Annotated in this window: 57 protein-coding genes and 1 pseudogene (1 of these 58 running past the window's edge); 27 read left to right on the top strand and 31 right to left on the bottom strand. The window is 41.5% G+C overall.

From position 1 onward, the window contains the following. A pseudogene (gene hrpA / locus Phpb_RS19360) lies at nt 1–2829 on the bottom strand (ATP-dependent RNA helicase HrpA); its annotated part reaches 918 nt to the left of the window's first position; the annotation flags it as partial. 285 nt (nt 2830–3114) lie between these two features. Here hrpA and Phpb_RS19355 point away from each other — a divergent pair. Then, entirely contained in the window at nt 3115–3717 is a 603-nt protein-coding gene (locus Phpb_RS19355; RefSeq protein WP_046394576.1) for an FMN-dependent NADH-azoreductase, read from the top strand. Between the two features lie 76 nt (nt 3718–3793). Here Phpb_RS19355 and Phpb_RS19350 read toward each other — a convergent pair whose 3' ends face one another. Genes Phpb_RS19350 through Phpb_RS19340 form a run of 3 tightly spaced genes read right to left on the bottom strand, consistent with a single transcriptional unit; the run spans nt 3794 to nt 6956 of the window. Then, a complete protein-coding gene (locus tag Phpb_RS19350; protein ID WP_065391783.1) occupies nt 3794–4120 on the bottom strand; it encodes a YdbL family probable chaperone protein in 327 nt (108 codons plus the stop codon). 14 nt (nt 4121–4134) lie between these two features. Next, a complete protein-coding gene (locus Phpb_RS19345) occupies nt 4135–4332 on the bottom strand; it encodes a YnbE family lipoprotein (RefSeq protein ID WP_065391782.1) in 198 nt (65 codons plus the stop codon). Beyond that, entirely contained in the window at nt 4329–6956 is a 2628-nt protein-coding gene (locus tag Phpb_RS19340) for a YdbH family protein (RefSeq protein WP_205634810.1), read from the bottom strand. The genes Phpb_RS19345 and Phpb_RS19340 overlap by 4 nt, the downstream gene beginning before the upstream one ends. 241 nt (nt 6957–7197) lie before the next feature. On the opposite strand from Phpb_RS19340, the gene Phpb_RS19335 reads away from it, so the two are divergent. The 3 genes from Phpb_RS19335 to Phpb_RS19325 all read left to right on the top strand — a co-directional run bounded on the left by Phpb_RS19335 (nt 7198) and on the right by Phpb_RS19325 (nt 9587). Next, nucleotides 7198–8202, top strand: coding sequence for a 2-hydroxyacid dehydrogenase (locus tag Phpb_RS19335; RefSeq protein WP_065391781.1), 1005 nt, complete (start codon nt 7198–7200; stop codon nt 8200–8202). Nucleotides 8203–8223: 21 nt separating this feature from the next. Beyond that, the gene (hslJ, locus tag Phpb_RS19330) at nt 8224–8640 is read left to right on the top strand and encodes a heat shock protein HslJ (protein ID WP_065391780.1); all 417 of its coding nucleotides are present in this window, start codon (nt 8224–8226) and stop codon (nt 8638–8640) included. A 326-nt stretch (nt 8641–8966) separates the two neighbouring features. After that, nucleotides 8967–9587, top strand: a complete 621-nt coding sequence (locus tag Phpb_RS19325) for a hypothetical protein (protein ID WP_065391779.1) — start codon at nt 8967–8969, stop codon at nt 9585–9587. A gap of 68 nt (nt 9588–9655) precedes the next feature. On the opposite strand, the gene Phpb_RS19320 is transcribed toward Phpb_RS19325, so the two are convergent. From Phpb_RS19320 to Phpb_RS19305, 4 genes are all read right to left on the bottom strand, one after another. Further along, entirely contained in the window at nt 9656–10297 is a 642-nt protein-coding gene (locus Phpb_RS19320; RefSeq protein WP_065391778.1) for a hypothetical protein, read from the bottom strand. A gap of 188 nt (nt 10298–10485) precedes the next feature. Further along, a complete protein-coding gene (ycgN, locus tag Phpb_RS19315) occupies nt 10486–10917 on the bottom strand; it encodes a cysteine cluster protein YcgN (RefSeq protein WP_065391777.1) in 432 nt (143 codons plus the stop codon). 24 nt (nt 10918–10941) lie between these two features. Beyond that, nucleotides 10942–11598, bottom strand: a complete 657-nt coding sequence (locus tag Phpb_RS19310; protein WP_065391776.1) for a fumarylacetoacetate hydrolase family protein — start codon at nt 11596–11598, stop codon at nt 10942–10944. Nucleotides 11599–11806: 208 nt separating this feature from the next. After that, a complete protein-coding gene (locus Phpb_RS19305; RefSeq protein ID WP_065391775.1) occupies nt 11807–12079 on the bottom strand; it encodes a YcgL domain-containing protein in 273 nt (90 codons plus the stop codon). A 140-nt stretch (nt 12080–12219) separates the two neighbouring features. On the opposite strand from Phpb_RS19305, the gene minC reads away from it, so the two are divergent. From minC to minE, 3 genes are read left to right on the top strand one after another with little or no spacing between them, the layout of a single operon-like run. After that, nucleotides 12220–12903 carry a septum site-determining protein MinC gene (minC, locus tag Phpb_RS19300; protein ID WP_065391774.1) on the top strand — a complete coding sequence of 228 codons (684 nt, stop codon included), beginning with the start codon at nt 12220–12222 and terminating at the stop codon, nt 12901–12903. Between the two features lie 23 nt (nt 12904–12926). Further along, nucleotides 12927–13739 (top strand): septum site-determining protein MinD, encoded by an 813-nt coding sequence (gene minD / locus Phpb_RS19295; RefSeq protein ID WP_036806371.1) that lies wholly within the window; start codon nt 12927–12929, stop codon nt 13737–13739. Nucleotides 13740–13742: 3 nt separating this feature from the next. Then, nucleotides 13743–14012 carry a cell division topological specificity factor MinE gene (gene minE, locus Phpb_RS19290; protein ID WP_036806374.1) on the top strand — a complete coding sequence of 90 codons (270 nt, stop codon included), beginning with the start codon at nt 13743–13745 and terminating at the stop codon, nt 14010–14012. 143 nt (nt 14013–14155) lie between these two features. On the opposite strand, the gene rnd is transcribed toward minE, so the two are convergent. Together rnd and fadD are read right to left on the bottom strand one after the other, a co-directional pair. After that, entirely contained in the window at nt 14156–15283 is a 1128-nt protein-coding gene (gene rnd, locus Phpb_RS19285; protein ID WP_065391773.1) for a ribonuclease D, read from the bottom strand. Nucleotides 15284–15373: 90 nt separating this feature from the next. Further along, nucleotides 15374–17062, bottom strand: a complete 1689-nt coding sequence (gene fadD / locus Phpb_RS19280) for a long-chain-fatty-acid--CoA ligase FadD (RefSeq protein ID WP_065391772.1) — start codon at nt 17060–17062, stop codon at nt 15374–15376. 353 nt (nt 17063–17415) lie between these two features. Between fadD and Phpb_RS19275 the strand changes: the two genes are divergently transcribed. Continuing rightward, nucleotides 17416–17949, top strand: coding sequence for a GNAT family N-acetyltransferase (locus Phpb_RS19275; RefSeq protein ID WP_065391771.1), 534 nt, complete (start codon nt 17416–17418; stop codon nt 17947–17949). 97 nt (nt 17950–18046) lie between these two features. Here the strand turns inward: Phpb_RS19275 and Phpb_RS19270 are convergent, their stop codons facing one another. The 3 genes from Phpb_RS19270 to yoaA all read right to left on the bottom strand — a co-directional run bounded on the left by Phpb_RS19270 (nt 18047) and on the right by yoaA (nt 21397). Further along, on the bottom strand, nt 18047–18628 hold the full coding sequence (locus tag Phpb_RS19270) for a Slp family lipoprotein (protein WP_065391770.1): 582 nt from the start codon (nt 18626–18628) through the stop codon (nt 18047–18049). Nucleotides 18629–18723: 95 nt separating this feature from the next. Beyond that, entirely contained in the window at nt 18724–19419 is a 696-nt protein-coding gene (gene tsaB / locus Phpb_RS19265; RefSeq protein WP_065391769.1) for a tRNA (adenosine(37)-N6)-threonylcarbamoyltransferase complex dimerization subunit type 1 TsaB, read from the bottom strand. Nucleotides 19420–19486: 67 nt separating this feature from the next. Then, nucleotides 19487–21397 carry a DNA repair helicase YoaA gene (gene yoaA / locus Phpb_RS19260; RefSeq protein ID WP_065391768.1) on the bottom strand — a complete coding sequence of 637 codons (1911 nt, stop codon included), beginning with the start codon at nt 21395–21397 and terminating at the stop codon, nt 19487–19489. A gap of 100 nt (nt 21398–21497) precedes the next feature. Between yoaA and Phpb_RS19255 the strand changes: the two genes are divergently transcribed. The 4 genes from Phpb_RS19255 (at nt 21498) to Phpb_RS19240 (ending at nt 23532) form a co-directional block, all read left to right on the top strand. Beyond that, nucleotides 21498–21842, top strand: a complete 345-nt coding sequence (locus Phpb_RS19255; RefSeq protein WP_065391767.1) for a RidA family protein — start codon at nt 21498–21500, stop codon at nt 21840–21842. A 363-nt stretch (nt 21843–22205) separates the two neighbouring features. Continuing rightward, on the top strand, nt 22206–22538 hold the full coding sequence (locus Phpb_RS19250) for a helix-turn-helix transcriptional regulator (protein WP_065391766.1): 333 nt from the start codon (nt 22206–22208) through the stop codon (nt 22536–22538). A gap of 31 nt (nt 22539–22569) precedes the next feature. Then, nucleotides 22570–22938, top strand: a complete 369-nt coding sequence (locus Phpb_RS19245) for a hypothetical protein (RefSeq protein ID WP_065391765.1) — start codon at nt 22570–22572, stop codon at nt 22936–22938. Nucleotides 22939–23295: 357 nt separating this feature from the next. Continuing rightward, entirely contained in the window at nt 23296–23532 is a 237-nt protein-coding gene (locus Phpb_RS19240; RefSeq protein ID WP_046394562.1) for a hypothetical protein, read from the top strand. Between the two features lie 228 nt (nt 23533–23760). On the opposite strand, the gene mdtI is transcribed toward Phpb_RS19240, so the two are convergent. The 3 genes from mdtI to zwf all read right to left on the bottom strand — a co-directional run bounded on the left by mdtI (nt 23761) and on the right by zwf (nt 26484). Beyond that, complete coding sequence (gene mdtI, locus Phpb_RS19235; protein WP_036775564.1) at nt 23761–24093, bottom strand: multidrug/spermidine efflux SMR transporter subunit MdtI; 333 nt, start codon at nt 24091–24093, stop codon at nt 23761–23763. 1 nt (nt 24094) lies between these two features. Next, a complete protein-coding gene (gene mdtJ / locus Phpb_RS19230; RefSeq protein ID WP_036806396.1) occupies nt 24095–24511 on the bottom strand; it encodes a multidrug/spermidine efflux SMR transporter subunit MdtJ in 417 nt (138 codons plus the stop codon). A gap of 497 nt (nt 24512–25008) precedes the next feature. Beyond that, complete coding sequence (zwf, locus tag Phpb_RS19225; RefSeq protein ID WP_065391764.1) at nt 25009–26484, bottom strand: glucose-6-phosphate dehydrogenase; 1476 nt, start codon at nt 26482–26484, stop codon at nt 25009–25011. 343 nt (nt 26485–26827) lie between these two features. Here zwf and Phpb_RS19220 point away from each other — a divergent pair, with 343 nt between their 5' ends. The 10 genes from Phpb_RS19220 (at nt 26828) to darE (ending at nt 39893) form a co-directional block, all read left to right on the top strand. Beyond that, entirely contained in the window at nt 26828–27688 is an 861-nt protein-coding gene (locus Phpb_RS19220) for a MurR/RpiR family transcriptional regulator (RefSeq protein WP_065391763.1), read from the top strand. A 595-nt stretch (nt 27689–28283) separates the two neighbouring features. Then, nucleotides 28284–29186 (top strand): tail fiber protein, encoded by a 903-nt coding sequence (locus Phpb_RS19215; protein ID WP_065391762.1) that lies wholly within the window; start codon nt 28284–28286, stop codon nt 29184–29186. 269 nt (nt 29187–29455) lie between these two features. Then, complete coding sequence (locus tag Phpb_RS19210; protein WP_065391761.1) at nt 29456–30472, top strand: tail fiber protein; 1017 nt, start codon at nt 29456–29458, stop codon at nt 30470–30472. Between the two features lie 562 nt (nt 30473–31034). Beyond that, a complete protein-coding gene (gene pyk / locus Phpb_RS19205) occupies nt 31035–32477 on the top strand; it encodes a pyruvate kinase (RefSeq protein ID WP_065391760.1) in 1443 nt (480 codons plus the stop codon). Between the two features lie 508 nt (nt 32478–32985). After that, nucleotides 32986–33162, top strand: a complete 177-nt coding sequence (gene darA / locus Phpb_RS27615; protein WP_420848365.1) for a darobactin family peptide antibiotic — start codon at nt 32986–32988, stop codon at nt 33160–33162. Between the two features lie 234 nt (nt 33163–33396). Continuing rightward, nucleotides 33397–33573 (top strand): darobactin family peptide antibiotic, encoded by a 177-nt coding sequence (gene darA, locus Phpb_RS26135; RefSeq protein WP_165603320.1) that lies wholly within the window; start codon nt 33397–33399, stop codon nt 33571–33573. 442 nt (nt 33574–34015) lie between these two features. Further along, on the top strand, nt 34016–36523 hold the full coding sequence (gene darB, locus Phpb_RS19200; protein ID WP_131817529.1) for a darobactin export ABC transporter permease subunit: 2508 nt from the start codon (nt 34016–34018) through the stop codon (nt 36521–36523). Between the two features lie 8 nt (nt 36524–36531). After that, the gene (gene darC / locus Phpb_RS19195; protein ID WP_065391758.1) at nt 36532–37785 is read left to right on the top strand and encodes a darobactin export ABC transporter periplasmic adaptor subunit; all 1254 of its coding nucleotides are present in this window, start codon (nt 36532–36534) and stop codon (nt 37783–37785) included. Between the two features lies 1 nt (nt 37786). Further along, entirely contained in the window at nt 37787–38449 is a 663-nt protein-coding gene (darD, locus tag Phpb_RS19190; protein WP_065391757.1) for a darobactin export ABC transporter ATP-binding protein, read from the top strand. Nucleotides 38450–38603: 154 nt separating this feature from the next. Continuing rightward, nucleotides 38604–39893: a darobactin maturation radical SAM/SPASM protein DarE gene (darE, locus tag Phpb_RS19185; protein WP_065391756.1), complete on the top strand. Its 1290-nt coding sequence runs from the start codon at nt 38604–38606 to the stop codon at nt 39891–39893. A 140-nt stretch (nt 39894–40033) separates the two neighbouring features. Here darE and lpxM read toward each other — a convergent pair whose 3' ends face one another. The 3 genes from lpxM to znuA form a co-directional block, all read right to left on the bottom strand. Further along, nucleotides 40034–41002 (bottom strand): lauroyl-Kdo(2)-lipid IV(A) myristoyltransferase, encoded by a 969-nt coding sequence (gene lpxM / locus Phpb_RS19180; protein WP_065391755.1) that lies wholly within the window; start codon nt 41000–41002, stop codon nt 40034–40036. A gap of 157 nt (nt 41003–41159) precedes the next feature. Further along, entirely contained in the window at nt 41160–42467 is a 1308-nt protein-coding gene (mepM, locus tag Phpb_RS19175; RefSeq protein ID WP_065391754.1) for a murein DD-endopeptidase MepM, read from the bottom strand. A 20-nt stretch (nt 42468–42487) separates the two neighbouring features. Continuing rightward, complete coding sequence (znuA, locus tag Phpb_RS19170; RefSeq protein WP_065391753.1) at nt 42488–43435, bottom strand: zinc ABC transporter substrate-binding protein ZnuA; 948 nt, start codon at nt 43433–43435, stop codon at nt 42488–42490. 76 nt (nt 43436–43511) lie between these two features. Between znuA and znuC the strand changes: the two genes are divergently transcribed. Next, a complete protein-coding gene (znuC, locus tag Phpb_RS19165; protein WP_065391752.1) occupies nt 43512–44270 on the top strand; it encodes a zinc ABC transporter ATP-binding protein ZnuC in 759 nt (252 codons plus the stop codon). Then, the gene (gene znuB / locus Phpb_RS19160) at nt 44267–45052 is read left to right on the top strand and encodes a zinc ABC transporter permease subunit ZnuB (protein WP_065391751.1); all 786 of its coding nucleotides are present in this window, start codon (nt 44267–44269) and stop codon (nt 45050–45052) included. Before znuC ends, znuB begins: the two co-directional genes overlap by 4 nt. Before the next feature lie 215 nt (nt 45053–45267). On the opposite strand, the gene ruvB is transcribed toward znuB, so the two are convergent. From ruvB to aspS, 6 genes are all read right to left on the bottom strand, one after another. Then, complete coding sequence (ruvB, locus tag Phpb_RS19155; protein ID WP_065391750.1) at nt 45268–46275, bottom strand: Holliday junction branch migration DNA helicase RuvB; 1008 nt, start codon at nt 46273–46275, stop codon at nt 45268–45270. Nucleotides 46276–46291: 16 nt separating this feature from the next. Then, nucleotides 46292–46909: a Holliday junction branch migration protein RuvA gene (ruvA, locus tag Phpb_RS19150; RefSeq protein WP_065391749.1), complete on the bottom strand. Its 618-nt coding sequence runs from the start codon at nt 46907–46909 to the stop codon at nt 46292–46294. A 79-nt stretch (nt 46910–46988) separates the two neighbouring features. Then, a complete protein-coding gene (gene ruvC / locus Phpb_RS19145; protein WP_036775543.1) occupies nt 46989–47510 on the bottom strand; it encodes a crossover junction endodeoxyribonuclease RuvC in 522 nt (173 codons plus the stop codon). A gap of 236 nt (nt 47511–47746) precedes the next feature. Next, nucleotides 47747–48490, bottom strand: coding sequence for a YebC/PmpR family DNA-binding transcriptional regulator (locus Phpb_RS19140; RefSeq protein ID WP_036806426.1), 744 nt, complete (start codon nt 48488–48490; stop codon nt 47747–47749). A 29-nt stretch (nt 48491–48519) separates the two neighbouring features. Continuing rightward, nucleotides 48520–48957 carry a dihydroneopterin triphosphate diphosphatase gene (nudB, locus tag Phpb_RS19135; protein ID WP_065391748.1) on the bottom strand — a complete coding sequence of 146 codons (438 nt, stop codon included), beginning with the start codon at nt 48955–48957 and terminating at the stop codon, nt 48520–48522. Continuing rightward, a complete protein-coding gene (gene aspS, locus Phpb_RS19130) occupies nt 48957–50729 on the bottom strand; it encodes an aspartate--tRNA ligase (protein ID WP_065391747.1) in 1773 nt (590 codons plus the stop codon). Before aspS ends, nudB begins: the two co-directional genes overlap by 1 nt. 306 nt (nt 50730–51035) lie before the next feature. On the opposite strand from aspS, the gene Phpb_RS19125 reads away from it, so the two are divergent. Continuing rightward, nucleotides 51036–51431, top strand: a complete 396-nt coding sequence (locus Phpb_RS19125) for an MAPEG family protein (protein WP_036775538.1) — start codon at nt 51036–51038, stop codon at nt 51429–51431. Between the two features lie 117 nt (nt 51432–51548). On the opposite strand, the gene Phpb_RS19120 is transcribed toward Phpb_RS19125, so the two are convergent. After that, a complete protein-coding gene (locus Phpb_RS19120) occupies nt 51549–51830 on the bottom strand; it encodes a type II toxin-antitoxin system RelE family toxin (RefSeq protein ID WP_065391746.1) in 282 nt (93 codons plus the stop codon). Continuing rightward, nucleotides 51820–52071 (bottom strand): type II toxin-antitoxin system Phd/YefM family antitoxin, encoded by a 252-nt coding sequence (locus Phpb_RS19115; RefSeq protein ID WP_011146358.1) that lies wholly within the window; start codon nt 52069–52071, stop codon nt 51820–51822. Before Phpb_RS19115 ends, Phpb_RS19120 begins: the two co-directional genes overlap by 11 nt. Nucleotides 52072–52350: 279 nt before the next feature. Between Phpb_RS19115 and cmoA the strand changes: the two genes are divergently transcribed. After that, nucleotides 52351–53109 carry a carboxy-S-adenosyl-L-methionine synthase CmoA gene (gene cmoA, locus Phpb_RS19110; RefSeq protein WP_065391999.1) on the top strand — a complete coding sequence of 253 codons (759 nt, stop codon included), beginning with the start codon at nt 52351–52353 and terminating at the stop codon, nt 53107–53109. Next, a complete protein-coding gene (gene cmoB, locus Phpb_RS19105; protein ID WP_065391745.1) occupies nt 53106–54077 on the top strand; it encodes a tRNA 5-methoxyuridine(34)/uridine 5-oxyacetic acid(34) synthase CmoB in 972 nt (323 codons plus the stop codon). Before cmoA ends, cmoB begins: the two co-directional genes overlap by 4 nt. A 40-nt stretch (nt 54078–54117) precedes the next feature. Here cmoB and cutC read toward each other — a convergent pair whose 3' ends face one another. The 4 genes from cutC to tssI form a co-directional block, all read right to left on the bottom strand. Further along, nucleotides 54118–54864: a copper homeostasis protein CutC gene (gene cutC, locus Phpb_RS19100; protein ID WP_065391744.1), complete on the bottom strand. Its 747-nt coding sequence runs from the start codon at nt 54862–54864 to the stop codon at nt 54118–54120. A 167-nt stretch (nt 54865–55031) separates the two neighbouring features. Next, a complete protein-coding gene (locus Phpb_RS19095) occupies nt 55032–55604 on the bottom strand; it encodes a VOC family protein (RefSeq protein WP_109396683.1) in 573 nt (190 codons plus the stop codon). 182 nt (nt 55605–55786) lie between these two features. Next, complete coding sequence (locus Phpb_RS19090; protein WP_065391743.1) at nt 55787–56566, bottom strand: DUF4123 domain-containing protein; 780 nt, start codon at nt 56564–56566, stop codon at nt 55787–55789. After that, nucleotides 56563–57671 (bottom strand): type VI secretion system tip protein TssI/VgrG (tssI, locus tag Phpb_RS19085; RefSeq protein ID WP_122983192.1); only part of this gene is annotated, 1109 nt, incomplete at its 5' end. The genes tssI and Phpb_RS19090, both read right to left, overlap by 4 nt.

The raw sequence follows: 57671 nt of genomic DNA, 5'->3' as shown, positions 1-57671 counted from the left end.
GCGTAATTTCAGTGCAGATAAATCTTTACCCTCAGCGATAGTTCGATTCTTCTCTCCTACCACTCGAAATGTCATTTTGAGGTGATCGGATACTTGCTCTAACTGCCAATCATCACGTGACACCGTAACGCCAGTTATCCGCCGTAACTCCCTTTCAAGGCTATCTAACAAAGTGGATTGAGGTTGAGATACTCGCTCCATAAATGCCTGAGCATAATTTGGCGCAGGGACAAAATTACGACGAACCGGCTTTGGCAGTGATTTAATCAGTGCAACCACTAAATCATAGCGAATACCTGGGATCTGCCAATCAAATCCTTCATCCTTAACCTGATTCAGCACCGGCAGCGGAATATGAACGGTCACACCATCGGCTTGTGTGCCCGGTTCAAACTGGTAACTAAGCCGTAATTTCAGTGCATCCTGATACCAGTAATTGGGGTAATCCAACGCACTGATTTTATCGGCATCACCTTTGATCAACATATTTTTTTCAAAGTTGAGCAAGTCCGGTTGCTCTTTACCTGTCTTCATCCACCAGCGATCAAAATGGCGGGCAGAAACTACATTCTGAGGTATCCGTTGGTCATAGAAACTAAACAAGGTTTCATCATCCACCAAAATGTCACGACGACGGGATTTATGTTCTAGCTCCTCAATTTCCTCGCGTAATTTCAGATTCGCTCGGAAAAATGCATGTCGAGTTTGCCAGTCGCCTTCCACCAGCGCATGGCGGATAAACAACTCACGGCAGAGCATTGGATCAATTTTACTGTAATTAACCTGACGACTAGACACAATTGGCAAACCATATAAAGTGACTTTTTCCTTAGCCATTACCGCACCCTGCGATTTTTGCCAGTGCGGTTCGCTATAATGATACTTCACCAGATGTCCGGCTAACGGTTCAACCCATTCAGGTTCTATCCGCGCAGCAATACGTCCCCACAAGCGGCTAGTTTCAACCAATTCCGCGGCCATTGACCATTTAGGCGGCTTCTTGAATAAACCAGAACCAGGAAAAATAGCAAAACGAGCATTACGCGCACCGGTATATTCCTGTTTATCTGTATCTTTTTGACCAATATGGGATAACAGTCCAGAAAGTAACGCAGTATGAATACTGCGATAATCTGCATCCTGACTATTTACCGATAGGCCAATTTCTTTCACAACTTGTCGTAACTGAGTGTATATATCCTGCCATTCTCTGACTCTCAGGTAGTTAAGATAATCTTGACGGCAAAGCTTACGAAATTGCGAAGAAGAGAGTGCCTTTTGCTGCTCTTTCAAAAAATCCCATAATTTCAGAAATGCAATAAAATCTGAGTCTTTATCAGCAAATCGACGATGTTTCTCATCAGAAGCCTGCTGTTTCTCCAATGGCCTCTCTCTTGGGTCCTGAATAGACAGCGCAGAAGTGATGACCATTACTTCACGCACACAACCATGATGACGAGCTTCCAATACCATACGCGCCAATCGGGGATCAACCGGGAGTTGAGCAAGCTGTCGTCCGATTGATGTAAGACAGTAATTACTCTTAGCCATTGCGCCTTGATTAATGGTGCTCCGGTCAATGGCCCCAAGCTCTTCCAGAAGCCGAACGCCATCCTGAATATTACGTTTATCAGGAGGTTGCACAAATGGAAATGCGCTAACATCTCCAAGACCAATTGCCGTCATTTGTAGAATGACTGATGCCAGGTTAGTACGCAAGATTTCTGGATCAGTAAACTCCGGCCGAGAAAGGAAATCATCTTCTGAATACAGTCGGATACAGATCCCATCGGATACACGTCCGCAACGCCCTTTCCGCTGATTAGCCGACGCCTGTGATATTGGCTCAATCGGCAATCTCTGTACTTTCGTCCGATAACTGTAACGGCTGATACGTGCATATCCGGTATCAATCACATATTTAATTCCCGGTACAGTCAACGAAGTTTCCGCCACGTTAGTTGCCAGCACAATTCTCCGCCCCGTATGTGACTGGAAAATCCGGTTCTGATCACTGTTAGAAAGACGCGCAAATAGCGGCAGTACTTCGGTATGACGCAGATTCAGTTTATTCAGCGCATCGGCTGTATCACGAATCTCTCTCTCACCACTCATAAAGATCAGGATATCCCCAGGCCCTTCCCGGTTGAATTCATCAACAGCATCAATAATCGCCTCAAGCTGATCCCGCTCTCCATCATTATCTTCACCCATGACCGGACGATACCGCACTTCTACCGGATAGGTTCGACCAGAAACTTCAATAATTGGCGCATGATTAAAATGACGGGAAAAACGCTCAGGATCGATAGTCGCCGAGGTAATAATCACTTTCAAATCAGGACGTTTTGGCAGCAACTGACGCAAATAACCTAGAATAAAATCAATATTCAGACTACGCTCATGCGCCTCATCGATAATGAGCGTGTCATACTGTTTAAGCAACCTGTCATTTTGCAGTTCTGCCAGCAAAATACCATCGGTCATCAGCTTAACCAACGTGTTATCGCCCACATGATCACTAAACCGGACTTTATAACCGACAGCAGAACCCACCGAGGTTTCCAATTCCTCCGCCAGACGATTGGCAACCGCGCGAGCAGCCAATCGACGGGGTTGAGTATGGCCGATCAGACCTTTTATTCCCCGACCTAGTTCAAGACAAATTTTCGGGATCTGTGTTGTTTTACCCGAACCGGTTTCACCCGCAATAATAACAACTTGATGGTCACGAATAGCTTTGTAGATATCATCTTTCTTCTGGCTGACGGGCAAGTTTTCTGGATATTTGATCGTTGGACAAGCAGCCTGACGGTTAATGATTTTCTGAGACTCTTTCACTTATATTGATCCTTGTAACTTCTTAACTTTACTGATTAGCCAGCTTTTATTGATGATGCGGTTCTTATTGACGACATAGTAGCACATCTTATTTATTGGCAATAATTTCGGCGGATATTTCCCCATCACGCTATATCAACGTGGGTAAAAGTTTTTCAATAAATTTGAATGCTAAGCTCTAAATATTGCTCTATTACCAGAAGATAATAACTCATAGAATCACTATATCGTGATTAACAAGTGAATTACCAAAAGTTAATTTAAGGAATAAAAATGAGTAAAGTTCTGGTTCTTAAATCCAGCATTATGGCGCAGCATTCACATACTAACCAAATGGCAGATTTCTTCATTGAAAAGTGGCAAACCAATCATGCTGATGACACCATTAGGATGCGTGATCTGGCCGCACAACCCATTCCTGTTCTGGATAATGAACTGGTTCATGCATTACGTCCAAATGGCAATGAAATGACTACTCGCCAAAAAGAGGTATTAGCATTATCTGACGAACTGATTGCGGAATTGCAGGATAATGACATTATTGTTATCACTGCGCCGATGTACAACTTCCACATTCCAACCCAACTGAAAAACTATTTTGACCTGATAGCCCGTGCTGGCGTGACTTTCCGTTATACCGAAAATGGCCCTGAAGGTCTGTTAAAAGACAAACGGGTAATTATCTTGACCAGCCGTGGCGGCATCCATAAAGACGGCCCCAGTGATCTGTTAGTGCCTTATTTGCGTCTGTTCCTGAATTTCATTGGTCTCACTGATGTAGAGTTTGTTTTTGCCGAAGGTGTAGGGTTAAGCCTTGATGCCGCAAATCAAGCGCAACAAACTGCCCGTGAAGTTTTAGAAGCAATAGCTTCCTGATAGCCACGTTCTTGTTCATAATTCATACATTATCTATATTTACATTGCCGTTTTTTGCGCGTCATCTGACGCGCTTTTATTTCTTCAACCATTTACCATTAATACCAAGCACATATTCACCAGGTTCAGCTCTGTTCACCAATTTTTCTCCAGTAAGTTTAGCCACTTGTTCTGTAGAAATATTATTGCCCGCCGCAATTTCTGCATATTTTTCTTTACGGGCCTGATTAATCTCTGTCACCAAAGCCTGTGCCTGACTATCTGCTTTCACTATAGCCAGATAACCACTGAACGTTTCACCCACCAGCCCTTTCTGCTTTGCCTCATTCAGGGCCATTCCTCCCACAAAAGGGCTGAACAATACACTTGCCAATAACAATATTCCCGTACCTGTTATCTTCATAATGCCAACCCCCCCTAGAATAAACCCGTGTTATTCTTGAGCATCTCTTCAACTTGCCTGTCTACTTTTATCTGAATTTCATGCTCAATTTTGACATGCATATTAATATTAATGGGCTTCTCAGGTGTTGCTACTTCAAGGCGTATACAACCTGACAGTATTAAAGATCCCATTGATAGTAAGAACAGCTTTGTTCTGGTTCGTTTTGTCATTTATCACTCCCATTTAATACAGATATATTCTGTTGTAACCAATCCTCAAGATTGTTGCCAAACCGTAAGCTACGCCATAAGTGAAAGATATTTTCTTCATGATGGTAATTCAGCTTGACTTGCCGCTTTTTATCCCTTAATGAATTAACACCTTGAATTTCAGCATTAAGTGTCAAAACCCCTAAATTATCAAGACTGACTTGCGCCCGTAAGCGACTGATTTCTAAATAGCGTAACCAATCCATAGCAGCACCGGCGGAAATATTATCTTTGTTAATGGAATCTACCGTATCTTTATCCAGACGTAAGGTCATATGGTCGATATTGGTAATCCGACCTTGCTGAACTATCCAGCGTTCATTATTAATAAACAACGGCAATTTTCCGCTGATTTTGCCGGACATCGCAAATTGTTTAACTTTCAACACAGTAAAAAGGCGACTTAACTCCAATTTATCAAGCGTCAAAATAGCCGGATGATGCTGAGGAAATCTTAATTTATCTAGGTTAATACGCCCATCCAACATACCTACATTCACATTAGTCAATTCCAGCGGTTTTTGTTCCGATGGCGGATAAAATCCCTGTAAATCCGCCGTTAAATTATGCATTTCAAACAGATTATTAATTGTTTTCACTCGTAGCTGAACCGGCGATTTAACACCAAATTGCCAGATACTATCTTTCAGCCGCCACGGTAAGACAAAATTAAGGCCACTGATTTCACCATCTTTAAGCCACATGCTGCCATTTTTTACCACCCAGTGCCCTCCCGCGACAAAACCTTGCCCTTGTGTGGCAGAAAAAGCGGCCTGTGCATAAAGATCACCTGAGCGCAAGTTTATCCCTAAATCTTTAGGTACCAACGGCTGAAATGCAAGTAAGGATTGAGTAGGCCACCGCGCTTCACCACGCAATCTTGCTCCATCCCAACGACTGTAAAAAGGGATCGGGCCAATATTTCTTGATGAAAGATCACCATTAACAATAAAGTTGTTCGGGCTTTTCCCTGTCAATTTTGCTGTCAGTTCAGTGGGGGGCAAAAAGCCACCGGACCGAAACGATATTTTCTTCGTTACTAGCCGTAACTCACCCTTAAAGGTGGGAAATTTCTCTGAACGTTGCCATTCCAATGGCTTTGTTAACTGTAGACGCGGCATATCTACCTGAATCATGCCGTGTTTAATAACATTAAAGCCGGTAACCATTTCGTTGACGCTAATCAATGTGTCACGCCAGCGACCTTTTCCAGCGATATCCCATTTAGCCTGTAGTGACGGCAAATCGCCATCTCCCCAATAGTTCCAACGCCAATAGCCTTTATCCGGCATAAAATTCTCGGCATGACCATCAAGATGCAAACGGAATTTTCCCCAATCACGGTGTTGTGCATTAACAATCGCCTGTAACCGGCCAGTAAAACCTTCACGTGTCAGATAAGTTCCCGCTAACGGTGATCGAGCATCTTTAACAATAAACTCATCAGACAAACGCCCCCAAGTCCGAAACAACGAACCTGACTGGAAAGTCATTCTCGGATTAACCAGCGGACCATTAATTACCGCAGGCAATGACATAGCCATAATCATATCCTGCACATTAATCTGACCTGTTAATTGAAAAGGAAGTTGCATATTTAACGAGTTTATCCGGCCCGGTTTTATCGTTAACACTATATTCGCTTTACCACGTTTCCCCTGCGTGACCAAATTTATACGGCCACTAATCAGCAGGTTATCCAATCCTTGTTGCCAATGAACAATCTTAATATTCACTCCACCCGCAAGAGGTTGTCCCGCACTCGTCCACCGCCATTTACCATCAGTAATATCAAACTGGTCTTGGTTAAACTGCCAAGGTAATTCAGCCAAAGGTACTACCGTCCCCTCTTCTCTGATAATAAGTTTGCCGGATTTCCCTTGCCAACCTAACTTGATATTTAGCGGGTGCGTATATTGACTGGCAATAATTTTACCTTTTACTTCACCATGAGGAGGTAGTTTGTCCACATTAAGTGGTAAAGTCACTTCACCATTAAGGCTGATTTCCTGTTCTGGTAATTTAATTGCCAGTTGGTCAATAAATAACGATTCCTGACCATAAATATGCGCTGACAATTTAACATTCTTTCCCTGATAACTCAGTTTTTGCCCCTGAGGAGAGGAATTGAATTTTAGTTTTCCAGCAAAATCTTGCCAGGGATGAAAAGAAAGATTATCCACAGACAAACTTCCCTGTGGAATAAGAGCTAAAATATCAGCAACAGACAATGGAGCAAGGCTCTGCGTAGATTTAGGCAATTGATTTAGGCAATGGATATCTCCATTAATATCTGCGGCATTTAATTGCCAATGATAACCGTTATCTATCTCTGAATATGGGTAACTAACAGATAATCGTGATACACGAATGAGCCTGCAATCCTTCACCTGCAATGAAATATCAGCCAGTTGCAAAACCCCATTTTTCCATTCTGGTTGTTTCAATGAAACCGTCATACCTGGAGGTAACCAGTAACCGGTGACTTTAGGTAACCAATGAGGAATAAAAAACCATCCCGCCGCCATCAGCAATACCAATGACATCAGTATGGTAATGAATATTTTTAACCCTTTGATTATCAAATCCTTTCCTCTCCTTATTAAGCCTTAGATCGGTTATTTCTATTGTTATTCCATAATTTAGCAGACACACCTTAAACTAAGACATTGATTATTAAGCAAATTATGTTGAACATATAGGGGAACAACAAGCAATACACTTATAGAGTTAATTAATTTATTGGTTTATTTAACCCTTTACGTCAGCAATAATTTAAGCCTAAAACAATTTATTAGCTACTTAAATTATAGCGGAGATAATCCCATGAAATTAGTCGTTTACAGTACCAAACAGTATGACTATAAACATCTGGAGCAGGTCAATAAAAAGTTCGGATTTGGTTATGATTTCGAATTTTTCGACTTCCCTCTCAGTTCAAAAACTGCCAAAAACGCTATTGGTGCAGATGCTGTTTGTATTTTCGTCAACGATAATGCTGACCGTGAAGTGCTTGAAGAATTGGCTGAAATGAATATAAAAATCCTCGCATTACGTTGTGCAGGTTTTAATAATGTCGATCTGGATGCGGCTGAAGAATTGGGTATTCAGGTTGTACGGGTTCCAGCCTATTCTCCTGAAGCTGTTGCTGAACATACCGTCGGATTAATGTTGTGCTTAAACCGTCGTATTCACCGAGCTTATCAACGTACCCGTGACGCTAATTTCTCTCTTGAAGGGTTAATTGGTTTCAATATGCACAACCGCACAGTAGGAATTATCGGAACCGGTAAGATTGGTATTGCTACCCTACGTATTCTTAACGGATTTGGTATGCGCCTGTTAGCTCATGATCCCTACCCCAATCAAACTGTTTTGGAGCTCGGCGCTAAATATGTCGATCTGGATACGCTGTATGCGCAATCCGATGTCATATCCCTTCATTGCCCGTTAACACCAGAAAACCATCATCTGCTGAATGAAGTTGCTTTCAGCAAAATGAAAAACGGCGTAATGATCATCAATACCAGCCGAGGGGCTCTGATTGATTCCGTGGCAGCCATTAATGCATTAAAACAACAAAAGATTGGCGCTCTGGGTATGGATGTTTACGAAAATGAACGTGATCTTTTCTTTGAAGACAAATCTAATGACGTCATTCAGGATGATATTTTTCGTCGCTTGTCTTCATGTCATAACGTGCTGTTTACCGGTCATCAGGCATTTCTGACAGAAGAAGCCTTAACCAGTATCAGTGAAATTACGCTGGGAAATATCCAGCAATTACTCAACGGGAAAAATTGCCCGAATATTGTTAGTAAATACCCTTAAAATAATATATAGGAGATAAACATGAAAAAAATATTACCTTTGGCAACAGCAACTTTATTGTTAGCCACATTCCAAGCTTCAGCGACAGAAAACGTGTCAGTGGATGATTTACAACATAACAAATTTGTCCTGGTGAGCGTTAATGGCGAAGGCGCGCAAAATCAAGATGGTCGCGTACCAACTATTGAATTCGGTGAGAAAATGCATATTTCTGGTTCCATGTGTAATCTCTTTATGGGTCAAGGCAAACTGAAAAATGGCGTACTGACCGTTAAAAACCTGGCCAGCACTCAGATGCTTTGTGCTGATGATAAATTGAATCAATGGGATTACTTGATTGGTAAAGTATTAGCCGATGGTGTTAAAGTGAAGTTGAAAGGTCAAAAACTGACACTCTCTCACCCCGATAATACATTGGTTTATAAACTGAAAGATTAAGTTCAGTAATTAGAAAACTCATTTATAAAGTTAGCATTAAACATTTAGCAGAGTGGAATTCCTTGAATGGACTCAGGATTCAACTCTGTTTATCCAAGTGTTTTATGTTTTATTTAGGTGCCGAAAAATACTTTCCGGCACCTCTAGATATAATATCTAAGAATAAATTTACCACTGACATTGATATTTTAAATATTATAGGAGAAAAAATCGAAAAAAATAGATAATGTAATTTACTTTTAATTTATTCCTTCCAATTTAAATAAAGAGTTATGCACTTTTACATTTAATAGATAGTTTACTAACTAAATAAAAGGAAATAATTTATGTCTAATATTACATCGACAGATATTCAATTTATCGACCTCATGAACGAAATGCGTCAACACGCAAAGCATACGTTAAATGATTCTAAAACTGAACAATTTGTACCATCGACACCTGAACTCCAGGCATATGTAAATATGCTTGGGGAGCAATACGAAAGTATCGGTATTGTCGAAAATAAGGAAATAGATGGTATTATTAATCAATTGAAAGATTCAGTAAAATCTGGTGCAAATTCAACAGTAAACGTTTCTAAGACAAGTGTAACTAATAGCACACAGAAATATCAGGAAGCGATTGCCGCCGATCCAGACAACGCAAATCAAGACTGGATCGATAACATGAATAAATCTCGTCAAAGAACCAAAGATGAGAACAACAGACAAATTGATGTAAGTTACGATAAAGCCATTCAATTTGGATTACAATTTCCTAACGCCAGAGCAACAATACAAAGTTTTATGGAAAAAACTAATGCTTTTTTTTCCAGTCTGTTTGGCAGACTTTCAAATTTTATACTTGATGCAGCCAGGCAACTCTCTGAATGGATAAGCAGAGCATGGGAATCAATTAAATCTTTCTATGAGAAAATTAATGTTTGGATTTCCGGTGCTTTGTAATTAACTAATAATGGTTCGAATTGGTTCGAACCATTATATTCACCTCAAATATAACGTGGAAAAATTAATTACTTATTAGGCAATTTGATTCTGGAAATAATCGCGAGCCTATCCATATAATATTCCGCATTACCCCATAACCAACTCTGCTCTTTACTGACATCATCTTCAGCTAAAATATTTCTTAATTCACAGGTCGTAACATCATAACCGTAAACATAAAGCCCAAACTGTAACGCCTCATACATTCTGGCTTGCCAAAAAGAGGTGCCTTCTATTATTTGACTTATATTCGAAGCAACAACATCGTAGGTTTTAATCAGATAGTGGAAAAAAATTTTAGCGGCCAAATCATTTAATGCCGCTCTATGTTGTGGCTTCCTCGTTCGCCACACAAGTATCTGCGAAGCGGGACGACAGTTAAGCACCAAGTCACTTATTACAATCACTTTATTGTAATAAACCACTTCTTTTGTTTCATCACTAAGTAACGCTAATTCAAAATAAGGCTCATCTATATCATCTAAATCTAACCGGTTATCAACCCTGATCAACCGGTAACCTGGAGGAAAAATGAGTTCATCCACATCATGCACAATATTAGTACCAGAGGAATCAAGAGCATCATACAGAACACGATTGAACTCTAACTCACTCAATTGGATGAAATCATTGGTAATCTTTTCTATGTTTCCCACATGTATTGGCATACTTTATGCCTCCTATAATAGACCACAGGTTCAATTACCTAATGGTAATAGTATAGACGCAATTATATACAATCAACCTTTAGTTTATTCTTGGCGGATACACCCATTGGATGGCTTAACTCTAGAGCAAGCCCCAACGAGGGAAACACAGAAAATAATTTGTTAAATTATAGTTAGTTAGATAATTGTTAAGGTCTATTAATGATATGATCTTCCCACTCTACAACATCAATTTCCCGTACAGCGATATGCCTAACTGAAATTCTTTCGCTATGCATTGCTGATTTGGAACCTTTAATCAGAGGATGCCACGGTAACAATGACTTCCCTTCCTCAAGCAAACGATATGCACAAGTCTTTGGCAACCATTCGAAAGTCGGCAAATTATAACGGGTTAACTTGATACAATCCGGCTCATATCTGAAACGTTCTTCGTAATTTTTGCATTGGCACGTTTTTATATTGAGCTGATTGCAAGCAACATTAGTAAAATAAATTTCATCGGTATCATCATCCATCAATTTATGTAAGCAACACTGCCCACAACCATCACATAATGACTCCCATTCTTCATCCGTCATCTGATCTAGAGTTTTTACCTGCCAGAAAGGCTGAGACATAACTTCTACTATTCCTTATATTATTCAAATCACCCTGGTAGTAAGTGAATGATCATTCAGAGTAACCTTTAACACATCACCGGCTTCCAGTGCTCCAACACCTTCCGGCGTGCCAGTGAGAATCACATCCCCCGCCCGCAAAGTGAAAAAGTGCGACATATGGCTGATCAGGGGAACGATTGATGTCAGCATATCACTGCTATCACCGTTCTGCCGTAGCTCATCATTGACTGTTAGTGAAAACTGGACATTCTGTGGATCACCAAAATGACTTATTCGAATAAACCCAGATATCGGGCAAGAGCCATCAAACGCCTTACTTTTTTCCCACGGTTGACCTGCTTTCTTAAACTTAGATTGCAAATCACGCAAGGTGAGATCCAAGGCAACAGCAAAGCCGGCGATCGCGGCGCTAGCTCGCTCTTCATTTGCCTGTTTCAACGGTGTACCAATCAGTACAGCCAGTTCAACTTCATGGTGAACTGCGCCAAAATCCTTTGGAATTGCAATTGGCTGGTGTATATCACACAGTGCAGTTTCTGGCTTAATAAAAACGACTGGCTCTTCCGCTGGCTGAGTTCCCATCTCTTTAATATGTTTAGCGTAATTACTACCAACGCAAACTACTTTATTGACAGGAAGATCCAGTAATGCCCCCTGCCAGTCTCTGTGTTGATACATATTCGTTCCTCACTCTGGTTGATTAGGCAACACACCCATAATTATAGCACTTATTGCCATATCTCATCGGCCACCACGCCAGACTAATCGCAAAATAAAGGGCAGAGGAAATTGTTTTCCTTTAAAAGCACGACTCACTGTGAATATTGTGGTGGTTAATAAAACCGCGATGACGATTAACTTTGTTCATCGAACTCTTGGATTCTTCTTATTTTTCCATCTGGTTTAGATGTGCATCCATTAAGTTTTCAACCGGAGGTGGGATTTGCAGGTAAAAACCTTGCTCAATTAACGATATTTTTACCTTTTCTATATCAGCGCCTGCCAGCTTCTTTCTGTCTGCCAGAGAAATCATCATTGTATATTGAGGCTGGCCAAAACTTTTCAGTAACTCTTCGGGGACGCGAGAGAAATTATCTCTTTTTTCAACATAAAGGTATGTTTGCTCTCTTTTCGGGCTTCTGTAGATCACACAAATCATTATAATAAACTCTTCTAAATTCAGGTCACAACTTGCTTGAATAATTCAGTAATTATAACATGTTTATTGTATTTCAAAATATCGTATCCCAGAGGTTGTTCTGGGGTGATCTCAAATTTGCTGAATCTGAGTCAGGATAGATGTCACAGTCGCCAATTGAGCTAAAAGGCAGTAATTTTACGCTTTCGGTTGTTCATTTACACAGTGACCAACCAGAAATCATTCTACAGGCCCTACAGGAAAAAGTGGAACAAGCACCGGATTTCCTGAAAAACGCGCCTGTTGTTATTAACATCTCCGTTCTGCCGGCAGACGCTGATTTGAAAGCGCTGCATCACGCTATTGATTCAGCTGGATTCCGTATTGTCGGAATGAGTGGTTGTCGTGATGAGCAACAACGCAGAGCGGTAATACAAGCATCCTTACCACTACTAAGCGAAGGCAAAAAACAAAAAGCCTCAGCAAAGGAAAATAAACCGGCAGAACCTGAGATTAAAAAAACTCGTGTAATTAATTTACCTGTTCGCTCAGGTCAAAGGATTTATGCCCAAGGCAGTGATCTTATTGTTACCAGTAATGTAAGCGCCGGCGCCGAGTTGATTGCCGACGGCAATATTCACATCTACGGCATGATGCGTGGTCGGGCGTTAGCCGGGGCATCCGGTGATCAGGAGTGCCTGGTTTTTTGCACCCATTTAAATGCAGAACTTATCTCTATCGCAGGGCAATATTGGCTCGGCGATAAAATCCCGACTGAATTAGCAGGAAAAGCCGCAAAACTTAGCCTGGTAAATAATGAATTAACTATTGAACCTTTAATCTAGCCCTTTTAATAAGGAATCACTTCATGGCACGCATTATTGTTGTTACATCAGGTAAAGGTGGCGTTGGCAAAACCACTTCAAGCGCGGCCATTGCTACCGGCCTTGCTCAAAGAGGTAAAAAGACCGTCGTTATCGATTTTGATATCGGCCTGCGTAACCTCGATCTGATTATGGGATGTGAACGCCGCGTAGTTTATGACTTCGTGAACGTAATCCAAGGTGACGTATCGCTTAATCAGGCATTAATTAAAGACAAACGTACCGAGAACCTTTATATCTTGCCTGCATCACAAACCCGCGATAAAGACGCTCTCACCCCAGAAGGCGTTGAGAAGGTTTTAGTTGATCTGGACAAACAAGGTTTCGATTTTATTATCTGCGACTCCCCGGCAGGGATTGAAAGCGGCGCGTTGATAGCACTCTATTTTGCTGACGAAGCGATCATCACAACAAATCCTGAGGTCTCTTCTGTACGTGATTCGGACCGTATCCTGGGTATTCTGGCTTCTAAATCTCGACGAGCTGAACGGGGTGAAGATCCCATTAAAGAGCATCTGCTATTAACTCGATATAACCCAGGCCGGGTGAGTCGTGGTGATATGCTAAGTATGGAAGATGTTCTGGAAATTTTATGCATTCCTTTAATCGGTGTTATTCCAGAAGATCAATCTGTACTGCGTTCATCTAACCAAGGAGAGCCGGTTATTCTGGATACAGAGTCCGACGCAGGAAAAGCGTATACAGACACTGTTGAACGTTTATTAGGAGAAGAACGTCCTTTCCGTTTCATTGAAGAAGAGAAAAAGGGCTTCTTAAAACGCCTATTTGGGGGGTAAAACATGGCCTTGCTAGATTTCTTTCTGTCGAGAAAAAAGACGACAGCAAATATCGCTAAAGAGCGGTTGCAAATTATCGTGGCAGAGCGTCGCCGTGGTGATGCTGAGCCTGCTTATCTGCCTGATATGAAACGAGATATCTTGGCGGTAATCTGTAAGTACATACAGGTAGATCCAGATATGCTCTCTGTGCAATTCGAACAGAAAGGTGATGATATTTCCGTGCTGGAACTTAATATAACATTACCTGAGACAGAAGAAGCTCAAAAATAACACAGACAGGCAGCTGTTTTATCACTACCGCCATCAAAGTAACCAAGCTCATTATATTATATGGCAGTCTGAGGTGGGGTAACCCTAACGGGAACCCCTTTCTCGCGCTTTAGCCTAGCATCAAGCTAATGCTCTGATATGGATTAATCAGGATAGTTCGCCAGAATCTCTGCAACAGGTTCAGCCAGCAACTCTCCCCGCCATCCACTAAGCAGCTCAGGCTTGCCATTTAATTGTTTCAATTTCCAATGAGCACTGAGTAATTGATTAATCTGACGACGAGATGCCAATAATTCAGAATTAAATCTGTGCTGCTCACTTACCTGATGGATCAGCGCTTTAATATCCTTAAACGCTTTACGATAACCAGGTTGATCAATCAGGTTCGTCACTGGCGGCGGGCATTCGCTTTCTGGAATATTTCCACTTTCAGCAACCATCGCCAATAGACGACGACCATGACAACGAATCTCCTGCCCACTTAACCCTAACGCGTCCAACTCTGCCAAAGAAGTTGGCATATAACGTGCTACCTGCCACAGGTTTTCTTCACGAATGACGAAGTTCACGGCTAAATCGCGTTCTCTGGCCTGATTCAAACGCCATGCGGCCAGTTTTTTCAAACACGCAAGCTGTTGAGGACGTAATTGACAGATATTGCCTATCTGCTTATAAGCACATTCTGGTTCTAATATCTCTTTACGGCGTCGGCTGATAAGCTGACACTCACCAGTCGCAGCCTCCATATATCCGGCCTGCGCTGTCGCAGTCATCAGGATATCCGCCAAAGGCAACAGATAATAAACATCCGCTGCCGCATATTCGCACTGTTTTTCACTTAACGGGCGAGCAAGCCAATCAGTTCGGGATTCGCTTTTATCCAGCTCGACATGAATATATTCAGCCACCAGCGCGGCAAAGCCACATGAAAGCGGACGCCCAATAAAAGCCGCCAGGACCTGAGTATCAATCATTGGTTCAGGCAAACATTGGAAAGCATTCAGAAAAACTTCCAAATCTTCACTGCCGGCATGCAACAGCTTCAATATTTGAGGATGAGTAATTAACTCACGAAAAGGTTGCCAGTTGGTGATATTAAGTGGATCAATCAGAGAAAGTTGTTCGCCATCATACAGTTGTATCAAACCTAATTGTGGATAATACGTCCGTGTGCGTACAAATTCAGTATCCAATGCTACTTTTGAGTATTTTTTTGCCCTTTTGCAAACTTGCTGCAACTGAGCATCTGTGGTGATCAACTGATAATTCAAAACATAGTTCTCTTAGCCATTCATGGAATAAGCACGACAACGCCGGCTGATACCGGCGTTGTCGTGCTTATCAATATTATGAAGAGGATCTCAGGCTATAGCTACATTCCTGACCTTTTCCTCTTCATCACGCAGTTCCCTGCGAAGAATTTTACCTACATTAGACTTAGGCAATTCATCCCGGAACTCAATGATCTTCGGTACTTTATACCCTGTTAGATAACGACGGCAATGGGTTCTAAGCTCATCCTCGGTCAAACTAGGATCTATCCGAACCACAAACACTTTGACAGTTTCACCGGAACTTTCGCTTGATACACCTATTGCTGCTGACTCTAGCACTTTAGGGTGAGCTGATACAACATCTTCAACTTCATTAGGATACACATTGAAACCAGAAACCAAAATCATATCTTTTTTACGATCTACGATATGAATGGAACCCTGTTCATTAACATTCGCAATATCACCCGTTGCTACCCAACCATCTTTCAACACTTCTTCTGTCGCGTCAGGGCGATTCCAATAACCCACCATCACCTGTGGACCGCGTATCCACAATTCTCCCTGCTGACCCATCTCTACCTCATTCCCATCATCATCCACAAGTTTGATTTCCGTTGAAGAGACCGGGAAACCAATACTGCCAGTATAATGTTTCGAGTTATAAGGATTACAGGAAACCAAAGGTGAACATTCTGTCAGACCATAACCTTCAAGCAGATTGGTGCCTGTCACTTTCGCCCATTTCTCAGCAACTGCTTTCTGTACCGGCATACCACCACCAACAACCAGACGCAGCGTAGAAAAATCAAGCTTCTTAAATTCTTCATTATTCAACCAGGCGTTAAACAACGTATTTACCCCGGTGACAGAAGTGAACGGATAACGACCTAATTCTTTAGCCGTACCCGTAATATCACGCGGGTTAGTGATCAGAAGATTACACCCACCCAAGTAAATAAGTAACAAGCAATTCACCATTAACGCAAATATGTGATAGAGAGGCAACGCCGTAACAATCAGCTCTTGGCCTGCACGTAATAATGGAGAATAAACCGCTTTTGCCTGTTCAAGATTTGCCAATATATTACGGTGAGTCAGCATAGCTCCCTTAGCTACGCCGGTAGTGCCGCCGGTATATTGCAGAAAGGCCAAGTCATTACCGTTAATCTCCGGTTTTACATATTGCATGCGATAGCCCTTCTGTATCGCACAACGGAATGAAATGGCATCAGGTAAATTATACTTCGGCACCAACCGCTTAATGTATTTCACCGCAAAATCGACCAACGTACCTTTAGGACGAGATAATTGGTCGCCCATACGCGTCAAAATAACATGCTTAACTTTAGTATTAAAAACGATCTTTTCCAATGTATGGGCAAAATTGGAGACGATCACAATAGCGGAAGTACCGCTATCATTAAGCTGATGTTCAAGCTCACGCGGCGTATACAGCGGGTTTACATTTACAACAATCATACCTGCACGCAGAACACCAAACAGTGCAACGGGATATTGCAGCAGATTTGGCATCATCAGAGCAACGCGATCTCCTTTACTTAATCCCAAACCATTTTGCAAATATGCTGCAAATGCCCGACTACGCTCTTCCAACTTACGGAAGGTCATAATCTCACCCATATTGATAAATGCAGGTTGATCTGCATAGTGCGCTACGGCATTTTCAAACATCTCAACCAATGATGCATAACGATCCGGGTCAATTTCCGCAGGAACATCCGCCGGATAGTGTTTTAGCCAGACTTTCTCCAAGGTAGTACTCCTGAAATTTTAATTGCTATGTTATCACTCGCCTAATAAATAACGCACGCCTTGATTTAACAAATTATTAACTCAGCGTACCAGTTTAAAAAAGAAACATTGTTCAGGTTGAGATACACATCACTAATTTCATGTTAATCCTTATACATAAAAACAAAGAGAATGGTGTCGTCTGTAAATTATTTTTAATTATCAGTATATTATTGCTCTAGTTAATATTAAACTTAGTAGCTATTGGTTATACATTGACCTACTTATTTTTTGCTTAAGATAGCATTTTTGAAATAGCATTTATTGCTTTCATCTATTCCAATACGCTATTAAAAATATAACGGTAATAAAAAATGATTATAAATAACATTACAGTCAGAAGGGCAACCTATGAAGATAGTACAACTATCAGCAATATAGAGCGCCAGGCAGCTTCTCTTTTTCCAGAAAAACTCTTACCAAAAGCACTCGGTGACCAAACCCTATCCACGTATGAAATTGAATCAGGTATTCAGGAACAGCAACTTTGGGTTGCTGAAAGTGATCAAAAGCTGGTTGGGTTTGCACTAATCCGACGTTTAAATCAATTGATGCTGCTAGCTGAGATTGATGTGTCGCCAAAATATAACGGGCAAGGTATTGCCAGTACCTTGCTTAGCTTAATCATTGAGCAATTAGAACAGAACAGGGAAACCGCTCTTTATCTCACCACTTTTCGTGATTTTATGCCAAGCCGCAAATTATATGACAAATTTGGTTTTGTCATACTGCAATCGGATGATATTCCTGATGAACTACGGAAAATTCTGACAGAAGAGATAGCTGCGGGTTTGGGGGCAAGAATTGCAATGAAATTAACGATCAATCCAAAGACAGATAGGAAATAATAGATAAATTGCCGCCACATATTATTGCGGCGGCTCAAACTGAAAATAAAGTTACAATGTCACAAAATCTATATCGACAATCCCAATTAAGATAACTCTATCTAGTCAAAATAGTCTCAACAGGTGCGGGATCGGGGTAATACCAATTCCATCCCCAACCTGAATAATATGGATAACCATAATAATTCCAAGGCCCCGGGCCATAAGGCATCAATACTCGCTGAACAACTTTCCAGCGTTGATAGCCCATCGCATTAATCACAACATAATCGTAATCCGCACAACCAATTTTTCCCTTTTTCAATCCCACTATCGGACCTACGACAGTGACATAATTTCCTTTAAAATCGTCAGGATCAAGGAAATCATTAATATAAACATAGATACGGCCAAGGGAAGGATCATCTAGCTCTGGGCTGGCATCCGATGCTAATGGCAATGATGATATTTCCAGACGAGTACGGTGATTTTCATTCACAACACCAAGCACCTTGCCGCCGAATCGCCCTTCCTGACCGATAAACAGCTCAGGCGTACTCTTAACAGAAAGTAGATCTTGAACAGGTGTTGGCGACGTTCCTTTTACTGAATCAGGAACGGTGATACAGCCTGTAAGCATTACAGCACCTAACAAAATTAGCGCTTTAATACTCGTCCGGTAGTTTATTACTCTTAACATAACCACCTTCTCCTGAAAATTGTCCCAATCATGATGCTTAAAATAACTCTATCTATTTGATACTCTCTTTTACTACAAGTTTCATCAACCGATGCTTAACGACCGGGTAATTTTTTCCAAGTAACTTCATTACGCAAGTATACCGGTTCAGCATGTTCTACGGCCGTCATCTCACCGTTTTGCCACATCTGTATCGCCAGAGGTAACATATCTTCAGCATGAGGTAATGTGATACTGCTATCAGTTAGCGTTAAATGACTTGCCATCAACTGAGGATAAGCCTGCCAGCCAGTCCCAGCAACTACCCAATCGCCATTCAATGAAGCCATGAATGCCTGCACCTGTTCCGGCCTCAACACAGCTTCTGTTTCACTTCCTTGCCATTCACCTTGCTGATTACGGATATATTTCCCCCAGTAAACTTCCCCCATCCGAGCATCAATGGCAGTTAATACCTGAGTTGCACCTGACAGACGAAAAACACCTTGAGCCATTGCATTGAGCGTTGACACACCAATCACCGGCAGTTCAGCCCCCAGAGCCAAGCCCTGAGCAATACCGACACCAATACGTACACCGGTAAAACTACCCGGCCCACGGCCAAAAGCTAAAGCGTCAAGCTGCTGTAAACTCATCCCGGCTTCTGCCAGAACAGATTGAACCATAGGTAAAATACGTTGTGTGTGTTCACGTGGAGAAATTTCAAACTGCGCCAAAACGGCGCCATCATTCCAAAGAGCAACAGAACAGGCTTCCGTTGCAGTATCAATAGCCAGAATTCGTACAGGCATGCCTTAAGCACCTCGGCAAGAAATATAATCCAAAATAAGGCGCTATTTTATCATAACCCTGTCGATTTTACTCAGATTGCCGGGCTTGCAGGAAAGCGACTGCTTTCGTTAAATCTCGGGTTCGTGGCGAAGGTGGCAAACTATTTAAAAACACCTCACCATATGGACGCATCACTAAACGATTATCACAAATGACAACAACGCCATAATCATCAATATCACGAATAAGCCGCCCGACACCTTGTTTTAAGCTAATAACCGCGTCCGGCAACTGAACTTCATTAAATGCATCACCGCCTCTCAGTTGGCAATCTTCAATACGGGCTTTTAGCAGTGGATCATCCGGTGCCGTAAAGGGCAATCTATCGATAATGACACAGGAAAGCGCCTCGCCGCGCACATCAACACCTTCCCAAAAACTGCTGGTTGCCACCAATAAAGCGTTGCCGGCGGCAATAAATTGCGAAAGTAGCTGACCTTTGCTGGTTTCACCTTGAACCAAAACCGGCAATGTCATGTTGGCACGGAACTCTTCAGCCAGACTGCGCATCATCTGGTGTGAAGTACATAAAAAGAAACATCGACCGCGATTGGCTTCAATGAGTGGTTTGAGCATCTCTGCCAACCATTTTGCACTACCAGGCTGATTTGGTGATGGTAGATGACGGGGAACGCAAAGTAGTGTCTGACGTTGATAATCAAATGGACTTGGCAGTAATAACGTTTTCGCCTCTTTTAAACCCAACCGCTCAGTGAAGTGGGAAAGTTGCTCATTAACCGAGAGTGTAGCTGAGGTGAACACCCAACAACCTGATTGCTCATTAATTATCTCACTAAATTTATCGGCCACAGACAGCGGTGTGAGTGCTAAAAGAAAATGGCGACCATAACTTTCAAACCAATAGCTATAACCGGGGATAGTCACCTCTTTCAAACGTTTAAGACGATTACGATAAATTGTTGCCCTTTCAAATGCCGCATCCAACATGACTGAACGCCCTAAAGATAATTTCATCACGTCATAACAAAGCTCAAGCGCATCATCAAGCAATACTAATGCTCTCTGGACTTGCGGATTTTGCAATAACTCCCGCAAATTACCCCGATAACCGTTCTCTCCCAACGCTAACCGGAAATCTTGCGTACTCTGACTCAGGCGATCCGCGCTCTTTTGTAATTGAACTTGATCCCGGACTTCCGTGCGATACGCCATAGTGATGTCTCTGGAGAGATCCATCAGTTGGCGGCTACTTAATTGCTGACCAAAATATTGACTGGCGATATCAGGGATTTGATGTGCCTCATCAAATATTTTGACTTCCGCTTGCGGGATCAACTCCCCAAATCCCGTTTCTTTCACGACCATATCCGCCATAAACAGATGATGGTTAACAACAATAACATCCGCCTCCATTGCCCGGCGACGAGCTTTGAGAACAAAGCATTCCTGATAACGCGGACAATCACTACCCAAGCAGTTATCGTTCGTACTGGTTACCAACGGCCAAACCTGGCTATCTTCCGCTACTTGGTGACAAGTACTGATATCACCCTCTTCAGTTTGTGAAGACCAGCCTCTTAGCCGAACAATATCTGACAAAATTTCCGCATCTAATTGTCCACCACCAAAAGAGTGCTGTTCCAACCGTTCCAAGCACAGATAATTTGCACGACCTTTCAACAACGCCAGTTTACCAGTGAAATTAATCGCTTCAGCGACGGTCGGTAAATCACGATTATAGAGCTGATCCTGTAATGCTTTAGAACCTGTGGAAATGATAACTTTCTGCCCAAAGCGTAACGCGGGTGCTAAATAGGCAAATGTCTTACCTGTTCCCGTACCTGCTTCCACGACCAATTGTTGATGGTTTTTAATCGCACACTCAATAGCCACCGCCATTTCTCTTTGAGCATCACGGGGTTTAAAGCCTGTTATTGCTTTAGCAAGGGCGCCATTTTTCGCAAAATCGTCTGACACAAATCGTCTCTTTCAATAGAATGGATGGAGATTATGCCAATAGTATGTTCTGATCACCACCCAAAATCAGGCAGATAGTCATTCACAGAAAGGAGTATCCATGACAATTGAACGCATTGATCCACAGGATCGCTGGTCTGAAGCGGTAGTTTACAATAAAACCATTTACTACACCGCCGTACCGGAAAATCTGGATGGTGATATTACTGAGCAAACAGCGAATACACTGGCCGCTATTGATATTATGTTACAGCGGCTCGGCTCTGATAAAAGCAAAATTATCGACGCCACTATTTTTCTGGCTGATGGAAAAGAGTTTGCTGGCATGAATGCCGCCTGGGATGCATGGGTTGTTGCAGGAAGCGCGCCAGTACGCTGCACAGTTGAAGCTAAACTAATGAACCCTAAATACAAAGTCGAAATAAAAGTTATCGCAGGTATTTAATATTAATTTTGGGATATTCACCATCACCTACATTTATATTTTAATTATATGGAGGTTATTCAGAATATCCCAATAGATGTTATTAATGTAAATAAGATATAATTTTCTCCATTAATTTAGTTACAATAACATTTTAAAATAAAATATTAATTAACATTTTCATGAGCTATATTATCCATTATTCCAAGTGGGGTATTATAAATCCAACAATTCTAACCTTCCTCCTATGCCTTGAACTATAAGATGTGACCATTATAATGCTCATCTAATATTGACATTCTTATTTTGACAAACCATGACAATGACCATTATAGTGGTCAGCAAGGCCATCAATGACCACTATAATGGTCATAAGGAGGGAGTATGTTAAAACATAGAGCCTATTCAAAATTCTCCAAAGAAGCAGTCATGTTACTTGGAGAACAAATCAAGTTAGGTAGAAAACAGCGCCATTGGTCAGAAAAGAATTTGGCAGAACGTGCTGGTATATCCAGAACCACGCTACAAAAAATTGAAAATGGGGATATGGGTTGCTCCATAGGATTAGCATTTGAGCTGGCCAACCTTGTAGGTATCAACTTGTTTGACAATGATAAATTTCCTATCTCAACACGTATAGAACAAACAAGAGGTAAATTAGTTTTATTACCACGGCGTATTCAGGAAGAAAAGAGAGAGGTATACGATGATTTCTAACAACAAAAAGATTGTTTAGTCCCAACATTTGATGGCTAGTTATGAAAAATTTGCCGAGATTATACGATATCGTTTCACTAATCCTCAGAAAACATCAGAAGAATTATTTTCACGATTAACCCCTGCTTATGATATATGTCCTCAAGGTAGATCGGGTAATGAAGCATCTCAAGCAATGCTAATAGTCGGAAATAAAAATCTAAGTCAATTACAAACTTGTTTGGAAACTGCGTATAACTTTAATATTTCAGAGCAAAAAGCAAAAGAAATATTTAACAAACAAATATCAATAATCCAAGATAATTGGAATAGTATCTGCGAAGAAGCTGAATTAAGTGAAATAGATAAGAAATTGCTCTGGCATAGACAATTTTTAAATCCATTTTCCATAGCTTTTTGAGAATCTTAGAAACCTGCACATAAATTTATTATAACGGGCCAAAATACCTACTTTATTTTAGCAATAGCCCTTAATGATTCATTTTTGAAATATATATTATGTTTGAGTTTCTGACAATATTCTGGTGATCAATGTAAATAAAATAGTTTCCAATATTGCTTATCACAAATAGCGTTAATTTCATCTGGCAGAGTTAACTCACCAAATGGATTTTCTATTATTTACCTTTTCAAGGTTGAATTATACTTATGTGTCGTCCATACTTTCTAATAAGCACATCAGTGTCGATCCACTGTTTAGTGAATATAAACAAGGTCTAATCTTCAATAACTCTTATCACTTGGTATGGAGCATTCTATGGATGTCTGTTCAGGTTGTAATGATTCCCTTCATGATTCAGTTGTTGCGGAAGTAAAAGGCAAGATCTACAAAAGTTGCCCATGTTGTTCCGCCTCAATGGGTCAACACGTTTTTTATCGCTATGAAGACTTTGGCATGAGGGATATGGGTGATGGTCGCCATATCGTTCAATCTTGGTGTCCTGGTTGCCGTTTGAAAGATGGAAATAAACCAGATATATGTTTTACCTGCTAAAAGTCGTTTTATTCATATCTGCTGGTATGCAAAATAGTTGCATACCAGCAGATAATATAAGAAATAAACAATAAAATTCGTTATTAAAAACTAAAGCGGGAGGAGTTATACAGTATTTAATCAAAATATCTGAACAGAGAAAAAAATAGTTATAAGCTGCATCAGGAACGACAAAATTAAAACAATCTCTGTAAATCATACTCCCCCCAGATTGGGTTATTCCACGGCTTAAGCCATCTTGATCATCACCATGCCCAACAACAACAAGGCAATTCCACCCCAACCTTTACAATTCAAACGCTGATTAAACATAATCCAGCCAGCAGCAACCGTCGCGATAATACCGAAAGCTCCCCATAAGGCATAAGCAATGGAAAGCTCAATTCCCTTTACTGCCTGAGCAAGCGCGCTGAACGCCCCAAGGACAGCAATAAGCGAGAGAACACCCATCCAAGGACGTCTAAAACCATTAGAAAGTTTCAGTAAAATATTCGCTAAAATATCCAACGCGACGGCAAGGAATAAGAACGCCGCATGCCACCATTCAAATTGTTGCAACATGTTATGCCTCCTTTATTTTACTGTTTTTAGTTGTTGCGACACTGACAGCCTTATTTGCCATCTGTTTCACTACTTCTGCCGATTTTTTAACTGCCGCTTTTCTAGTGCCGGATTTAATCAACATAATTCCTGTTATCAGCAGAGCCAAACCACCTACTTTCATCAATGACAGTGATTCATCAAACCACATGACACTAAAAACAGTAATAAATAGAATGCCGACTCCTTCCCACAAAGCGTACGCAACGCCCAATGCCACTTTTTTCACCGCCATTGCCAGCAAAATATAGGATGTGGCGATCATGATGTACATAACAGCCATGCCAACTACACCACCGGAAACGCTGGCGTGTTTCATCGATAAGGTACCGATAACTTCGGTAACAATTGCCATTGCAAGGAATAACCAATAAATCATTTTCTTTCTCCTGACCACGTAAATACGCACGCCAAGACGCAAGCTAATAAATGATCTAACCCATCCATGCATGAGATGAGAAATAATAACCTGACGTTTTGACGAAATAGAAATACCGGTTGAGAACCGGTTAACAGGAGTCAGACGCTATAATGCACCACACCAGTAATGCTCACTGGATAAAATGGCAGAAAGGAAAAGCACGTGGGTGGAACTTTGAAACTTGACGCTTTTGGCGCTGTTCATGATATCTCATTCTTTCATCGCACCGATATTCCGCGCGATATACGAAGAATCCTCATAAATAGTGTTAGTGTTCCTATTACTTCTACCATACGAAATAATAGAAAGCAACCACTCAATTTTGCTCATTTTTTATCTGATAAACAGAGTTGAATCAAAAAAACAGAATTGATATCAACATAAGCTGATACCTTGTTGATAACAACCCAAGCCGCTTACAGCGCGGCTTGAGCTTCAACAGAAAGGTTTGTCGATTACTCAAACTCATTCCACGAACGACCGTCGCGAGTGATCATAGCAACAGAAGCAACCGGCCCCCATGTTCCCGCCTGATAAGGCTTAGGCGCATCATTATCCGCCGTCCATGCATTCATAATAGAATCAACCCATTTCCAAGCTTCTTCCACCTCATCACGACGAACAAATAGCGCCTGAATACCCCGCATAGCTTCCAGCAACAATCTCTCATAAGCATCTGCCAATGAAATATGGTTAAACGTTTCAGAGAAACTCAGATCCAGCTTAGTAGTTTGCAAACGATGCTTGTGCTCCAGGCCCGGGGCTTTGTTCAGAACTTCGATATCAATACCTTCATCCGGTTGCAGACGAATCGTCAGTTTGTTCTGCGGTAGTTGCTGATAAGATTCAGAGAACAAATTCAGCGCGGGCTTTTTGAAATACACCACCACCTCGGAACATTTCGTTGGCAGACGTTTACCCGTCCTCAGATAGAAGGGAACCCCTGCCCAACGCCAGTCGTCAATATCGACGCGGATAGAGACAAAAGTTTCCGTCCGGCTGGACTTGTTCGCCCCCTCTTCCTCCAGATACCCCGGTACCTTGTGCCCCTGAACAAAACCGGCGGTGTATTGACCGCGTACTGTTTTCTCCCGCACATTCGTGTGATCAATACGACGCAGAGAACGCAATACTTTTACTTTTTCATCACGGATACGGTCCGTCGTCAGATCTGCCGGAGGAGACATAGCAATCATGGTCAGTATTTGCAACAGGTGATTCTGAATCATATCGCGCATTTGCCCAGCTTGGTCAAAATAACCCCAACGGCCTTCAATACCGACTTCTTCAGCTACCGTAATTTGTACATGATCAATTGTCCGGTGATCCCAGTTATTCACAAACAGAGAATTGGCAAACCGCAATGCTAATAGATTCAATACAGTTTCTTTACCCAGATAATGGTCGATACGATAAACCTGACGCTCATTGAAATATTTTGCCACTTCATCATTAATAGCTCTGGATGATTCAAGATCGGTGCCCAAAGGTTTTTCCATCACAACCCGATTTGGCTCTTTATTTAACCCAGCAAGGCCCAATCCGTGACAAACCGAACCAAAAGTACTGGGCGGCATGGCAAAATAGTGAATTGCAGGCTGGTGCTCTTGATTAAGAATCGCTTTCAGTTTGGCAAAGTCTTCCTTTTGATTAACATCCAGATTGCAGAACGCCAAACGTTCACTCAATGTCTTCCATAACTCTGGATCTAATTTTTCCGGCAAAAACGTATTTAAAGCTTCTTCAACAACCTTGGTATACGCCTTTTTATCCCAATCAGCCCGGCCAACACCGATAATCCGGGTTTTTGGGTGGATATAACCCGCTTTCTCAAGCTGATAAAGGGAAGGCAATAATTTCCGGCGAGCCAAATCCCCTTTAGCGCCAAAAATGACTAAATCACAAGCCTGAGCTGTAGAAGTAACCGCCATATGTATCTCCTCATTGCGGGATATTGTAATTTTGTTACAGCATTAACCAATAATGTACTCTTTTGACTATGGCGCGTAAACAGCGATAACGAATAACCACGACTCCATGTTAACAATATGTTTTACCTATGATAAAAATGTGATAGTTTTATGTAACTTTACAACGTTTATGAAAGATAATTACCAATGTGAAAGTTAGACACTTGTCATACTTTTATGAAAAACATTAAATTATTGTGACTTCCTACTGCCAGCTTCAATTTGCTAATAGTATATTTTCATAAAAATTTATATAGATTTCTCCTCTGAATGAAATCGTCAAAACCACAGGTAACTGCGTTTTATGAATACACTGGAACGAGTCCAAAATAGTATCGAATTCTTGAGTAAGTCAGAAAAAAAAGTGGCGCAGATAATCCTAGCTTCACCACAAACTGCAATTCATGCCAGTATCGCAACGCTGGCAAAAATGGCGGAAGTCAGTGAACCCACAGTTAATCGTTTTTGCCGCCGTCTGGATACTAAAGGTTTTCCCGATTTCAAACTTCATCTAGCCCAAAGTCTTGCCAATGGCACGCCTTACGTAAATCGCAATGTTGAAGAGAGCGATACAGTGAGTGCCTACACCAATAAAATATTTGAATCGGTAATGGCAACTCTGGATACCGTCAAAAACAATTTGGATATCACAGCTATTAACCGAGCTGTCGATTTACTGACTCAAGCCCGGAAAATCTCATTTTTTGGCTTAGGGGCTTCCGCGGCCGTCGCCCATGACGCAATGAATAAATTTTTCCGGTTCAACATTCCCGTTATCTATTTTGATGACATTGTGATGCAACGGATGAGCTGTATTAACAGTGCCGAAGGTGATGTCGTCGTACTCATTTCCCATACCGGCAGAACTAAAAGCCTGGTGGAAGCAGCACAACTTGCGCGAGAAAATGATGCGACAGTTATCGCAATTACCTCCCAAGATTCTCCCCTCGCCCACGGAGCAACGCTCGCCATTCTTCTGGACGTCCCGGAAGATACGGATATTTATATGCCAATGGTCTCAAGAATCGCTCAATTAACCGTTATTGATGTTTTAGCTACGGGTTTTACCCTACGCCGTGGTTCAAAATTCAGAGATAATTTGAAAAGAGTCAAAGAAACGCTACGAAATTCACGCTTTGATAAAATTAACCTTCCCCCGACCTGAAAATAATCCTCTCGCTATACCCTATGGATTTCAAGATGCATCGCGACGGCAAGGGAGCGAATCCCCGGGAGCATAGCAAACTATGTGACCGGGGTGAGTGAGCGCAGCCAACAAAGAGGCAACTTGAAAGATAACGGGTATATTAGGCTGACTCGCAACAATTGCGTAGTCAGCGATCGTTTATAGCTTATTGAGCGTCGGTAAATAGTCTGCATTAGCCGAAATAAGCGAGAAATTACAGAATTATAGCAATAAAATCCCATTTCATTGAATCAATTCAATAAAGTAATGAAAATTTAAAATGTAAAAGTTAAATTAGGAGATATTATAAAAAATTACCGAAAGAAATAGAAAGCAGGAAGAAAAAATAATTTTCAAATGTTGAATATAAATCATTTAGATATTTATCCGATCAATAGTTTCGTATTTTTTATTTCCACCCATTATACAAAAACTATTATCCCCTTAAGTTATAAGAATAATTCATTATGCTTTTTACGAACTAAACTATTATTGACATATACTAGTGAAAATTAATTTTTCAATAATTCAACATGCTGCTTATAAACGCTATTATTTAATCTGAGGAAAATATATGAACCCCAAGAATGATTTTAAAGCTTTTTCTATTGGTAACAATGCTAATGTTGTCAGTCAAGAAGCCTATGAAGAAAGCCGAAGTTTGAAAACTGGGTTCCCCCCAAGTGATATCACTATTCATGTGCTAAACAAAGTATTACGTCAGTCATCAACTATATCCTCTGTCGTCGCTAATTTTATCGCTACCCAATCTGGCAATGATATTCTGGATGATGGCGATATAGCTAAACTTATTGCTCAATTAAATAGAGCGTTAGAACAAAAAATTACAACAACAGTGCCAAGTGCCTCATTAACACAACAAGGCGTTATTCAACTCACAGACAATACAGGCAACAGTAATACCCTTGCAGCAACGCAGAAGCTTGTTTCTGATGTCAATCAGAATGCGAATAACCGGCTGGCAAAAGACCAAAACGGCGCAGACATTCCTGATAAAGATGCTTTTGTGAGAAACCTCAGTTTGTTTGAAAAACTGATCCCGGTAGGGGTACCACTCCCCTGGCCGACTGCCACCCCACCAGAAGGATGGGCACAATGTAACGGCGCTTCTTTTGATAAAACAAAATATCCGAAATTAGCGCAAGCCTATCCTAATGGAGTATTACCCGATTTACGTGGTGAATTTATTCGTGGTTGGGATAGTTGGCGTGGTATTGACAACGGACGTAGTATATTGAGTTTTCAATATGATGCGTTCAAAAGGCATAATCATAGTATTTCTACCACTAACAGCGATCAAACCTCTCTTCAATATCCAGACCCCGTGCGTGGCGGTATGCATGGCGATCCTAATGATCGAGGCGGCTTAGGGGAATATAAATCTATTGGGATGAATGGTGATAATGAAACACGTCCTAGGAATGTGGCGTTTAATTATATTATAAGGACGGCCTAATGAATAAAACTGCACTGGACAGAAATAATATGTCCATTAGCATCTTTTCAGATGTTGAATATAAATGGTTTAGATATTTATCTGATAAAATACTTTCGGGCTTTTATTTCCACCCATTATACATAAACAATTAACCTCCTAAGTTATAAGGACACTTTATTATGATTTTTCCTAGCTAAACTATTATTAAAATGGATTTATGGAAATTATTTTTACAATAATTTAATACATTGATTATAAAATCACATTACTTAACTTGAGGATAATGTATGAGTACCAAAAATGATTTTAAGGCTTTTTCTATTAGTAATAACGCTAATGTAATTAGCCAAGAAAGATATGAACAAGATCAGAGTTTGAAGACTGGATTTCCACCAGAAAATATTACTACTCATTTACTAAACAAAGTATTACGTCAGTCATCAACCGTATCCTCTGTCATAGCTGATTTTATCGCGACACAATCTGGCAATGATGTTCTGGATGATGGTGATATAGCTAAACTCACTACCCAATTAAATAGAGCATTAGAACAAAAAATCACAACAAAAGTGCCAAGCGCCTCATTAACACAACAAGGCGTTATTCAACTCACAGACCAAACAGGCAACAGTAATACCCTTGCGGCAACACAAAAGCTTGTTTCTGACATCAATCAGAATGCAAATAATCGGCTGGCAAAAGACCAAAACGGCGCAGACATTCCTGATAAAAATACGTTTGTGAAGAATCTTGGCTTAATCGAAACCATTATTAATGCCCAATATCCTGTAGGAATTGTGATTTGGTTCGCTCAAAACAAAAACCCCAATGTATTATTTCCAGGCACTGCATGGGAATATATTGGTGAAAATAAAACAGTTCGGTTAGCTAGCACCGATGGTTCTGATCTTTTATCAACCGGCGGCAGCGATTCAATAAGTCTGACAACGGCACAAATGCCTGCACATAATCATGCATTCTCTGGAACAACGAGCACATTTGATTACGGCACCAAAACCACTAATACCACTGGAGCTCACCATCATGATAGTGGCTGGGGTGAAGCTTGGGGTGGGCGTTACGGCTATTACGACGACTCTAGAAACAATATAGGGTCATCAACAGTGCCAGATAATGACAACTACAAATACAACACCAGCACTGATGGCGCTCATTCTCATACGGTATCAATAGGATCACACAACCATACAATTTCAGGTAATACCGGAGATTCTGGCAGCAATGCAGCGATTTCAATTACCAATTCATATATTAAGTTGATGGGATGGTATCGAAAAGCATAAGACCCAGCATCCCCCAGACCGCTGACAAATCTCACTTAAATAACTGTCTCTTGATCATAAACCTGACTTAAGAGACAGTACCAACTCGCCCTGCTCAAGGAGCACCTGTCATTTACCTACTTTTACCTACTTTACCGCATACCTATCCTGGACGTTTCACCTCTTCCAGCCCCAAGTATTGCCAGATTCCAGTAAACCTAATCACTACCACTTTCATTACCAAAACCTCTAGAGCCATTAGATTATTGATAAATCGGCAACAAATCGTGATAGGATAGAAATGCGGCAATAAATATCCGTTAAAAATGGTTAACTGATTCGCTAGGGCATAGCGATTGTGTAAAACGTTCCCCCTGTCGTTCCCCTATAGTTGACAACGGTCAATGGGCACTACAGCGAAAAGTATCATGATAAGTTGATACGGGTCACAAAAGTAATCTATAAACAGCCTTGATAGTTGGATTGCCGAAGAGTTTTTTTACTCGTTTTATAGGATAATTAATAGATTATTGATTATTTTTATATAACCAATACCAGTACTCACAGGTCAACGGAGTAACACATGTCCAGACGGCTCAGAAGAACTAAGATTGTTACTACACTTGGTCCGGCTACCGACCGCGATAATAATCTTGAAAAGATTATTGCTGCGGGTGCAAACGTAGTCCGCCTCAACTTTTCCCACGGTACCGCCGAAGATCATCTCCAGCGAGCCAACAAAGTCCGCGAGATTGCAGCCCGCCTGGGGCGCCATGTCGCTATTCTTGGCGATCTTCAAGGGCCTAAAATCCGCGTATCAACGTTTAAAGAGGGCAAAATTTTCCTGAATGTCGGAGATAAATTTCTGCTTGATGCCAATCTTGGTAAAGGCGAAGGCGATAAGGAGAAAGTCGGTATTGATTACAAAGGATTGCCCACGGATGTTGTACCGGGTGATATTTTGTTGCTGGATGATGGACGTGTTCAACTCAAAGTATTAGAAGTTCAGGGTATGAAAGTCTTCACGGAAGTCACTGTAGGCGGCCCGCTATCTAACAATAAGGGCATTAATAAACTGGGCGGTGGATTATCCGCGGAAGCCCTAACCGAAAAAGACAAAGAAGATATTATTACGGCGGCCAGAATCGACGTTGATTACCTTGCCGTCTCTTTCCCCCGCACCGGAGAGGATCTTAATTATGCTCGTCGTCTGGCGCGAGACGCGGGCTGTGAAACGCAGATCGTGGCGAAAGTTGAACGCGCAGAAGCCGTTAGCAGTGATAAAACCATTGATGAAATCATTCTAGCTTCTGATGTCGTCATGGTTGCTCGTGGTGACCTTGGTGTAGAAATCGGCGATCCAGAGTTGGTTGGCGTTCAGAAAAAATTAATTCGCCGCGCCCGTCAACTAAATCGTGTAGTGATTACCGCGACTCAGATGATGGAATCTATGATCACCAACCCAATGCCTACTCGTGCAGAAGTGATGGATGTGGCAAACGCCGTTCTCGATGGCACTGACGCCGTGATGCTCTCCGCTGAAACCGCAGCGGGCCAATACCCTGCCGAAACGGTTGCCGCAATGGCGCGAGTCTGTCTCGGAGCAGAAAAAATGCCCGGCCTCAATGTATCAAAACATCGGCTAGACACCACTTTTGACAGTATCGAAGAAGCCATTGCGATGTCTACCATGTACGCGGCAAACCACCTAAATGGAGTTAAAGCCATTATCGCCATGACTGAATCAGGCCGCACCACTCGTATCATGTCTCGCATCAGTTCTGGTCTCCCTATATTCTCTATGTCCCGTCATGAGAAAACCTTAAACCAAACGGCACTTTACCGTGGCGTTACACCGGTTTATTGCAGTAGTCATACTGACGGCATTACCGCGGCCAATGAAGCGGTTAATCGTCTGCGTGATAAAGGTTATCTGGTTTCCGGCGACCTTGTTCTGGTCACTCAAGGTGATCAGATGGGGACAATTGGCAGTACTAACACCTGCCGTATTCTTGAAGTGGAATAAAACGTTACAACATTTTGCGCCAAACTTGCGGAGAATTCCGTTAGATCGAAAAAACGGGCGCATTCCGCTTAATCCAACGGCAACTCGACGGTAAAATAAGTTTTTACCGTCTTTTATAGCTTTTCTATGACTCTGATTGCTGATAATGATGAATCCTTTACCTCAAAAGGATAATTTTAATCTATTCTAATATTTTATTATGGAAATATTTCAATTATATATAATGAAGACGCAATGTTAAATTTAGATTAAATCCACTTTCCTCAAGCATAGTAATAATAACGACTTAGATATATTATCATGCCGAAAGATTTCATTTCTTCAAAATAAATTTTCCTAATACATCTAAAAATTGAGATCTATTACTCTATGGATTTCAAGATATATCGCGACGGCAAGGGAGAAAATCCCTTTCCATATGGATATAAAACAAGAAATTTCCTGATGATATATTTTCATTGGAAAGAAATCGTCAATCATTCATCATCTGAAAATGTGAGTAGAAAATATCATACAAACCATATCCATTGAAACTAACAAAAACCAAGAATTACTAAATCCACTTGTTACATCATGTAAAGGAACAGAGCTTTCGATTACAGAAAAAGCCCTAGATGAACTAGCGAATAAGGCTGAAATCCCTGAAATTACTGCCTGGAATTGGATAAAAAAATTCCCTATCTAATTCAAATAAGGTAGCTATTAAGCTTCCATTATATGATGCACTTAAAAGATTTAGTCTACATATTCTGGATTAAATCATAAAAAGCAAAAAATCATATTGACAACCATTTAGCATAGTATTATTAATTAAACGTTGATATCAGCATTTTCCATATGGAAACACCACATTTCCTGATAATATATTCCTATTAGAAGGAAATAATTAATCACCTAAAAAAATAAAGCGGAAATTATCATGCATAATACCTCAATTATAAACTGTACAACTCAAGAAGCACTGAATTCTCTTGCTGCATCATTCAAAGATACCGAGCTCTCAATTACTGAAAGAGCACTGGATGAATTGAACAACAAACCAAAGATCCCTGAAATCACAGCCTGGAACTGGTCAAAGAGCTTCCAAGAAATTTAAATCCTGTTCCATTAGGTTATTTTCCTGTAACAATCATACCTATTGGGATAAACAATCTATTAGTTCAATTAAAATAAAAATTTTTTGAACTCTAACCATAGGGTAATCCTATGAGTTGTTCTGGATTACCCTAAATAGTTTCATTACGTGAGTATACCCTATGGATTTCAAGATGCATCGCGACGGCAAGGGAGAGAATCCCCGGGAGCATAGCAAACTATGTGACCGGGGTGAGCGAGCGCAGCCAACAAAGAGGCAACTTGAAGGATAACGGGTATATAATAATTTTAACAATATAGATGAATACCTTCACCCTTAAAGTAAATTTTATCTTTCTCTAAAAGATGAAATATATTCACTGGATTAAATTTTTTCATCGCGACATATAAATATAATGGATTTCAGTAACTCAAAAGAGTAAGAATATAAGAAAAAACTAATATTGACAGAAAAAACATTTTTGCTGGATCTTTATGCAGGTTATGTGAAATACTCAAGAACAAAGAGTCAGTATCTAAACATCATACCTCAAAATCCATTTTGCAAATTCACCTTGCTAAGTAAGGAACGGCAACCACAAATGAACGCTATTAACATCTCAAAATCCATGAAGCGTTTCAATATCTCGGTATCGGTACTCTCCGTATCAATAGCGATATTAGCCATTTATTTACTTTCCACCGCCTTCTATTCAGATGCTCAAATTGATAACTATTATCAACATAATGACAACCTTTACCGGATAGAAACCACCTTTAATTTACCCAACGGAGAAAAAGTCAGATCAGCACAATCGCCATTACCACTCATAGACGAACTAAAAAAGGATGAGAGAATAAACCACATAGACTACCTTTTCAAACTTAACACTACTGTTGAGTCACAAGGAAAAAAAATAGCGAAAGTTCCCGTGTTCGCGGTAAGTCATGAATTCCTGAACACCCTATCTCCCTTTAAGAAAGCGGATACTAACCTAGGCGCAAACGAAATTTATATCACAAAAGATTTCAATAACCGCTATCTCGGCCTGGATAATCCCAAAGGAAAATCTATAATTCTAGATAATGAGACCTATACCATTAAGGATATCGTAGAAAAACGCCATGATTCGAGTATCAATATAGATGCAATTATTTCATTTAAACCAACGCTTATCAAAAACCACAATCAAGAAATATTCAATTGGTATGATACCCATGCTTATATTTTTATAAAATTCGCTAATGAAAAGACAATATCCAACCCTAATGCGCTGCTCAACAATATTATTGAAACTAAAGCGCCAAATCTTCCAGGTGCACCATTTACTGCTAAAGAATTTATTCATTTATCATTAAAAAAATTAAAAGATATTCATTACCAAGACGGATTGCCTGACGAAATCTCTATCGGTTTATCAAAGGAGATAATTTATAGCTCATATATTGCATTCGCATTCATCTTATTTTCCGCATTAACAAACTATTACAATTTAACTTCTGCTGATTCATCAGAAAAAAGGGATATTTATCAGTTAAAGAAAGCACTAGGCGCTTCCACTTTCAATATCATCTGCGATTCATTACCAACCATGCTAATTAGGATGATATTTTCAACCCTTATTTTCTTACTGCTTACCATCACTATATTCAACTTTTTTCTTTATATAAAGAACATATTTACCCTATTAGAGCCAAGCAGCTTAATATATCTAGGGCTATTTTCCATTATTATGACTTTCATTCTTATTTCGTCAATACATTTTTCATTCTCATTACGCTTCTATATTTACCAGAGAAATAGAAAAATGGATATGAGATATGAATCAACACTTGCCTCTTGGTTTAAAAAATCATCATTAGCTATTCAATTACTTGTTTCTGGAGTATCTATCTATTTAGTCACGGGATTATATAATCAATATATTCACCTTGTTGATTTACATACACCCTATGACAATATCAAGACAATATCAGTAGAAATTAATAATGATAACAGTAAGAAATTAACGATTAATGAATTAAGTTATAATCTTGTTAATCAATATGATACGTCAAAAATAACGTTAAGTAATTGGCGTCCATTTGATATGTCGAGAGAAAACATCACCATTTATTATTCTGGTCAACAAAGCAAAAACAATTATATCTCTTCAAATGTTATTACTGCGGACGAAAATTTTACCGATGTCTGGAAAATGAAGATTTTAGCAGGTAGCGACAAACGCGTATATCAAAGCGATAATGCTGATGTCGTCAATGCATTAGTCACAAAGGAATTTTTAAAACAGAATGACATTACCCAATATGATGATATTTTCAACAACTACTATTGGTACATAATGGAGGGTAAAAAGGTCCAAATTAGATTTATTCAGATTATAGATGACTTTAATTTAGGTGCTGTAGATGAGCCCTTTAGGCCAATTGCTATTTTTATAAAGAAAGATCATGGTAAATATGCTTCTCTGAATCTCAACGAAATGAATAATCTTTCTCCAGTACTAAACAAATTGTCAGAACAAGGTTTTGATAAAAATGAAATTTATTTAACCAGCCACTTATTCGATTCTTATTACGATAATTATCTAAAAGTAATAAAATTATCATCTGCTGTTGCTATTTTTTCTATCCTATTATTGATTATAGCCTGCTTTACTACCAGTATGACTGATTTTAATTATATGAGAAGAGAATTAAGTATAATGGAATCTATCGGTGGTTCTGTTTATACAAACCTCATCCATTTTTTATCGAAAAGCGTCGTCCCTATTATCACGTCAATTTTCGTAGCGTATCTACTAGGAAGAACGGTTTTGATTTATCTACTTGATGAATATAGTGTCATTTACACTGACTCTTTTGTATACAGTGCTCTCGCTCTATCTGCGACAATGATATTCACCATCATTATAATGATCACGACCTATTTGTTGAATTATAGAAAATTATCTGCTAATAAATTTTTATGAGATTAATCATGGATATAGAAATCAGAAAAAAAAGCATACATAATAAGGAGAAATTATTAATTCTCATTTTCTTTATCGCTTTTATTTCATTTATCGTATTTATTATCTATTATGCCATTTCAGCTAAAGAAGCTTCCATCAATGAAAATGAAGTTACCAAGTTTCATGTCAGCAGTAAAGTAGCTAGTGATATTCTGAAAACAAGAGCGGTTGTTGTTCCTAATAAAAGTGTATCCATCTCAACAGAAATCGGCGGTATTGTTACTGATATAATGAAAAAACCATCACAAAATGTTCTAAAAAGTGAAGAAATAGTTAAGTTATCTAATTTCAATTTCACCTTGAATAATTCTGCTATGTTAGCGGACGTTACAGATAAATTGAATAATTTAATCAATATCAGAATAAACTTGCAATCTGATTATCGAGATATCAATAATAGATTTTTAGAAGCCGTTAAAGAATTAAAAGAAGTCAAAGATAAGTTAAAAAGATATCATGATCTTGTCGATAAAAATTATGTTTCTAAAGAAACAATTTCCGATTTAGAGATTAAAAGAGACTATTGGCACGACGTGTATCTATTTTATAAAAAATTGAAAAATGATAAAGATCGTGATATATCAAAACAGTTAAAAGAGATTGATGAATTTGTCGAAAAACAGAGAAAACTTTCTGAAATTATCGAGAATGGTTTTGAACAACTTTCAATAAAATCACCTATAGCCGGTAATATCAGTTCATTAGATTTAATTTTAGGTCAGCGGCTAAAACCCGGCGATCAAATTGCCATTGTTGATGATTTATCAAGCTTCTATTTTGAGTCAGAGATTAACGAATACTATTTAAATAAAATAACCTACCATTCATCAGCCAGCTTGATATATAACAACGGGAAAATACCTTTACTTGTGAAATTAATTTCATCTGAAGTCAATAATGGTACCTTTAAAGTCAGATTTGAACTGGAAGATAAGAAAGCCATTAACTTCAAACGAGGACAATCGATTGATGTTATCATTAAACTTAATGAAGAGCGGAAAATATTCTCCGTACCTTCATCAATGGTATTTACTATTGATAATAAGAGCTATGTGTTTGTTTACCATCCAGATAAAAAAATTGCCCAACGTATTCAAGTTGCCACCGGACAGGATAATGGCTCTAATATTGAGATTAAAAATGGGGTTACTGAAGGACAAATCCTAGTGAGCTTTGGTAAGAACAGACTGGTTAATAATGATACTGTAAGGATTGAATAAAATGATTAGCATGATGAATGTCTGTAAATCATATAAAACAAAATTTATTCAAACAAATGTTTTGAATGAAATAAATCTCAATATAGATAAAGGTGAATTTATCTCTATCATGGGCGCCTCAGGATCAGGGAAATCAACATTACTGAATGTTATTGGTATGTTTGAAACAATCGACAGTGGGCAATTAATACTGAATAATAGCAATATTTTGTCCATGAGATATTCTGAAAAAATATCATTCAGACGAGAATTTATTGGCTATATTTTTCAATCATTCAATCTGTTACCCAATTTAACCGTATTTGAAAATATAGAATTGCCACTGAAATACAGAGGTTTTTCTAAAAAGCAGAGAAAAATTAGAGTATTCGATGCAATAAACAGTTTTGGATTAGAAAATCGGGAAAATCATAAACCGATACAATTATCTGGTGGACAACAGCAACGTGTCGCTATCGCCAGAGCCATGATATCAAACCCCGCGATTTTATTAGCCGATGAACCAACGGGAAACCTGGATAGCGTAAATGGTCAAAATATTCTATCTTCACTTAAAGATCTTAATGAAAACGGCACGACGATTGTTATGGTAACTCATTCCAAAGAAGCGGCTGCGTTTTCTCACAGAATATTAACGATGAAGGATGGCCATTTACTTGTTTGAGCATATACCCTATGGATTTCAAGATACATCGCGACGGCAAAAGAGCGAATCCCCGGGAGCATAGGTAACTATGTGACCGGGGTGAGTGAGCACAGCCAATAAAGAGGTAACTTGAAAGATAACCGGTATAAATAACATAATAAAGGAGTTCTTTATGGACACAATAATTCCGATAAAATATTTAAATGCAGATGAATCATCAATTCTCAAGAAATCGCCTAAAATTAATTACAGGCAGTTAGCTTGTAGAATTATCGGTGAAATTCCAGCCGAAAAAATATTAGATGATGATGAGCTGGCTTTATATAACGAGGAAATTGGTATACATTTTAGCCCTGAAATTATTAATGCCAATAAGTTAGTGGTGGTGGTTAAAGCCACGAGACTTTGCAATTTAAGATGTACTTATTGTCACTCTTGGGCAGAAGGCAAAGGCAATACCTTAACATTTTTCAATTTAATGCGCTCAATTCATCGTTTCCTATCCATACCTAATATAAAGCGCTTCGAATTTGTCTGGCATGGCGGTGAAGTAACTTTATTAAGTGTTAATTACTTTAAGAAACTCATCTGGTTACAAGAGCAATTTAAAAAACCAGATCAAGTTATCACCAATTCAGTTCAAACCAATGCAGTCAATATTCCCGAAGATTGGCTAGTATTCCTTAAAGGTATTGGCATGGGAGTCGGTATAAGCGTTGATGGTATTCCAGAAATACACGATAGCAGGAGATTAGATTATAGAGGAAGGCCAACATCTCATAAAGTCGCCGCAGGCATGAAAAAATTAAGAAGTTATGGCATACCTTATGGTGCTCTGGTTGTTGTCGATAGAGATGTTTACGAATCAAACATAGAAAAAATGCTCTCTTATTTTTACGAAATTGGTTTAACGGATATTGAGTTCCTCAATATTGTTCCAGACAACCGGTGTCAACCCGGGGATGATCCTGGAGGAAGTTATATAACCTACCATAATTATATTAATTTCCTTTCTAACGTTTTCCGTGTTTGGTGGAATGATTATCAGGACAAAATAAATATTCGTCTGTTTCATGGCTTTATTGATAGTATTAAATCATCTCAAAAGAAAATATCAGATTGTTATTGGGCCGGCAATTGTTCTCAGGAAATTATCACCCTGGAACCTAATGGTACAGTATCAGCATGTGATAAATATGTTGGTGCTGAGGGAAATAACTATGGTTCGATTATCGATAATGATCTTGGGCATTTATTAATCAAATCAAATACAAATAAGAATCACCTTAAAGAAGAAATAGAATCATATGAAAAAATGCATCAATGCAAATGGTTTCATTTATGCAATGGTGGATGTCCTCACGACAGAGTAACTAACAGAAAACATAATCCGAATTATAATGATTTTTGCTGTGGAACCGGCGGTTTGTTAGAAATAATAAAACAAACCATAGCCGCGTAAATGCTATCCTGATATTTTAAGTGCCAGTATAAAAATGCCTCGTCATAAAGCCCCCTAATCATTGGATGCCATGTCCAATATTAGGGGGACAATACAAACTTTCAAGCCATAATAATGACTTTATATCTTTGTGACTAAAATCACAGATCTTCCCTGTTATACGGCTCAATATCCCCCTTTTTCCGGGTCTTAAGTAATTTAAGTATCCAGGTATATTGTTCAGGGTTTGGTCGTACCAGTTGCTCCAATTCTTCATTCATCCGGCGAGCAATAAAAGCGTCATCTTTGCCCTCAATATCATCCATCGGTGGACGAATATAAATATCAAGCTGATGGGTACGGTAATTATAAACCGGAAACAGCGGCACAATAGCCGCACGGCAAATCTTCATCAACCGCCCAATGGCCGGTAATGTCGCTTTATATGTCGCGAAGAAATCGACAAACTCACTGTGTTCTTCACCATGATCTTGATCAGGAAGGTAATATCCCCAGTAACCCTGGCGAACAGTAGCAATAAAAGGTTTAATGCCCGCGTCACGGGAATGTAAACGGCCACCAAAGCGACTCCGCACTTTATTCCACAGATAATCGGCTACAGGGTTCTTCTGATGATGAAACATCGCCGCTGCTTTCTGTCCATTGGCTGTCAGTAATATCGCCGGAATATCCACAGCCCAACCATGCGGGACCATGAAAATAATATTTTTCCTCTGCTCTTTCAGTTGAAGAATAATCTCTTCACCATGCCAATGAGTCCGACTTAAAGCTGATTTTGTACCACGTAAACAAAGTTCAGCCAACATAACAAAAGGTTGAGGTGCGGTTGAAAACATCTCATCAATCAATGCTTCACGCTGTTGCTCCGTCAGTTCCGGCATACAGTAACATAGATTTATTCTTGCCCTGCGACGAGCCCCTTTCGCGAACTTACCCGCCAGCCAGCCTATTTTAGCCAGCAGAGGATCACGCATTTTAACCGGCAGGTAAGCCAGCCCGGCCAATACCCCAACACCTAGCCATAACCCCCAATAACGAGGATGCAGGTAAGATTTGTGAAATGTCGGTACATAACCAACTTTACTGTCTGTATCTGTTTCTTTATACATGAGCTAACTCTTTGAAAACAAAAAGATGATCGTTCATTTCACATGTACAGGGGGTTATATCAACGATATCAACACACCTTTTTCTGAACATAACTAAAACGACAGCGGATGATAGCAATCATCCGCTTTAAAGTCTGTCACTAATGAACAATTAAACTCAATCTAACAGAAGCTGAGGCGTGACCTCTTTTACCGTTGCCAAGAATTCTGTGCGTTCTTTACCACTCAAACCACCAGAGCGCGGCAATTTCGCCGTTAATGGGTTTACCGCCTGCTGATTGATCCAGAATTCATAATGCAAATGCGGCCCCGTAGAACGACCGGTGCTACCGGACAACGCAATACGATCACCCCGTTTTACTTTCTGCCCTGGTTTCACCAACAGCTTTCTCAGGTGCATATAGCGCGTGGTATATTGGCGACCATGACGAATGGCGATAAAGTTACCTGCCGCTCCATTATATTTAGAAACAATCACTTCTCCATCACCCACCGCCAAAACAGGCGTTCCCACCGGCATAGCAAAATCCACCCCTTTGTGTGGCGCAACCCGACCAGTGACTGGATTCACACGCCGAGGATTAAATTGGGAAGATACCCGAAATTGCTTAGTCGTTGGAAAACGCAAAAATCCGCGCTCCAGACCGGAACCTTGACGATCATAAAAACGCCCATCTTCCGCCCGGATAGCATAATAATCTTTACCACCACTATTTAGGCGAACACCCAATAATTGGCTCTGTTCACTGCGACCATCCAACATTTCACGGGACAGCAATACAGAAAAACGATCACCTTCATGTAATTTACGCAAATCAATTTGCCATTGCAGTGCCTTAGTGACTTCACGTGCTTCACTGCTGGTTAAACCAGCGCTTAAAGCACTGCCGGTAAAGTTACTATCAACAACGCCAACAACGACGCTGTTTTCCCATTCCCCTTTCTGAAACTCTTTTGTTTCTTTAAACAGATCGCCTTCACGGGTATAAATGCGCGTTTCACGGCGGGAAACACCCCAAGTCAGCGTTTGCAAATCACCCGCTTCATTGACTGTCCATGACAATGGCTGGCCAATGTTCAGCCCCCGTAACACTTTATGTTGACTCGCGAGTAACGCGACATCAGAAGAATCAATACCAAATTGGGTCAGAATATTACTGAGGGTGTCACCGTCGGAGACAATATATTCATGCGGCGTTTGAACCGTGACCTCGGAGTTCGTCTCTTCATCAGGAATACCTTCGTCCGGTAGCTGTTCACTGCTATCCGCAATAATCTCATCACTATCTACGGGAAGATTGATGGCTATGCTGCCGACCGTTGTTTCTTCTTGTTCATGATGATAAGCAATAGGTTGCCACATAGTGACAACCAATGTTGCTACAGTCAGCGAACCCAACATAATTTTATGCGGTCGCGGTAACTCCTTATACACCAGAACGATAGTTTTAACTATCTGTTGCACTCATTGAATTCCTTATTACTTTAATTCAGGCAACCCATGTACTGTTCCGACAACTGAGTTATAAATTTCATATAGCTGTCTTTATCCAATACGATGCGGCTTCCTAACGGGTCCAAGGTGCCCATACGCACTCCCGTATCCTTCGCCACAGCATTAATAACGGTCGGCCTGAATTGTGGCTCAGCAAAAATACAGATTGCTTTCTGCTCAACCAATTGTGTTCGTATATGATGTAATTTTTGTGCGCCAGGTTGTATTTCAGGATTAATCGTAAAATGCCCTAATGGTGTCAGGCCATAATGCTGCTCGAAATAGCCATAAGCATCGTGAAAAACAAAATACCCCTTACCACGCACCAGCTTAAGAATATTAGCAATATTTTTGTCAGTTTGCGCAAGCTGAGCATTGAATTTACGTAGGTTTACGTCCAGCGCTGCTTTTTTCTGCGGATAGCGCACTTGTAATTGATCATGAATCCCCTGTGCAACCTGTTTTGCTATTTCTGGTGATAACCAGATGTGCATATTATATTCACCATGAGAATGATGTTCATGACCTTCTTCATGTTTATGCTGATCTGGTTCATGTAAATCTTCATCATTCTTCAGCAATAATGGCTTAATCGTTGGCAATTGTGCTAAAGCTAGCTGTCTATTTTGTGGAACTTTGGCTAACGGTTTAGACAAAAAGATTTCCATCTCAGGTCCAACCCACACAACTAAATCTGCCTGGTTAATTCTCTTAAGATCAGACGGTTTCAATGCATAATCATGCGGTGATGCCCCATCAGGCAACAATACCTGCGTATCAGTTACACCATCAGTTATTGCCGCAGCAATAAAACCTAACGGACGAATTGATGTCACAACATCAGCATTAGCTGATTGTATCGTCCCTGACATGAAAACAGCAGTAATCGCGGCCTTACAGAGAAACTTGTGCGCTAGTTTATATGATTTGTGTAACATAATGTAAATATCTCGTGGACAGAAACAAGAATTGTTATATTATAACATCTCAATGTTCACGCAAGATATATTTAGCATGCCAACACTCATCACTTTAAAAAACGTTGCTGTTACCTTCGACAATCGTCAGGTATTAAACAATATCTCTCTTAGTTTACAACGAGGGAATATTCTGACTTTGCTAGGTCCCAATGGTGCAGGTAAATCAACTTTAGTTCGTGTTGTTTTGGGGCTTGTCGAACCCTCATCCGGCACAATTGAACACACCGCTGGATTGAGAATCGGCTATGTTCCACAGAAGTTGCATCTTGATCCGACTCTGCCATTAACAGTCAAACGCTTTATGATGCTAAAACCCGGCGTAAAATCTGCTGATATATTGCCGGCACTAGAGCGGGTGAACGCTGCTCATCTATTGCAGCAATCCATGCAAAAATTATCCGGCGGAGAAAACCAACGGGTTTTATTAGCCAGAGCACTATTAAATCATCCGCAATTATTAGTCCTTGATGAACCAACACAAGGGGTCGATGTTAATGGTCAGTTAGCACTTTATGATCTAATCAATCAAATTAGAACCGAATTGCATTGTGCTGTATTGATGGTATCCCATGATTTACATCTAGTTATGGCGAAAACAGACGAAGTTTTATGCCTTAATCAACATATTTGCTGTTCCGGCACACCTGAAGTTGTTTCAATTCATCCTGAATTTATCGCTATGTTTGGTCATCATGGCGCTGAACAATTGGCAGTATATCGCCACCAACATAATCACCACCATGATTTGAAAGGGAAAATTATCTTGGAAAATAACAGGGAATGCCACTCATGATTGAATTACTATTCCCCGGTTGGTTGGCCGGCGTATTATTGTCTATTGCTGCCGGGCCATTAGGTTCATTTGTTGTCTGGCGCAGAATGTCCTATTTTGGCGATACTCTGGCTCATGCTTCATTACTGGGCGTTGCTTTCGGATTATTGTTAAATATTAGCCCTTTTTACGCGATTATCGCTGTCACTTTGATACTGGCAATGATGCTGGTTTGGCTGGAGAAACGCCCTCAACTGGCAATCGATACTTTGTTGGGGATTATGGCTCACAGCGCACTATCATTAGGGCTGGTCGTTGTCAGTTTAATGTCTAATGTACGAGTTGATTTGATGGCTTATCTGTTTGGTGATTTATTGTCAGTCACCTATGAAGATATTTGGTTGATTGCCATCGGTGTCACCATTGTCACCACACTTCTGTTCTGGCAATGGAACGCTCTGCTCTCTGTCACCGTCAGTCAGGAAATAGCCTTTGTGGATGGTATTAAAATACAGCGGTTAAGAGTACTGTTAATGCTGGTAACAGCGTTGACAATCGGCTTGGCAATGAAGTTTGTCGGCGCGTTGATTATCACCTCCCTGCTCATTATCCCGGCAGCCACTGCTCGCCGTTTTGCCCGTACACCGGAGCAAATGGCCGGTATTGCCATTGCGGTTGGTATGCTTGCCGTCACCGGCGGATTAGCGTTCTCCGCCGTTTACGACACACCGGCAGGGCCATCTGTCGTGCTATGCGCTGCGGTAATGTTTATTATCAGCCTGATCAGTCAGGCAAAAAATTGATCTACTGAGTGGGTACAACCCAGTCATGGAGAGCGGGATATACCCGTCATCTTTCAAGTTGCCTCTTTGTTGGCTGCACTCACTCACCCCGGTCACATAGTTATCTATGCTCCCGGGGATTCGCTCCCTTGCCGCCGCGATGCATCTTGAAATCCATAGGATATAGGTTTCCCTTACAGGAGTACCCATCCCGATTTTTTAGATAATTAAACAGCTCACTCCTGATCTCTGACCATGCCAAAATGGCGATAAGCATGTTCAGTGGCAATTCGTCCACGGGAAGTACGTTGAATAAAACCCTGTTGGATCAGAAAAGGTTCCAGCACATCCTCAATCGTTTCCCGCTCTTCACCGATGGCGGCGGCAAGGTTATCTACCCCAACCGGCCCACCCATAAATTTATCAATGATGGCAACCAGTAACTTACGATCCAGATAATCAAAACCAGCGGCATCTACACTCAACATATCTAGCGCTCTGGCGGCAATATTGCCATCAATCGCGCCATTCCCTTTCACTTGAGCAAAATCACGCACCCGACGCAGTAAACGGTTTGTGATCCGAGGCGTCCCACGAGAACGCATGGCAATCTGCCGGGCGCCATCGTCAGTAATCTCGACCCCCATAAAACGAGCGCTGCGAGAAACAATACTTTGCAAATCGTCCACATTATAAAATTCAAGGCGCTGTACGATACCGAATCGATCACGCAGTGGAGAAGTCAAAGAGCCTGCACGAGTGGTAGCCCCAATTAGAGTAAAAGGAGGCAAATCAATTTTGATCGAACGGGCGGCCGGTCCCTCGCCAATCATAATATCCAGTTGATAATCTTCCATCGCCGGATAGAGAATTTCTTCCACCACCGGCGATAAACGGTGAATTTCATCGATAAATAATACATCGTGCGGTTCAAGATTAGTCAACATTGCCGCTAGATCGCCCGCCTTTTCTAAAACCGGGCCAGAAGTTGTGCGAAGATTGACTCCCATCTCATTGGCAACAATATTCGCCAGCGTTGTTTTCCCCAACCCCGGCGGACCAAAAATCAGCAGGTGGTCAAGGGCATCACCGCGCAATCTGGCCGCCTGAATAAAAATCTCCATCTGCTCACAAACTTGCGGCTGCCCAACATATTCAGACAACAATTTAGGTCTGATTGCGCGATCAACGGCTTCATCGTCTTGCAAAACTCCCGCGGAAACCAGACGGTCAGCTTCAATCATGGCTTACCCCTGTAACTTAAAGAGCGGCGCGAAGTGCTTCGCGGATAAGTGTTTCACAATCAGCACCCGGTTTAGCGACTTTACTTATCATGCGGCTGGCCTCTTGTGGCTTGTAACCCAGAGAGACTAATGCCGCCACAGCTTCTGCTTCACTATCCGCGTCAGAAGTTGTCTGTTTGGCCGTTGCCGGCAAATTAATATCACTACTCTGATTGAAGAGATCGCCATTAAGCCCTTTAAAGCGATCTTTCATTTCAACCACCAGCCGTTCAGCAGTTTTCTTGCCCACACCCGGCAGTTTAACCAGAGAAGCAATCGCCTCTTGTTCAATGGCGGAAACAAATTGCTGCGCAGACATGCCCGAAAGAATAGCCAACGCCAATTTAGGCCCTACGCCATTCACTTTAATTAATTCACGGAATAGCGCCCGCTCCTGCTTATCATTAAAACCATAAAGTAATTGCGCGTCTTCACGTACAACAAAGTGAGTAAACAGAACGGCTTCCTGCCCGGCATCAGGCAATTCATAAAAACAGGTCATTGGCATATGGACTTCATAACCAACGCCATTCGTTTCCAGTAAAACCAAGGGTGGTTGTTTTTCCAGCACAATTCCTCTGAGACGCCCTATCACTCGTTTACCCCCTAAAAAATAAAACTGATTGTTCTACTTATGGTTATAACATAAAAAAAGCTGGATGCATATCCAGCCGTTATCTTAAACGTCCACGAGCCAAGATTAATCTGGGATCGCCAACCCGCAAAAGATTCTGATTAAAGTGACAATGGGTTATCGCAATGGCCAATGCGTCCGCCGCATCGGATTGTGGATTAGCAGACAATTTCAGCACAGAACGCACCATGTGCTGAACCTGACTTTTTTCAGCCGCCCCAGTTCCGACAACCGTTTGTTTCACCTGTCGAGCCGCATATTCAAAAACCGGTACAGATTGATTAACGGCGGCAAGAATCGCAACTCCGCGCGCTTGTCCTAATTTCAGCGCTGAATCGGCGTTTTTTGCCATAAAGACCTGCTCGATGGCAAAAGCATCCGGTTGAAATTGCGTAATAATTTCAAGGATACCCGCATAAATACGCTGTAACCGGTTAGGCAGATCATCAACTTTTGTTCGAATACAACCACTGCCAAGGTAGCTCAAATGACGCCCCTGCTGACGGATCACGCCATAGCCAGTGACGCGGGAACCTGGGTCGATACCTAAGATAATCGCCATATTCTGTTTATTCGCCTTTAATTATCACCTTTAATATAAGGAGATAAAAACGTTAGAGAAGGTGTCCTATACCACAGCACACTTTCTCTACGCTATATACCCGTTATCCTTCAAGTTGCCTCTTTGTTGGCTGCACTTTCTCACCCCGGTCACATAGTTCGCTATGCTCCCGGGGATTCGCTCCCTTGCCGTCGCGATGCATCTTGAAATCCATTGGGTATACAACCCAATAGAAATTACAGCAAAGCAGCGACTTCATCAGAGATTTCACCGTTATGGTAAACCTCTTGTACGTCGTCTGAATCTTCCAACATATCAATCAAGCGCAATAATTTAGGTGCGGTTTCCGCATCCAATTCCGCTTTAGTGGAAGGGATCATTGAAACTTCTGCTGATTCAGCCACAAAACCCGCCGCATCTAACGCATCTTTCACATCACCAAACGTTTCTGGTGTAGTGTAAACATCAATCGCGCCATCATCATAGGTTTCTACATCATCAGCACCGGCCTCCAACGCAGCTTCCATCACCGCATCTTCATCCAGTCCCGGCGCGTAAGAAATCACCCCTTTCTTGGTGAACAAATAAGCAACCGAACCATCAGTGCCCAGATTACCACCCGTTTTAGTGAAAGCATGACGAACGTCAGAAACGGTACGGTTGCGGTTATCACTCAGGCACTCAACCATCACCGCGGTTCCTCCCGGGCCATAACCTTCATAAATGATGGTTTCCATGTTATCCGCGTCATCGTTGCCGACACCACGGGCGATAGCACGGTTCAAAGTATCGCGGGTCATGTTGTTGGACAGTGCTTTATCAATCGCGGCACGCAGACGTGGGTTAGATGCCGGATCTCCACCACCCAGACGGGCTGCTGTTACCAACTCCCGGATAATTTTGGTGAAAATCTTACCGCGTTTTGCATCCTGCGCAGCTTTGCGGTGCTTGGTGTTGGCCCATTTACTATGACCTGCCATAAGGTTCTCCGATAAAACGTCTAATAATCTTATTCAATCACAAACTCTTCAATCGCCTGTCGATTGCTCCACGACTTAGTGAGCTTTACTGCTTTATCCGCATCCAGCCACTGGTAAGCCTGATGTTCAGTCAACAAGCATTCTCGCTCTTCCGGCAATGCCAGACAGAACCAGTACTCTTTATTACGGGTGACTCCTGGCGCATAGCGATGGCGTAAGTGGGTAAAAATCTCAAAATAGAGAGAACGTCGGCAATCTATCAATTCAAGACTTTCACCTATGATATCAATACCGATTTCTTCTTGCACTTCGCGCAATGCTGTCTCCCACGGCGTTTCGTCTCCATCAAGACTGCCAGTCACAGACTGCCAAAAGCCAGGATCGTCCCGCCGCTGTAACATCAGCACCCGTCGGCTGGAAAAAGAATAAATAACCACCAGCACAGACTCAGGGCGCTTATAAGCCATTACTCACTCTCTTTTCTGGCAACAACAGAGATTGATAACTCTTCAAGGGCCGCCGAATTAGCATAACTTGGCGCTTCCGTCATTAAACAAGCAGCGGCGGTGGTTTTAGGGAATGCGATAACATCACGGATGTTATCCGTTCCTGTCAGCAACATCACCAAACGATCAAGACCAAATGCTAAACCTGCATGGGGAGGCGTACCAAATTTCAGCGCATCCAGTAAGAAACCAAATTTCTCCTGCTGTTCCTGCTCATTAATACCCAGAATACGGAACACTGCCTGTTGCATTTCATTACGGTGAATACGCACCGAGCCGCCGCCAACTTCGTAGCCGTTAATCACCATATCGTAAGCATTAGCTATGGCCGAAACCGGATTTTGCTCCAACTCCTCCGCTGACATATTACACGGTGAAGTAAACGGATGATGCATCGCAGTCAGACCGCCTTCCCCATCATCTTCGAACATTGGGAAATCGATAACCCACAATGGCCGCCAGCTATCCAATTTTGTCAGGTTCAGATCGCGCCCTAATTTCAGACGCAGCGCTCCCAAGGCATCAGTGACCACTTTCACACTACCGGCGCCGAAGAACAAAATATCGCCATCTTGTGCATCAGTACGGGAAAGCAGACCTTCAATCACCTCTGCATTCAGGAATTTGGCTATCGGACTTTGAACCCCTTCCAGACCGGCGGCACGTACATTGACTTTTATCCACGCCAGCCCTTTTGCGCCATAAATTCCAACGAATTTGCCATATTCATCAATCTGCTTACGGCTCAGTTCAGCACCACCCGGTACCCGAATTACGGCTACACGGCCTTTACTGTCGTTCGCTGGTTCAGCAAAAACACTAAATTCCACCTCTTTAACCAAATCAGCAACATCAACCAACTCTAATGGGTTACGCAGATCAGGTTTATCAGAACCGAAACGACGCATCACTTCAGCAAATGTCATCACCGGGAAATGCCCCAGATCAACGCCTTCAATTTCAAGCCACAATTCGCGGATCATCATTTCCATCATTCCCCTTACCTGCTCAGCAGTCATAAAGGAAGTTTCCACGTCGATCTGGGTGAATTCTGGCTGGCGATCCGCACGCAAATCTTCATCACGGAAGCATTTAACAATTTGATAATAACGGTCAAAACCGGACATCATCAGCAATTGTTTAAATAATTGCGGGGATTGAGGCAAGGCATAAAACTTGCCTTTATGAACACGACTTGGCACCAAATAATCACGGGCGCCTTCGGGGGTTGCTTTAGTCAACATTGGCGTTTCAATATCTAGGAAACCCTGATTATCCATGAAACGACGCACAAAACTGGTGATTTTAGCGCGTGTTTTCAGGCGATTTGCCATTTCAGGCCGACGCAGATCAATATAGCGATATTTCAAACGTTGCTCTTCACTGTTTATCTGGTTGCTATCCAAAGGCAGCGGTTCGGAGCGGTTGATTATATTTAGGCTTTCCGCAAAAACTTCTATTTCGCCGGTAGCCATATCTTTGTTGATTTGACTGTCAGGACGAGCGCGTACAGTACCGGTGATTTGAATGCAGAATTCATTACGCAGTTCAGCAGCCTGAGAAAATGCGGCTTGCTGATCCGGGTCAAAAAATACCTGAACGATCCCTTCACGATCACGCATATCAATAAAAATCAAGCCGCCCAGATCACGGCGGCGGTTTACCCAACCACAAAGAGTCACCTTCTGGCCTTCATGGGTCAGATTCAACTGCCCACAATAATCAGTACGCATACAATATCCTTTTACTCGGCTGTTGTGCTGTTGCTGCGGAAATTTTGGCATCGTTCTTGAACTTTTTTGAACATGAAAAGTTCATTTTTGGACATAAAAAGTTCATAACCGTCAAAAAAGGCCGCCATTATAATGGAAATTCTACTCAGAGATAAGGGCGGGTCATCTCCTGATGAGATGCTATTGTCTTGATGTCTGATAATCAGGCAATTTATTTTCAATTCCCATCTATTTATAGCGACAGTTTTATTTTTGGGGTTTATCATAACTTAATTGGCCAATTTCGGTTAGGCAATGGAGTTAAAAATGGTTAGCTCGCTTTATGTTGTGTTGGGCGCACTATTATTGATTAAGCTGTCTTTTGATGTGGTTAAGTTAAGAACACAATATCGTGTCTCATATGGAGATGGTGGTTTTTACGAACTACAAACAGCGATCCGCATCCACGGTAATGCGGTGGAATATATCCCCATCTCTATGTTATTGCTGGTCATGATGGAGATGAACGGCTCAAATGTCTGGATGATACATGTCTGTGGTTTGATTCTACTCACCGGCAGAGTCCTGCATTATTATGGCCTGCACCACCGTGAATTCTACTGGCGGCGTTCAGGCATGGTAGCAACCTATCTTTCAATCGTATTAATGGTGATGACGAATATTTACTACCTGCCTTGGGAACAGATATTTTCTCTCTACTAACGAAACGAATAGTACTGGCACTAAAATAACAGGCAGCAAACTCGGCTGCCTGTTATTCTAACCATAGTGGTTCCCTATGAAGGAAGACTTTCCGACGTTGATATGCAATTGGTTTTTTTACCTCTCATTGGCGAGGGTATAAACCGCATCTCCGGCCCGTTTACCAATAGCAATTACCAGCAAGATAATCTTATTGTCATTCACTTCATAAACTAAGCGGTAGCCAGAAGAGCGCAATTTAATTTTGTATCGATTCGCTCGCCCTCTTAATCTTGCTGACGGCACATGAGGGTTTTCTAAGCGTTCAACCAATTTTTTCTTTAGCAGCTCCTTAATTGGATGACCTAACTTCTTCCACTCTTTTAAGGCCCGTTTTTCAAATTCCAGGCTATAGATCATCTAGGTTCACACTGACAAATTCAGCATTTTCTAAACGTTCATCTGCAATTTTGTTTAGTGCGGCATCCTCTGCTAGCTCCTGATAGTAGGCGAATAATTCGGGAGGCACACAATAAAACGCAGGTTCATTCCGATTCAGGATTGCGACCGCCTCACCTTCCCCCTGCAAATATGTCCCCATTGGGTTACGTTTCAAATCGGTAATACTTGCCGCTAAGTTTGTTAAGATTTGATATGCCATACACCACCTCACTCTTTTACGTAAACAAACAATAGGTCATTCAAAAGTGCTTTTCAATGCATCTTTACTTTTTTATATAAAACCCAAAGCTCCCCCTAATGCTGACTGACTCATGAAATCAAGGATTGATCGCGCCATGATATGATTTTTATACGACACTTAAATTCCTCAAATATTTCCATTATTCACTACTTTTAATCACAGAGAAAATTGGTTCAAGGTCAAGCTTTACATCTGTTAGAATGCCACCCTCTATTTTTTCCGATAATTAATGCTGTTATGTCAAATCAAGATCCTTACCATCAAAGGGATAGCCTGTTTGCCACGCCCATTGCCAATCTGGGAGACTGGCGTTTCGATGAACGGGTAGCCGAAGTTTTCCCTGATATGATCCAACGCTCCGTGCCAGGTTATGCAAATATTATTTCTATGATTGGTATGCTGGCCGGTCGTTTCGTGACATCAAACAGTCAAATTTACGACCTGGGTTGTTCTCTAGGCGCATCAACCCTGGCAATGCGCCGTAATATTGCCGCTGAAAACTGTAAAATTATCGCCGTTGATAATTCTCCGGCAATGGTGAAACGCTGTCGTCGTCATATCGACGCTTTCCGGGCGCAAACACCGGTTGAAGTTATTGAAGCCGATATTCTTGATATCGATATTCAAAATGCTTCGATGGTGGTACTGAATTTCACCTTGCAATTCCTTAACCCGCAAGATCGACAAGGTTTATTAAACCGAATTTATCGGGGATTACGTCCCGGTGGTGTGTTAGTTTTATCAGAAAAATTCAGGTTTGAAGATCAACAAATTGGTGAATTGCTGTTTAATATGCACCACGATTTCAAACGTGCTAACGGATATAGCGAACTGGAAATCAGCCAAAAACGCAGCATGCTTGAAAATGTCATGTTGACTGATTCTGTAGAAACCCACAAATCCCGCCTCCATCAATCCGGTTTTAACCATGTTGAGGTCTGGTTTCAGTGTTTCAACTTTGGTTCACTGCTGGCGATAAAAGGGGCCAATAAATGATCGATTTCGGTAATTTTTATCAAATTATTGCCAAGAATAACCTCCAGCATTGGCTTAATTGCCTTCCTGCTCAACTGCAAGAATGGCAAAAAGCGGCCCTGCACGGCAATTTTAAATCATGGGTAAAAACCCTGGAAAACCTACCCGCAATTTCACCGACCCAATTAGATTTGAAAAATGGCGTAATCGCAGAACGTGATCCTCCCCTATTCGCAGGTGAAAAAGTCTGTATTACCAATATATTGCGGATATTCATGCCGTGGCGCAAAGGTCCATTCTCTCTTTACGGTGTCAATATTGACACCGAATGGCGTTCAGATTGGAAATGGGATCGGGTATTACCTCATCTTTCCCCACTAACCGGCCGGACAATTCTTGATGTTGGCTGCGGCAGTGGTTACCACCTGTGGCGGATGGTGGGTGAAGGAGCTGAACTTGCCGTTGGTATCGATCCAACTCAGCTTTTCCTCTGCCAATTTGAAGCTGTCAGAAAGTTACTTGGCAATGATCAACGCGCCCATCTTTTACCTCTGGGCATTGAACAATTACCGGCACTGGCTGCTTTCGATACCGTCTTTTCAATGGGCGTTCTCTATCACCGCCGCTCTCCTCTTGACCATCTCTGGCAATTGAAAAACCAACTAGTGGCCGATGGTGAGTTGGTATTAGAAAGTCTGGTTGTTGAAGGAGATGAACATACCTGTTTAATCCCTGGTGAACGTTATGCGCAAATGCGCAACGTCTACTTCATTCCTTCGGCAAAAATGCTGAAAATCTGGCTGGAAAAGTGCGGTTTTGTCGATGTGAAAATTGCCGATCAAGCGGCGACAACCACAGAAGAACAACGTCGTACAACCTGGATGAGAACTGAATCGTTATCTGATTTTCTTGATCCTACTGATAGCAATAAAACCATTGAGGGTTATCCCGCCCCTCTGCGGGCGATACTAATCGCCCGTAAGCCCTGATTTTTCAAATTGGCCCAACATTGGGCCAATTCATAATAGGCTATTCAAATAAAGTCAGACTCAGCATCCCTTTCATCACCTCCACCACACCACCATCAACACAATAATGTGAAAACTCATCCACTTCATTGTCGGCGCTCATCGTCACCCCCGCTTTGCGGTAAGTCATGGTAGAAGGCATAATCCGGCTCGCCGCACTGTGAACTTCCGTTAACCCGATATCAATAAATTTATGAATATTACTCATACGAACACCTGCGCCTGCCATAATAATTGGCCCCTGACTGGCTTGATGCAGCTCTTTCAATAAGGGTAATCCCAATTCGGCATTCTGTTGCTGGCCGGAAGTCAATATTCGCTTAACACCAAGCTGAGTGAGTTGATCCAGTGCCACATAAGGATTAAAACACATATCAAACGCACGGTGAAAAGTGACGGCCATATCGCCAGACAGCGCCATCAATTGTTGCATGCGGGGCAAATCGATATGCCCTTCTTCATCTAACACACCAAAAACCACGCCCATAAATCCCATATCACGGATCTGAGCAACATCATTTTTCATCACCTCAAAATCTGAGTGACTGTAGCAAAAATCACCACCTCTTGGACGTACAATGGGATGTACAGGAATAGTTAATTGCTCAATAGCCTGCTTCAACGTACCAAGACTCGGTGTTAATCCCCCTTCCGCCGGACTGGCGCATAACTCTATCCGGTCAGCACCAGCCTGTTGTGCGATTAATGCGCAACCTACGCTAAAACAACAAATTTCTAACTTTGTCATCAGAAGTTCCTTGGACACCTAGTCATTAACGAGCAATTAATGAATCTAAGCGATTCAGTAATTCAATTCACTAACTATGACATCTAATTATTGCCGATGATTTGTAGGAAATCACAAGGTCAGAATTTTTATCTGGATTACAAGGAGGAAAAAGTTAATTTTGCCGACTAGTGCTCACTTTTAACAATTTCACGCAATGTAAATGGGTGAAACTTGACGGTGATCTCACCATCAGTGATAGCTAAGGTAGGATTAGGCAACTGCTCTTGTTCCCCTTTGGGTTGACTCTCTTTGACAGAAAAACCTGTCGGCAAAGGTTGCGGTAATAATGCTTTTGCTGCTGTTGATAAGCTCTCAGGCGCCACCGGCAGCACCAGCTCCACATGTTCCCATCCCTGATGCAAGTAAGTTTTCTTGCCAGGATAAGGCAGCTCAACACAATCAATTTGCCAATTAAGCACCGTAATGGGGTGTTCTAAATCAAACAAGCAGATTGGACGTCCATTAATGATACTTTCTGACATCAAACTACCACATTGCAAAAAACCTTTACGCCAACGCTCGGCTACAGAGATATCGTGGCAACGTAAGGAGATATGATCTGCCTGATACTGCTCAACACTCAAATTAAGCCGCTGTTTGAACCGTGCCAATTTTTGCTCAAATATTGCCAGATCAGCCACTAAATCCTGTAATTCAACAATACCCTGTAATTCAATCATAGAAGAAAAATATGTCATATTATTCCAGTTAAGATGCTATAAATTGGCGCCAAACAGCCCAAGAGTTTTTCAAGGCTTGCCGCCGTTTCAAGCCTCGAATAATACTCTCGATTTGTAATAATTGAAATTTGATGACACCAACACAACCAACCACTCTTTCAATAACTTCCATGAATTTGCAAGACGTTAGTCATCACACACTATCCCGTGGTCGTATATTGTTCATCAAGCATCTGCAAATAATTTGCACTGGTCAGATTAGTAATATCATCTCCATTTTCTAGACGCACTTTCAGCCAATCAATAATCCGTTCCTCTAACCTTCCCTCTGGCTCATTCAGTTTTTCAGCTAATTCACCGTGGTTTTCCCACATATCACTACTGATCACAAATGCTTTCCCTTTCAAGGCGTAGTCGGAATGATGCCAGGCATGCAGCAAATGACTCCCCAAAATAAAGGGTTGTTCACTGCCGCCTTGACCACAATTTTCAGGCCGATAATAAATTTGCGGTTCGGGTACATCGATCATCAACTCACTTACTGGCGTCAAAAATGCCGACCAATCGCTGAAGATCATTGCGGGTAATAACTGACCGAGGATACGTGGGTCCATACTACGCAAAATCACTTGCCTCTCCCGCAATATCACCTGTTGGCGTGAGCGCCAATGAGTAAGCTGTTGCGTCCATAAATCCTCACTGCGATAAGCCCAACCCCAACTGTTATCGCTCAGAGTTTGGCTATCAAGCAGATGACCGATTACCGACAGACAACCTGACTTAGGCTGGACCAGCCAGGGACCTTGCGCCAATATGTGATCCATCGGTGTACCGCTATACAAAGGAAAAGCCTGCTCTACCCAGTCGTTGCGATAAAAGAGCGCCACCGGGTTAGGTTCTGCCAGTGAATTCAGCATAAAGAAAACAGGCGGCTTATTAGGCGTAGTCAGCCATTGTTGCCAGTTTATGGAAATGTTCATTCATCCTCCTGGTTATTAATAGTTAGATTAACTTCTCTCTGAGCTTGCAAAGCACAAATCCGTTTAACTGGAGATTTCACATCAGGCAGAGGTTCTACACTCTCTGGCAGTTGTAAAGATAAACCACGCCCGGTACCGGCTGAACCTTGCCCGACCAGCAAATTGGGGGAAGTCAGAATACCGCCGGGAGTTAACCGGATAAAATGGCCGCCGACTTTTAAGGTAATCTCTGACGTCGCCTCCAACACCATCTTACCGCCGCTTTTTAGGTGCGTTTCCTGACCACTTTCCGCCACCAACGCCTCCCCGGTCTGTAAATGCTGACTGCCTGAGATACGGTGTGAAACATCGCCATCGGTGCTGTACTTCCCCGAGCCTTTGACATGCTGATGATCATCCACTGAAATTTCGCTATAGCGGTTATTATCGATGCGCTGTTTATGGTCATGTTTAATATGCCAGTAAGCGTCGTGCTGAATATGGGCGGTCAGATCTTTCTGCCCGCGCAGGTAAATCTCCTCCCGGTCTTTCTCATCTTCAAAGCGCAATTCATTAAAACCTTCCCCTTTGTGGGTTTGGGTTTTAAATGTCGTGCGGGTCTTTTCAGCGGGTAAATTTAACGGCGGCCGGTTTGAACCGTTGTAGGTGCAACCGGTGACAATCGGACGATCAATATCGCCGTTCAGATAGGAAACAATCACCTCCTGACCGATACGGGGAACCGCCATAAAACCGTAACCGCTGCCATTCCAGCCTTGCGCGAATCGTACCCAACAGGTGGCGTTTTCATCGGCTTTATCATAACGATCCCAGTGAAAATGGATGCGGATACACCCCTCTTCATTGACATAAATCTCTTCGCCTTCCGGGCCAACCACGGTGGCGATTTCATCACCGTCCGCCAGCGGTTTGTAACGGTATAGCGCTCGCCAGTCTCGATAACCCGAAATAAAACTGAATTCGTTGTGCAGATAAGTGCCTGATTCTCCGCTCTGTTCTTGCAATGCCTGCGGACATTTGCCGTGATGATGGATAGTGACGATTTGCCAGCGGGTGTTCATGGCGTCAACCGGGTGTTCGTTAAGCGCAAAGATTTTACCGGGCA

This window comes from Photorhabdus namnaonensis (assembly GCF_001684335.1).
Taxonomy (GTDB): Bacteria; Pseudomonadota; Gammaproteobacteria; order Enterobacterales; family Enterobacteriaceae; genus Photorhabdus; species Photorhabdus namnaonensis.
The sequence above is the reverse complement of the archived record's forward strand: the minus strand, read 5'-3'. Positions and strand labels throughout refer to the sequence as shown.

What these genes read in the sequence shown, in the direction of transcription:
- Phpb_RS19355 (WP_046394576.1), top strand. Translation starts at nt 3,115, where the DNA reads ATGAGTAAAGTTCTGGTTCTTAAATCCAGCATTATGGCGCAGCATTCA.
- Phpb_RS19350 (WP_065391783.1), bottom strand. Translation starts at nt 4,120, where the DNA reads ATGAAGATAACAGGTACGGGAATATTGTTATTGGCAAGTGTATTGTTC.
- Phpb_RS19345 (WP_065391782.1), bottom strand. Translation starts at nt 4,332, where the DNA reads ATGACAAAACGAACCAGAACAAAGCTGTTCTTACTATCAATGGGATCT.
- Phpb_RS19335 (WP_065391781.1), top strand. Translation starts at nt 7,198, where the DNA reads ATGAAATTAGTCGTTTACAGTACCAAACAGTATGACTATAAACATCTG.
- hslJ (WP_065391780.1), top strand. Translation starts at nt 8,224, where the DNA reads ATGAAAAAAATATTACCTTTGGCAACAGCAACTTTATTGTTAGCCACA.
- Phpb_RS19325 (WP_065391779.1), top strand. Translation starts at nt 8,967, where the DNA reads ATGTCTAATATTACATCGACAGATATTCAATTTATCGACCTCATGAAC.
- Phpb_RS19320 (WP_065391778.1), bottom strand. Translation starts at nt 10,297, where the DNA reads ATGCCAATACATGTGGGAAACATAGAAAAGATTACCAATGATTTCATC.
- ycgN (WP_065391777.1), bottom strand. Translation starts at nt 10,917, where the DNA reads ATGTCTCAGCCTTTCTGGCAGGTAAAAACTCTAGATCAGATGACGGAT.
- Phpb_RS19310 (WP_065391776.1), bottom strand. Translation starts at nt 11,598, where the DNA reads ATGTATCAACACAGAGACTGGCAGGGGGCATTACTGGATCTTCCTGTC.
- Phpb_RS19305 (WP_065391775.1), bottom strand. Translation starts at nt 12,079, where the DNA reads ATGATTTGTGTGATCTACAGAAGCCCGAAAAGAGAGCAAACATACCTT.
- minC (WP_065391774.1), top strand. Translation starts at nt 12,220, where the DNA reads ATGTCACAGTCGCCAATTGAGCTAAAAGGCAGTAATTTTACGCTTTCG.
- minD (WP_036806371.1), top strand. Translation starts at nt 12,927, where the DNA reads ATGGCACGCATTATTGTTGTTACATCAGGTAAAGGTGGCGTTGGCAAA.
- minE (WP_036806374.1), top strand. Translation starts at nt 13,743, where the DNA reads ATGGCCTTGCTAGATTTCTTTCTGTCGAGAAAAAAGACGACAGCAAAT.
- Phpb_RS19275 (WP_065391771.1), top strand. Translation starts at nt 17,416, where the DNA reads ATGATTATAAATAACATTACAGTCAGAAGGGCAACCTATGAAGATAGT.
- Phpb_RS19270 (WP_065391770.1), bottom strand. Translation starts at nt 18,628, where the DNA reads ATGTTAAGAGTAATAAACTACCGGACGAGTATTAAAGCGCTAATTTTG.
- tsaB (WP_065391769.1), bottom strand. Translation starts at nt 19,419, where the DNA reads ATGCCTGTACGAATTCTGGCTATTGATACTGCAACGGAAGCCTGTTCT.
- Phpb_RS19255 (WP_065391767.1), top strand. Translation starts at nt 21,498, where the DNA reads ATGACAATTGAACGCATTGATCCACAGGATCGCTGGTCTGAAGCGGTA.
- Phpb_RS19250 (WP_065391766.1), top strand. Translation starts at nt 22,206, where the DNA reads ATGTTAAAACATAGAGCCTATTCAAAATTCTCCAAAGAAGCAGTCATG.
- Phpb_RS19245 (WP_065391765.1), top strand. Translation starts at nt 22,570, where the DNA reads ATGGCTAGTTATGAAAAATTTGCCGAGATTATACGATATCGTTTCACT.
- Phpb_RS19240 (WP_046394562.1), top strand. Translation starts at nt 23,296, where the DNA reads ATGGATGTCTGTTCAGGTTGTAATGATTCCCTTCATGATTCAGTTGTT.
- mdtI (WP_036775564.1), bottom strand. Translation starts at nt 24,093, where the DNA reads ATGTTGCAACAATTTGAATGGTGGCATGCGGCGTTCTTATTCCTTGCC.
- mdtJ (WP_036806396.1), bottom strand. Translation starts at nt 24,511, where the DNA reads ATGATTTATTGGTTATTCCTTGCAATGGCAATTGTTACCGAAGTTATC.
- zwf (WP_065391764.1), bottom strand. Translation starts at nt 26,484, where the DNA reads ATGGCGGTTACTTCTACAGCTCAGGCTTGTGATTTAGTCATTTTTGGC.
- Phpb_RS19220 (WP_065391763.1), top strand. Translation starts at nt 26,828, where the DNA reads ATGAATACACTGGAACGAGTCCAAAATAGTATCGAATTCTTGAGTAAG.
- Phpb_RS19215 (WP_065391762.1), top strand. Translation starts at nt 28,284, where the DNA reads ATGAACCCCAAGAATGATTTTAAAGCTTTTTCTATTGGTAACAATGCT.
- Phpb_RS19210 (WP_065391761.1), top strand. Translation starts at nt 29,456, where the DNA reads ATGAGTACCAAAAATGATTTTAAGGCTTTTTCTATTAGTAATAACGCT.
- pyk (WP_065391760.1), top strand. Translation starts at nt 31,035, where the DNA reads ATGTCCAGACGGCTCAGAAGAACTAAGATTGTTACTACACTTGGTCCG.
- darA (WP_165603320.1), top strand. Translation starts at nt 33,397, where the DNA reads ATGCATAATACCTCAATTATAAACTGTACAACTCAAGAAGCACTGAAT.
- darC (WP_065391758.1), top strand. Translation starts at nt 36,532, where the DNA reads ATGGATATAGAAATCAGAAAAAAAAGCATACATAATAAGGAGAAATTA.
- darD (WP_065391757.1), top strand. Translation starts at nt 37,787, where the DNA reads ATGATTAGCATGATGAATGTCTGTAAATCATATAAAACAAAATTTATT.
- darE (WP_065391756.1), top strand. Translation starts at nt 38,604, where the DNA reads ATGGACACAATAATTCCGATAAAATATTTAAATGCAGATGAATCATCA.
- lpxM (WP_065391755.1), bottom strand. Translation starts at nt 41,002, where the DNA reads ATGTATAAAGAAACAGATACAGACAGTAAAGTTGGTTATGTACCGACA.
- znuA (WP_065391753.1), bottom strand. Translation starts at nt 43,435, where the DNA reads ATGTTACACAAATCATATAAACTAGCGCACAAGTTTCTCTGTAAGGCC.
- znuC (WP_065391752.1), top strand. Translation starts at nt 43,512, where the DNA reads ATGCCAACACTCATCACTTTAAAAAACGTTGCTGTTACCTTCGACAAT.
- znuB (WP_065391751.1), top strand. Translation starts at nt 44,267, where the DNA reads ATGATTGAATTACTATTCCCCGGTTGGTTGGCCGGCGTATTATTGTCT.
- ruvB (WP_065391750.1), bottom strand. Translation starts at nt 46,275, where the DNA reads ATGATTGAAGCTGACCGTCTGGTTTCCGCGGGAGTTTTGCAAGACGAT.
- ruvC (WP_036775543.1), bottom strand. Translation starts at nt 47,510, where the DNA reads ATGGCGATTATCTTAGGTATCGACCCAGGTTCCCGCGTCACTGGCTAT.
- Phpb_RS19140 (WP_036806426.1), bottom strand. Translation starts at nt 48,490, where the DNA reads ATGGCAGGTCATAGTAAATGGGCCAACACCAAGCACCGCAAAGCTGCG.
- nudB (WP_065391748.1), bottom strand. Translation starts at nt 48,957, where the DNA reads ATGGCTTATAAGCGCCCTGAGTCTGTGCTGGTGGTTATTTATTCTTTT.
- aspS (WP_065391747.1), bottom strand. Translation starts at nt 50,729, where the DNA reads ATGCGTACTGATTATTGTGGGCAGTTGAATCTGACCCATGAAGGCCAG.
- Phpb_RS19125 (WP_036775538.1), top strand. Translation starts at nt 51,036, where the DNA reads ATGGTTAGCTCGCTTTATGTTGTGTTGGGCGCACTATTATTGATTAAG.
- Phpb_RS19120 (WP_065391746.1), bottom strand. Translation starts at nt 51,830, where the DNA reads ATGATCTATAGCCTGGAATTTGAAAAACGGGCCTTAAAAGAGTGGAAG.
- Phpb_RS19115 (WP_011146358.1), bottom strand. Translation starts at nt 52,071, where the DNA reads ATGGCATATCAAATCTTAACAAACTTAGCGGCAAGTATTACCGATTTG.
- cmoA (WP_065391999.1), top strand. Translation starts at nt 52,351, where the DNA reads ATGTCAAATCAAGATCCTTACCATCAAAGGGATAGCCTGTTTGCCACG.
- cmoB (WP_065391745.1), top strand. Translation starts at nt 53,106, where the DNA reads ATGATCGATTTCGGTAATTTTTATCAAATTATTGCCAAGAATAACCTC.
- cutC (WP_065391744.1), bottom strand. Translation starts at nt 54,864, where the DNA reads ATGACAAAGTTAGAAATTTGTTGTTTTAGCGTAGGTTGCGCATTAATC.
- Phpb_RS19095 (WP_109396683.1), bottom strand. Translation starts at nt 55,604, where the DNA reads ATGACATATTTTTCTTCTATGATTGAATTACAGGGTATTGTTGAATTA.
- Phpb_RS19090 (WP_065391743.1), bottom strand. Translation starts at nt 56,566, where the DNA reads ATGAACATTTCCATAAACTGGCAACAATGGCTGACTACGCCTAATAAG.